A 57,671-nucleotide genomic window follows, 5' to 3' on the forward strand; every position below is an offset into this window, starting at 1 on the left:
AGCGTCTCCAATCAATTCGAGGAATTTGCTGTTCGCAGAGCCATGGCTGCTAATGATCGGAATAGTGAGGTTCAATTGCTTGGCTTCCTTCACAATCGTAGCGGGCCCTGGGTTCGTACCTGCCACAATCAACGCCTGCGCATCAGTCCCTTTGATCTTGGTCAATTGGGAGCTCATGGACGGATCTTTTGTACCGTATTTTTCTTCCGCTACAATCGTGATGCCATATTCAGGCGCATATTTTTGCAATTGCGTCGTCCAGCCACTTCCGTATGGATTGCTGTCATTGAGCGTAGCAATTTTCGTTATGCCTTTTTCCTTCAAATATTTGAAGATCCGCTTCGTTCCGTGTACGTCCGTGTGCGGTGTTTTGTAGATGCCTGCACGAACTGGATTGGTGATTTGGTCTGCCGCTGCCATCGAGATCAGCGGGAGCTTTTCTGCTGCGGCATATTCAGCCATCCCGAGAGATGGACCACTGCCTGAGGAACCGAGTACAGCTACGACCTTTTCTTTCGAAGCGAGCTTTTTGATTGCTTTTACCGCTTCCGTATTGTCGGACTTGTCGTCTTCAAAAATGACTTCCAACGGTCGGCCATCCACTCCGCCTGCTCCGTTTATTTCTTTTACCAACAGCTCTACCGCTTGCTTCTCCGGTACGCCGAGCGGACTGTTCGGACCAGTCAGCGAGAAAATAGCGCCGACCTTGATCGGGTCCTTGCTGGCACCACCAGTGCCTGACTCTGCTGCTGGCGTAGCGCCGCCTCCACAGGCGCTCAAGAATACGAGTGAAGCGACTGCTGCTGGAAATAGCCATTTTTTGAATGCTTGTTTTTTCATGGGTGTACCCCCTCATGTATGTGGTTGATCTTGATCAAACTACTATGTTGGCTACACTGCTTCGTGGGAGCTTCCCAAATAAGCAGACTGTACACGCGGGTCATTGCTAATCTCGTCTGCCTTCCCTTCCAGCATGACAGCTCCCGTACTGAGTACGTAAGCCCGGTCGGAAATAGCGAGAGCTGCGCGAGCATTTTGCTCGACCAACAGCACCGTAGTGCCCCACTCCGAGCGAATCTCCTGCACAATCGTCAGGATTTCTTTGGCAATCAGTGGAGCCAATCCTAGCGAAGGCTCGTCCAACAAGAGAAGCTGCGGTCGGGACAAGAGCGCCCTGCCAATGGCGAGCATCTGCTGTTGCCCTCCGGAAAGCGTTCCCCCGAGCTGCCATTTCCGCTCTGCCAAAATCGGAAAACGTTCGTACACCGTCTCCATTTCTTTGGCAATTTCCTTTTTGCTGGTCTTGGGTATCCGATGCGAAGCACCCAGCCACAAATTGTCCTCCACGGTCAGCGTCGAAAAAATTTGTCTGCGCTCCGGTACATGCGCCATCCCCCGGGGTACCACCAACTCCGCAGGGACACGCGTAATGTCCGCGTCACGAAACCAAATCTTCCCTTCCTTTTCGCCGTGCAGACCGCAGATACAGTTCAAAAGCGTCGTTTTTCCTGCCCCATTTGCGCCTAACAGGGAGACGATCTCGCCTTCGTTCACTTGCAAAGTAATGCCGTGCAGCACTTCTACCGGACCGTAGCGAGCCGTGATGTTGTCTACTGTAAGGACTGCCTTCCCCATCATGTTCCACCTCTTTCGCGCTTCATTCTGCACCCAGATACGCCGCAATCACTCGCGGGTTCTCCTGAATCTCACGCGGGGTTCCTTCTGCGATTTTTGATCCTTGATCCAATACTACGATGCGGTCTGCAATCGTCATGATCATGTCCATGTCATGCTCCACTAGCAAAATAGCCGTTCCATTGTCGCGAATCTCGCAAAACATGCGGCTCATCTCCGCCGTCTCGGTATGATTCAGACCCGCAGCAGGCTCATCCAACAAGAGCAGCCGCGGCTTGGCTACCATTGCGCGGGCAATCTCCATCAGCCGCAGCTTCCCGTACGGCAGGCTCCCAGCCAGCGAGGACACTTCCTTTGCGAGTCCTACATTCTCTATCCACGTCTGTGCCTGCTCCTGCATCAACTTCTCTTCCTTACGGGACTTTGCCAGATTCATGCCACAGGAAAAGATACTTGCGCTTGTCTTGGTATGCATGCCAACCATGACATTTTCCAAAACGGTCATATCGTCAAAGGTCTGGAGGTTTTGAAAGGTTCGCGTGATGCCCAATCCGGCATATTCATAGCCTTGCACACGTGTCAATGGCTGGCTGCTGAAGCGAATCTCTCCTTCCGAAGGCGGGATCACACCCGACACCATGTTGAGTACGGTGCTTTTCCCAGCGCCATTCGGGCCGATCAGCGCGAGAATCTCTCCTTCCCGCACCTGAAAATCTACTTGATTCACTGCCCGTACGCCGCCAAAATCACGAGAGAGCTTTTGCACATCCAAAAGTGTTGTCATGTTGCAGCCTTCCTTTCCACCTGCTGCTTTCGCTGTGCTTCGTCAGCCATGGACTTCGCCTTTTTCGCCTGCCCTTTTTCGAAAGCAGCCCGGATGCGCGGAACCAATCCTTCTGGCATGAACATAACGATCAGCACGAGAATCGCACCGAATACAATCGTGTCCACATCCCCCTGCAAGCCAGGCACCACTTCACTCAGGAGGACCAGCGCTTCACTGATAAAGCCAATCAGGATCGTCCCGATCAAAGCGCCCCAGATGCTTGTCATCCCGCCGATGACGACCATCGTAAGAAACTTGATTGACTCGTGCAGTCCGAACGGCTGCGGATCGAGAATTCCCATGTAGTGGGCGTATAATCCGCCGGAAATACCAGCGAACATGCCACTTACCACAAAAGCATTCAGCTTGAACTTGCGGACATCAATTCCCATCGAGGTCGCGGCAATCTCACTTTTGTGAATCGCCCGAAACGCTCTGCCGACGCGTGAGTTCAAGAGATTAAGGGAGAAGAGCAGCACACAGGTGACGACTCCCCAAATTAGAAAGTACATAGATAGCTCGCTTCCACCGAAGAAAGTCATCTGTGGAATGCTGATCATCCCGTTTGCTCCCCCGGTGACCGACTCCCATTCCGTAATTCCGATCTGCACGATGTAGCCAAATGCGAGTGTCGCCATCGCGAGGTAGTAGCCTTGCAGCCCCGCGATCGCCCGCCCGAGGATAAAGGCGAATAACCCTGGAACAATCGCAGCAGCTATGAGGCCGATAAATGGCGGAAGACCGTACTTCGTCGTCAATACTGCCGACGTATAGGCACCTATCCCCCAAAACGCTGCTTGTCCCAGCGAAATTTGTCCCGCCAGCCCCATTACGAGGCATAGCCCAATGGTTACGATTGCTTGAAGACCGATAATAATTCCGACAGAACGATAGTATTCATCTGGCATTACGAATGGGAAAAGAATCATCAAAAACAGGTAGATTCCTATGCTTTTGCCCCACTTATCGATGATCTGCTTCATCATAGCCCTCCTTTTCCAACGCTGCGTTCTCCAAAGATGCCGGATGGCTTAATTAACAGCATTCCGATCAACACCAGAAAGGCGATCGCGTCCTTCATACCGGAGCTGATGTAGCCAGCTCCCAGCGACTCGACGATCCCGAGTAAAAAGGCGGCTACGGCTGCACCCAATGGATTTCCCAGTCCGCCAAGAATCGCTGCGGAAAAGCCTTTGATTCCGAGCAGTACGCCAACATCGTAGGACGTTACGGAAAGCGGCGCGATCACGATTCCTGCAATCGCTCCTGTCGCTCCACTGATCGCGAAGGCGAGCATACTCATCTTTGTCGGGCTAATCCCCATCAGGCGAGCTGCCATCGGGTTGACCGAACAGGCGTTAATTTTTTTGCCGAGAATCGTCTTGTCCATCAAGTACCAAAGTAAAAAAAGAATGATAAGAACAGCAGCCAAAATCCAGATACTTTGTTGGGCGATCATCACGCCGCCGATCGAGATCGGCTCATTGCTCGTAATCGGTTCGAGTGCAAACGCATCTTTTCCCCAAATAAAGCTGGCAATGCCGCGAATGAGTGTGGAAATTCCTATCGTCAAAATAATCAAACTAATTGGATTAGCCTTTTTGACGTAAGCGATTACATATTTCTGCATCAAAACACCGATCAAGGTGACCATGAGGATCGCGAGCAATGCCGCCAACCCATATGGAAGATTCATGCCAATCAAAGCGACTGTGACCATTCCGCCCAGCATCAAAAATTCACCCTGCGCCAGATTAATCACCTTGCTTACGTTGTAAATCGTGATGAAACCAACCGCTACGATCGCGTAAATCCCGCCACTGACGAGGCCGTTTGCAACGTACTGCAGCAATTCCGTCATATTCGTGCTGTACCCCCTTTGTTTCGCGTCCACCAAACTACACCCAAGTAAAACGCTTACATTTTAAATAATGGAAAACTAATTGATTGAAAAAGACCCTAGACGTGCTAGGGCCTTTCCTTCGCAGCTTTCGCCTATGCAGATGGCGCAGCTTCATACACGGTCTCGAAGAATCGTACTGCCCCTGGATTCAATAACTGGTAGTAATTTTGGAACAACTGATCCGCCTCTTTGCCCAACCACAGCTCTGGCAACAATTCCTGCGGCAAATCAGGATCGATGAACAAGAACTTGCGGTATTGGTGGACGAGCTTTGTCTTTTCCACGAAGCAATGGCTGTCTGGAACCTCTTCCCCATTGCTAAGTTTGGCAGCAAGCTGCTCGTATTCTTCTCGGTAGGTATCGATGAAGGCCTTGTATTTTTCATTGATTTCATCGATATCCCAGCATTTCTGTACGAGCTGCTTCGGATTGCTCCAGCCCATATGCTCTGATGTAAAAATCTCCACATACTCTGTAATCTCGTGCGCTTCCGTCAGGTCCTTCACGCGATCACTGAGGTTATTCGGGCTGATCCATGTGCTGGTCGTCAGCATCCCGAAGCCCATCCAGCCCAGTTCCTTCCGCAGTTGATCACGCAGCGCTCGACGCTCCTCTGGGATGTTGTAGCTGGCAATGCACCACTTGCCGTCCCACACATCTGTCTCGACCTTATAAATACGTGCCGCTGCCTCTTCCAGCCGCTTTTTGCCGCGCTCGGATACCGAGTAGAAGCTGCGGTTCCCTACTTTTCGCGATTCCAGCCAGCCTTGGCGAAGCATCCGGGAGATGGCTGCACGAACAGCCGGCTCCGACAGTCCGAATTCCCCCATCAGCTTGGTCAGACTACCAATCCAGATTTCGCTTCCATAATGGCGGACGTATTCACCGTAAATTGTAAAAAGCATGGATTGTGGCTTCACGTTTCTTCTACCCCCAAATCGATTCATACCTATTAGCTGTGTGAAATTGTACCATATTCTGTAGGAAGTGCGTGAATCGATCGAGAGTATATGACGATAAAATCGTATAACGTAATTTAAACGTAATTATAGTAAAACATTTTAAAAGAGTCAATTTATTCTGTCATATTTATTTATTCCCATTTACTTCCTGCTCGATCTCCGCTTGCAAGACCTCAAAACGCCGCTTGATCTCGTCCTTTTTGAAGATAGCCTGGACGAACGTCCCGAGTCCTACACGATTACGCGTAGTGTCCGCCGTAACCTCGCACACTACGCGTTTTTCGGTAACCTGCACACAGGTAGCCCGGAACGTGACCTCCTGACCAATCACGGCTGGGCCGACATGCTTGATGTCTACAGCAAATCCCGAGCCCTCCTCATCGGCTTCCAGGAATGGTAAAATGACGCGTCTTCCTGCCCATTCCATGTAATAAATCATACTGACGGTCGACATCACGGGATGCACGACTTGGCCCTCAAAAACAGGCAGCATGTCCTTTGTCACCGTCACAGTAAATTCTTCCGTCGTACCCGGCTGGAGTCTATCTATCAAGAGTACCTGCCTCCCTATCTGCCCAAGCTACACACGCTCTATAATCGTCGCAATCCCCTGTCCAACTCCAATGCACATCGCTGCCAACCCGTATCGGGCATCACGACGCTCCATTTCATACATCAGAGTAGTCAGGATACGCGCACCGCTACATCCGAGCGGATGGCCCAAAGCAATCGCTCCGCCATTTACGTTGACCAGATCAGGGTTGATCCCTAGCTCACGTACACTCGCTACTGCCTGCGCCGCAAAAGCCTCGTTGAATTCGAACAGATCAATTTGCGTAAGTGACAAGCCTGCCTGCTTCAGCACTTTGCGTGTAGCAGGTACAGGTCCAATTCCCATCACGGAAGGATCGACACCGGCCACTGCGGATGCAACGATTCTTGCACGAGGCTTCAAGCCGGCTGCAAGAGCTGCTTCCTGTTCCATGATAAGCAGAGCGCATGCTCCATCGTTTAGACCGCTGGAATTGCCTGCTGTGACGCTGCCATCTGCTTGGAATACTGGTTTCAGCTTTTGCAGCTGTTCGATAGTCGTCTCCGGACGTGCATGCTCATCGTGTTCAAACAGCGTAACCTCGCCTTTGCGCCCTTTCAGCTCTACGGGAACGATCTCTGCCTCCCACTTTCCTTCTGCCAAGGCACGGGCGTAATTATGCTGACTGCGCAAAGCAAACTCATCCTGTGCTTCACGGCTAATGCCGTATTGCTCCGCTACCTTTTCCGCTGTTTCCCCCAAGCTGATCGGCGGATACATCTCTTTCATTTTTTCGTTAACCAAGCGCCAGCCCAACGTCGTATCGACCAACTGCTGATTGCCGCGCTGAAAAGCCGTGCCAGGCTTCATCATCACCAGCGGAGAGCGTGTCATACTTTCTGTCCCGCCCGCAATATAGACGTGACCTGCTCCGGCTTTGATTGCATTCGCGCTTTGGTTCACAGCCTCCAGACCTGAGCCGCACAGGCGGTTCACTGTCACTCCCGGCACCTCGACAGGCAATCCCGCCAACAGAAGTGACATACGCGCGACATTGCGGTTATCCTCCCCAGCCTGATTGGCACAGCCCATAATGACATCATCAATCGTCTTCGGATCGATGGAGTTGCGTTCCAGCAATTTTTGAATCACCAATGCGCCCAGGTCATCCGGGCGCACATCCTTCAACGCACCACCAATACGACCGATTGGCGTGCGTACAGCATCTATGATGACAGGTGTACTCATTCTTCCACTCCTCCCATGCACGAGGGCTTTTTTTCTATAGCGCTTCTACTAACGTGGCCAATCCTTGACCGCCGCCTATGCACAACGAAACAATTCCGTATTTCTTTTGGCGACGTCTCAGCTCGAAAAGAATCGTACCTGTCAGTCGGGCACCGCTCATGCCGAGTGGATGACCCAACGCGATTGCGCCACCGTTTACATTGGTTTTCAAAGGGTCCAGTCCCAGCTCGCGCATGCAGGCGAGTGACTGGGAAGCAAAAGCTTCATTTAACTCAAACAAGTCGATTTGCTCTACGGTCATGTTCGTCTCTGCGAGCAGCTTGCGGATCGCAGAGACCGGACCAATGCCCATAATGCGTGGATCAACACCAGCACTGACGAAATGAACAATGCGCCCCAGAGGAGCGACGCCTGTTTTTTGCAGCATTTCTTCATTCATCAAGAGCAAGGCTGCTGCGCCATCATTGATACCGGAGGAGTTGCCTGCTGTGACGCTACCATCTTTTCGGAAGGCAGGTCGCAACTTGGACAATGACTCCACACTGGTATCTCTTCTTGGGAATTCATCCGTATCAAACAGCGTTTCTTCCCCTTTTTTCCCTTTTAACGTGACTGGAATGATCTCATCGCGGAACAGACCTGCATCTATCGCGTTGATAGCCCGAGACTGACTTTCTGCCGCAAAACGATCCTGATCTTCACGACTGATGCCGAATTGCTCCGCCACGTTTTCCGCTGTATCTCCCATGGTCAGATCACCATACAGCGATACAGGGGCAGAACGAGGTCCTCCAAAAGACTCGACCAGCGTCTGTCCGCCGCGTTGATACGGCTGCTCGAATTTTTCCATGATGTACGGTGAACGAGTCAAATTCTCTACACCGCCCGCCAGCATGACCTGACTATGTCCTGCCTGGATGGACTGCGCAGCCAAATTGACTGCCTCTAGCCCGGATGCACACACCCGATTCACAGTCAGACCAGGTATGGTGTCAGGAAGCCCTGCTTTTAACAAACCAACGCGTGCAATGTTAATAAACGGTCCTGCCGATATGACGTTACCCATGATGACCCCATCAACAATCTCACCGGATTGTCCTGCCTTCGCAAGCGCTCCATTCAAGACAATGGCTGTCAGGTCGTCGATGGGGGTGTTCTTCAGACTTCCGCCCAGCTTTCCGATTGGTGTACGTACTGCTGCTGCTACGTACACCTCCTTGTTAGTCAAGCTCATGCCTCTACACCCACTTTGTCCTCGTACGTGTAAAAGCCTTGCCCACTGCGTACGCCGACACGCCCTGCCAGCACCAGCTTGCGTAATAGCGGCGCAGTACGATAACGCTCCTCGGCCAGATCGCGCTGCAAGCCTCTCGATATCGCAAAAATCTCATCCAAACCGATGCGATCTGCCCATTCGAGAGGGCCGTATGGGTAGTTGGTGCCTTTTTTCATCGCGATATCGATATCGGTAGCGGTTGCTGCTTTTTCCATCAGGGTAAAGGCAGCCTCGTTGATAATGAGCGTTAAAATGCGCGGGAATACGAGACCTACCTCGTCGTTTACGGTTTCCGTCTCTTTCCCGAGCGACTGAAAGAAGTCTTCCGTTGCTTGAATCGTATCCAGCTCCGTTTGCAGGGCGGGGGCAATCTCGATCAGCTCCCGTTCAACCAAGGGCACGAGCGTTCCAAATCCGCAAACGCGTTCAGGATGCTGTGTCCATGACGCTACCTCTGTCGCTGTAATTGCGAGCGAAGTCGTGATGATCGGTACGTTTGGTGGCAATAGATCATCCAGCTCGCGCATCTGCCTCTTTTTCGCCTGCAAATCGACGCTATTTACTTCCACAGCCAATTCAACCAACTCAGGTTCCGCCATCGCTTCTGCAAGCGTAAGCACCTGGTAGCCTCTTTCCATCATCAAATGATTCAACTCTGCGTACAACGGGCTTGTGCCCACGAGCAATACAGCCTTATTTGTTGTAGTCATAGAAGCCTTCCCCCGTCTTTCTGCCCAAGCTACCGGATTGAACCATTTGTTGCTGAATCCGGCTAGGCTTAAATCGTCCTTCATGGAAGAAGTCAGTATAGACCGATTTGGTGGTGGCAAAATTGATGTCGATGCCAATCATGTCTTGAAGCTCAAACGGTCCCATTTTGAATCCACCCGCCAGCTTCATAATGCGGTCAATCTGCTCCACACCTGCCACATGATCGCCCAGAATACGCAATGCTTCATTATAGTAAGGCCGCGCGATTCGATTGACGATAAAGCCAGGGGTATCCGTCACGAGAACAGGTACCTTGCCCAACTCTTGCGCAAATCGATACGCCACCTCCACATTTTCCTCACTCGATTTTTTCCCACGAATAACCTCAACCAACGGCATGACGGGTGCCGGATTGAAAAAATGAAATCCGAGAATGCGCTCGGGATGCGAAAGCCCCCCTGCAATCTCCGTAATCGAGATAGAGGAAGTATTCGTTAGTAAAAGGGCATCCTCTCTGCAAATCCCAGAAAGCTGGCTGAAAATGCTTTTTTTCAAATCAAGACGCTCTGGCACCGCTTCGATGACGATATTGCAGTCTGCCAACTGCTCTATTTCCGATACGAGATGGACCAGTTCTAGCGTCTCTGTCATTTCTTGTTCACTGATTTTGTTTTTCTCCACATCTTTTGTCAGGATCGATTCCAAATAGACAAGCGCTTTGTCCAGCACCGCCTGATTTGCATCCAGCAGCATGACCTGATGTCCTTTGCGAGCACAGACGAGAGCGATCCCCGCTCCCATTGTTCCCGCCCCGATGACGCCTACTATTTTTATACTCACTTGGGCTTGCCTCCCTTCGCCTCTAACGGCCTGTAAAACGAGGCGCACGTTTTTCCATGAAAGCGGTGACCCCTTCCTTATGATCCGCTGTGCTGCCAGCCGCCTCTTGTGCAAAAGCTTCATATGCCAAGGTCTCTTCCAACCCCATCTCAAGCCCTTTGTACATCGTGCGCTTGATCAAACCAATCCCCTTCGTCGGCAGTAACGCCAGCTTGCGCGCATACGCCAACGCATCCTCCATGAAGCTCTCCGCAGGGTACACCTGATTGACCAATCCAATTCGCAGTGCTTCCTCAGCGGATACCTTTTCCCCCGTCATCGCCAGCTCCAACGCCTTGCCGATCCCGACGATGCGCGGCAAGAAATAGCAGCCTCCTGAATCAGGAACGAGCCCGATGTTGACAAAAGCATTGACGAAGGATGCCTTTTCCGAAGCCAGGCGAATATCGCACGCCAGCGCAACACTCATGCCTGCACCTGCTGCAACACCGTTAACCGCTGCGATGATTGGTTTCTCGGTTTTTTGAAACTGGAGGATCATTGGATTATAGCGATCCCGTAAGAAACCACCGTAATCCACATCTCCTCCACCAGAAACGTCACTGAGATCCTGACCCGCATTGAACGCCCGCCCTGCTCCGGTAAGAACGACGCAACGCACATCCGCATCCTTCTGCGCTTGCTTCAACGCATCCGTGATTTCCATATTCATGACGGCTGTAAACGCATTGAATTTGTCCGGACGGTTCAAAGTCACCACTGCTACGCCTTCTGACACTTCATAAAGAATCGTTTCGTACATGGCCGCCTCCTAATTTCCCGTAAAACGGGGTTTGCGCTTCTCCAGAAAAGCTTGCATGCCTTCTTTTCGATCTTCACTTGCCAAAAGAAGGTAAAAGCTGTTTCGCTCGTAATCCATTCCCTCTTGAAGGGGAAGATCACCAGCTTTGTACACGGCTTTTTTGATGACCTGTACCGCGAGTGGCGGCTGCTGGGCGATTTGTTTCGCCAGCTTGAGCGCTTCCTGATAGTACGCCTCCACTGGCACTACCCGATTGACCAGTCCGTATTTTAACGCTTCTTTGGCCGAAATCGGTTCACCTGTGAGCAGCATCTCCAGTGCTTTTCGCTCACCTACCACACGCGTCAGACGCTGAGTACCACCAGCCCCAGGCATGACACCAAGCTTGATTTCCGGTTGACCAATGACGGCTGTCTCCGAAGCGATCACAATATCGCAGTTCATCATTAATTCACAGCCACCACCGAGCACAAAACCGCTGACGGCACCAATAATCGGCTTGGATATGAGTGAGATGCGATCCCAAACCGCGAACTGATTGCGCTTCATGATGTCGATGGCTGATGCTTCCGCCATTTCATTAATGTCAGCACCCGCTGCGAACGCCCTCGCGTTGCCAGTCAGGATGATCACCCGAATATCCGGGTCGCGGTCTATTTGCTCCAGTTGGTCAACCAATTCGTCGACGAGCTGCAAATTCAGTGCGTTTAGAATCTTCGGTCGATTCAACGTAATGATACCGACACCATCTTCACTGGCTACGCTAATATATTCATAGGCCATGAACTGTCACACCCTTTTTTTACAGGAGCTGGTTTAAATAGCTGCCTGTGATTTGTTCCGGTTATCCACGACACGAATCGCTTTTCCTTCGCTGCGCGTCAAGGAATTCGGTGGTTGCACCCGCAGTACCACAGACACGCCCAACGTATTTTTGATGTCATGACAGATTTCTTTCACCAATGGCGAGAGAGCAGAGCTGTCATTCCCACTGATCTCATTTGCATATGCTGGTGTCAGCTCGCAGTGCACCTCAAAACGGTCGAGGGCACCGTCTCGTTCAATGACGACCTGATAGTGTGGAGCCAATTGGTTGAACGTAAGCAGAACGGATTCGATCTCTGTCGGAAACACATTGACCCCGCGAATAATGAGCATGTCATCTACACGCCCTTTGATGCGCGACATCCGCATGGTTGTCCGTCCGCACTTACAGGGCTCAGGATTGAGGGAAGCGATATCACCCGTACGGTAGCGCACAACCGGGAATGCTTCTTTCGTCAGCGACGTGAATACCAGCTCACCTTCTTGCCCGTATGGGAGCACTTCTCCAGTATTCGGATCGATAATTTCTGCGTAGAAATGGTCTTCTGCGATATGTAGACCATTCTGCACTTCATGACATTCAATGGAAACACCTGGCCCCATCACTTCGCTCAGCCCGTAAATGTCCACGGCTTTAATGTCGAGCTCATGCTCCAGTTGTACGCGCATTTCTTCTGACCACGGCTCTGCACCAAAAATCCCGTACTTAACACTCGTCCCACGTGGATCGATTCCTTGCTTCTTCATCTCTTCCACGATGTTGAGGACATAGGATGGCGTTGCTGCAATGCCACGTGGTTTGAAGTCCTCGATCAACGTAATTTGACGGGAGGTATTGCCACCGGATACTGGCACGGCAACTGCCCCCATGTGCTCGATGCCGTTGTGCAGACCCAAACCTCCTGTAAAAAGGCCGTAGCCATACGCGTTATGGAAAATGTCTCCCGGCTCTCCGCCCGCACAGCAAATGGCGCGCGCCACGATCTCTGCCCAATTCTCCAGGTCTTTTTTGGTGTAACCGACAACAGTCGGTTTTCCTTTTGTCCCGGATGATCCGTGAATGCGTGCTACTTCCTTCATTTCGACTGCAAACAGATTGAACGGGTAATTTTCTCGCAAATCTGTCTTTTTCATAAATGGAAGCTTCTGTATGTCTTCGATTGATTGGATATCTTCTGGTTTCACACCAGCCTCATTGAATGCTTTTGTGTGGAAAGGGACGCGCTCGTATACGCGTTTGACCGTTTCTTTCAAGCGTTCCAGTTGCAGTTCCGTCATTTTCTCTCTTGGTAGCGTTTCCATTTCTGTATTAAAGATCATGTCGCTTCCCTCATTCCCTTGCGTTATGACTCAGTAGGAGTACGTATTTGAAAATGTTACTCGCCCTTAAAAACTGGTTTTCGCTTTTCGCGAAAGGCTTCCAATGCTTCCAAACGATCTGTCGTGGGAATAATCACTTCATAGCACATGGTTTCGATATCCAGACCTGTCTGCAAATCGACACTGCCTCCGCGATCAATAGCTGATTTTGCCTGATAAACCGCCAGCGGAGCATTTGCCAAAATCTCGTTTGCCAGCCCCATTGCCAGTTCACGAAGCTCCTCTGTATCTTTTGCAATCGCATTGACAAAACCGATTTGATACGCTTCCTCCGCTTGGATGCGCCTGGCTGTCAGGATCAGCTCCTTTGCCTTGGAAGGTCCGATCAAGCGAGACAGCCGCTGCGTACCACCCGCACCGGGAATGATGCCCAAGCTCACCTCTGTCAGACCCATTTTGGCATCTGCGACGGCATAGCGGAAATCACAGGCCAGTGCTAACTCAAAACCCCCGCCAAAAGCAAATCCGTTGATCATCGCAATCGTCGGCTGCGGTAGCCTCTCCAACGCAGTAAATACATCGCGGATTTTGCGGACATTGCGGCGTACCTGCTGTTCCGTCAGTGTACGGCGCTCCTTCAAATCTGCCCCTGCACTAAAAGCTCGCCCTTCTGCCTTCACAATGACCACACGAATCTCTTTTGCATCCAGGCGCACCTGCTCAATCAAGTTTCCCAGGCGCTCCAATGTATCGTAGTTCAGCGCATTCAGCTCGTCTGGGCGATTTAGTGTAATCAGTCCTATATGTCCTTCACGTTCAAAACGAACGCTCTCTTCCATCCTCAACGTCCTCCTTGTGCAGGCGGGTTAACCCGCGCATACGTGCCGGTAGCAAAAGCAACAAGCTTGCCATCACAAGTCACGCGTGCTTCCATCACGATCAAGCTTTTTCCTTGTTTCAATACATGGGATTGTGCCTCAAGTATCTCACCGCGAGCAGGATGCAGGTATTGAATCTTGCTCTCCACCGTCACACATTGCTGTACGCCATCCACATGAGGTGCTGCCCCATGCCCCATTGCCACATCGGCTAATGTCGCCGTAACGCCTCCGTGTACGACACCTTCGATGCTATTGAACAGCTCGGGGCGAATTTTCAGTGCTACCTTACAGCCCTGTTCATCTCGGTGCACAACTTCTATGCCCAGGTAGTGGTTGAATCGATTCCGGATCTCCACTGACATCTTTGCCCCCTTTCTCGTATCGTCTTGAAACAGTGAAAGGAGCCTAAGCACATAGCTTTTGGCATCCTTTCTCCGTTTTATTTTCGCTGTCAGTTATTCGTTTTCGTCGATCTCGACGAAGTAATCACTTTTCCGGTATGCCAGTGCATCCAGTGTCGCTACCAAGCCATGCTCCGTTTCTACGCGGATGCGATACCAGGCTGTGCGATTGTTTTTCTTCTCTTCTGTCGCTGTTGCCACTAAGCGATTCCCTTTCATGGCAGCAGCCAAAAATCCAATATTCATCGACAGTGCCACAGACGTTTTCCCATAGGAATTACAGGCTGCTGCAAAAACAAAGTCTGCTAGGGAGAAGATGATCGCGCCATGAGCGGTGCCGTGCGCATTTAGCATATGCTCGGCAACTGTGACTTCCGCAGTCGCCGTTCCTTCTCCCAGCTCAATCAGCTTGATACCTAAAAATTGTGCAAATGGATCTTGCTTTAGCTTTTCACAAATCTCTGCGTAATGCTTCTGATGGAGCGCTTGTTCGTCTATCAATCTTTTCGTGGTCATGATTAAACTACTTCTGCGAAATGCATGGACACAATTGGTCCAGCGAAGCCACGGAGGTCTTTTCCTGCTGCGCGACCTTCTGGAGATGACAACGCTTCCATCAAAGCTTCTTTTGATTCAAAGTACATTTCTGCCATCAGATGCAGGTCGGATTCTCCCATTGGTGTTCCGTAGATTTTGCTCACTTCCATTTTGATTAAGCCAGGCATTTTTTCCGCCAATGGGCCATGTACCTCGAAATAATGCTTGTCAAAAGCATCGATATCTTCGGGCTTGCGATAAATTGCTACCAATTTCACCATCATGATCCCTGCTTTCCTCAGATTATAGTCACAATGTGTGACGACTAATTCATATAACGTTATTTTAACGCATGTTAATATTTTTATTATATAAAGCCTTCGTGACAGGTGCAAGTATTTTTCAAAAAGCAAGAAAACTCTGTCCGATTGTATTCCCCCCTTTTCTTCATGTTTATGACTGGAAAAAGGCTGACAGAATATGCTTCGATGGGAGTCTTCCAGCTTTTGTGGTCGTGGGAAGAAGCGAATTTCCAGTCCAAGCGCCTCTGGAGCCCGACCCAGCGTAGGGATGAATGGCGGGAATGGTTTTAGCTTCAACCTCTGCTCCCCCTTCTTCAAAACTGCTACTTTTGAAGCGTTCCCGCCATTCATTCCGGAGCGGACAGTCGATCTCTCAGCGGGGCGTAGGCCGAAGCGTAGACTGGAAATTCGCTTCTTCCCTTCCACCACAGCTCCTATAAACACAAAAAAGAGGACAGACCCAATGTCTGTCCTCTTCTATTCGCTCCACTTCCTAGATCCAAACCCAGAAAATAAAGACGAAAATTGCCAATAGGATTACGAATAACCCTGCAAAAATACTGATACGTGCAAACTCATGACCTTTTTGATCCATGTGCATCCAGACATACAACTGGAAGAACGCTTGAACAAAGGCCAAAGCAACGATGAATGGTACGGTAAAACCTGATGGAATTGCTTCATACGCCACTGCAATGAATGCCAGTGCAGTCAATACGAGAGATCCGATGAAAGCAACTAGGTGTCTTTTCGGACCCTCGTGTTTGACTTTCGGCTTGCGTACCTCTTCATTATGAGCTTGTGCTCCCATAGATTATCCCACCTTTCCACCGATCATACCCATGAGATATACCACGGTAAAGATGAATACCCATACAACGTCGATAAAGTGCCAGTACAGACATGCCAGATAGAACTTCGGTGCAGTTACTACCGTCAGGCCCTTTTTCGTCGCAGATACTTGCAAAAGGATGATCCAGCTAATCCCGAACGCTACGTGAGCTCCGTGGAATCCAACCAATGTGTAGAAGGCAGATGAGAATGCACTTGTTGACATTTTCAGTCCTTCATTCACATAGTGTACAAACTCGTAAATCTCCAAAGCAAGGAAGCCGAGACCGAGCAATACAGTGATGGTCAGCCAAAGCTGAATCTTTTTCAGGTCTTTCTTGTGCAAAGCCAGTGTAGCCATAACACTTGTCATCGAGCTGGTAAGCAAGAGAAGTGTTGCTACGGCAACGAGATTCATGTCAAACAACGATTGGGACGTTGGTCCACCATTTGCCTGATCACGAAGAGCGATAAATGTTGCAAACAAGGAACCGAAGAGAACTGTCTCCCCACCGAGGAAGAGCCAGAAGCCAAGAACCTTATTCTTGCCTTCAAGGGTGGCTTTTTCCGGTTCGTCAGGCAATACTGCATGTGCGTGATGGTTAGCCATTAAGCCTTAACCCCTTTCTCTTCGAGTTCATCCTCATGAATGTGATAGCCTGGATCGTCTTTCACAGAACGGGTAAACATGCAGCCGAGTGTAAAGAGCAATCCAATGACTACAACCACATAGTTGTGGTAGATAAAGCCGTAGCCTGCTACGAACAATCCGAGAGACATCAGGAATGGCAAGAACGATGGCGATGGCATGTGAATGTCGCCAATAGGCTCCGCAGGCGTCAAGCCTTTGTTACCAGCCATTTTCTCCACCCACAACGCATCCAAACCGCGCACGAGAGGCGTTTGAACGAAGTTGTACTCAGGCGGCGGCGAAGGAATCGCCCATTCGAGTGAACGTCCATCCCATGGATCTGCAGGAGCGCGTTTGGAGCTCTTCGCTGCAACGACTACGTTGATCAAGAATAGGATGGTACCGATCGTCATACCAAATGCACCAATCGTACTGATAAAGTTCCCCATATCCAGGTTCTGATCTTTGAGGTATGTAAAGACGCGGCGCGGCATCCCCATCAGACCCAGGAAGTGTTGCGGGAAGAAGGTAAGGTGGAAACCAATGAAGAACGTCCAGAAGTTCCATTTACCGATTGTTTCGTTCAGCATTTTACCGAACATTTTCGGCCACCAATAGTAAAGACCAGCGAAGAGACCGAATACGAGCCCCCCTACGATAACGTAGTGGAAGTGAGCAACTACGAAATAACTGTCATGGTATTGGTAGTCAGCCGGCGGAACCGCAAGCATAACCCCTGTCATACCACCAATTGTAAACGTTGGAATAAATCCTACTGCAAACAGGTTTGCGGTAGGGAAGCGGATTTGACCGCCCCACATGGTCAACAGCCAGTTAAAGATTTTGATACCTGTAGGAACAGCAATCAACATGGTTGCAAGTCCAAACAGCGTGTTGGCAATTGCGCCCAAACCTGTTGTGAACATGTGGTGAGCCCACACCATGAAGCCCAAGAAACCGATCAGCGCTGTTGCAAACACCATGGAGCTGTAACCAAACAGACGCTTTCTTGAGAATGTAGAAACTACTTCCGAAATGATACCAAACGCTGGGAGAATCAAAATGTATACTTCGGGGTGACCGAAGATCCAGAACAAGTGCTCCCAGATAACAACGTTACCACCTGCATCAGGGTTGAAAAAGTTTCCGCCGAACAAACGGTCAAACATCAACAGAACCAAACCAACCGTAATCGCAGGGAATGCGAAGAGGATCAAACCGGATGTAATAAAGGATGACCAGGTGAACATTGGCATACGCATGAATGTCATACCTGGCGCACGCATGTTGATGATGGTAACAAGGAAGTTAATACCACCAATCAGCGTTCCGAGACCGGCAATTTGCAAACCGAGTACGTAGAAGTCTACGCCGATTCCACTGTATTGATTCAAAGCCAAAGTTGTATAAGATGTCCAACCAGCATCAGGTGCGCCACCCAAGAACCAGCTTGTGTTCAGTAGCACTCCCCCGAAGAAGAATAGCCAGAATCCGAGTGCGTTAACAAACGGGAATGCTACGTCGCGTGCACCGATTTGAAGGGGAACTATCGCGTTCATCAAAGCGAAAATGATCGGCATAACTGCCAAGAAAATCATCGTGGTGCCGTGCATCGTAATTAATTCGTTAAACGTTTTGGCACCAACTAATTCGATCTCTGGGTACATCAACTGCAAACGAATCAGCAGGGCTTCCAAACCACCGGCCAAGAAGAAAATTCCACCAGCAATCAGATACAGGATCGCAATCTTCTTATGGTCCACTGTCGTAAGATAATCCCACAGCCCCGAGCGATTTGGTGCATGAGAAGCATGTGCAGACACGGGTTTACCTCCTTTTTAAGCGTCACTGCCTATGACGATTGTCAATGCAATAAGTTTTATGAGGTTTTACTTTACTTTTTCTCGCTTACACTCAATGTCCCCATGTACTCTACAAGCGCTTTCACTTGGTTGTCATCGAGGTTGAGGTTAGGCATTTTGTTGCCTGGCTTCATTTTTTGCGGATCTTTCAGCCACTCTGCAATGTTCTGCGGCGTATGTGCTTTGATACCTGCTACACGTTCGCGATCTGCAAAGTTCGTCAGGTTTGGCCCCATCTTACCGCCTTTACCTGCCACAGCGTGACATCCCAAACAGCTCTTATCGAAGATTTGTTGACCTTCTGCAGCCAGTGGAGAAGTTGCCGTTGCAGGTTCTTTTGCCTGAACGCCCTTCATGTTAGCTACCCAAGTATCAAAATCTGCTTGTTCCATTACTTCTACCTTGAAGTCCATCAAGGCATGGGACGCTCCACAGAGCTCCGCACATTTACCGTAGTAAATGCCTGTTTTGTCTGCTTGCAGCCACATTTTGTTTTCTTGCCCTGGGTTCGTATCGATTTTACCGCCCAATGCAGGAATCCAGAATGCGTGCTTAACATCAGACGCTGATAATACGAATTGAACCTTTTTGCCAACTGGCAATACCAAGTCTTGTGCAGTTGCTACTCCAAGATCAGGATACTCGAATTCCCACCAGAATTGGTGCGCGGTAACCTTTACTTGAACAGCTTCCTCTTTCGGGTACTCCTTGTGCAGTGCGAAACCGGTAGTAACAGTTGGAATCGCCATGATGATAAGGAGCAAGAATGGAATTACCGTCCAAAGAATTTCAAGTGCATGATTTCCTTCGACCTGCTTAGGAATGCCTTGCTGTCCGGGACGCTTACGATAACGGATAAGGACGTACGTAAAGATCGTCATAACGACAATGAAGACGCCGATCATGATAGCGGAGGACAGCTTCATCAGGTCAAACTGCATCGCAGCTACCGGACCAGAGGGCTTGAGCGCTGAGAGCTCATCTTTGCCACACCCGGTTAACACTAGCGCCAGCAGAGCAAACAGGGAAAACTGACGCCAATACTGTTGCCAACCCTTCATACCAATGAACCCCTCTTTCTTCGTGTTGGTAACGTTCTAGCCACGCCTACAACTAGAAGTTTTCGAACTTTTCTATTTGCATTAAGAAATCGCATTCAATACTTTCCACAACTATAATACCCAAACAGGAAAAGTATTAGCAGCTATTCCAAAAACAAACAGCAAAGTAAGGGGCAGTATTGTACACTTCTACCCAAGCGTGGTAACCATTTAAGTATACATAAATTTTCCTTAATACAAAGGCTATTTGTTAGGATTTTGTTAACAAATTTATGAACAAATTTGTGAACTTTGCAGTTAAATACTACCATAACATCCAATTCAAAGGAGAAATCCATGCAAAAAAGACCAATTGCACTAGTCACTGGTACCTCAAGCGGCTTTGGCAAGCACGCATCAGTCGCTTTAGTCAAGGCCGGTTTTCAGGTAATTGCTGCTATGCGTGATCTAGCAAAAAGGGACCCTCTTGACAAATTAGCAAGCTTGCACATAGATTCTGAGCATCTGGAAGTCATTTCCCTTGATGTTACGCATCCGGAACAAATTCAGGATGCGATCTCCTCCATCATTGCAAAGCATGGCCGCATCGATCTGTTGGTGAACAATGCCGGCTACGCGTTGGGCGGCTTTGCTGAGGAAGTCACGTCTGAGGAATGGCGCAAGCAGTTCGATGTAAATGTGTTCGGACTGATCGACGTTACGCGGGCGGTCTTGCCTTATATGCGGCAGCAGCAATCTGGACGAATTATTAACGTGAGCAGCATCAGTGGGCGATTTGGTTTCCCCGGTCTCTCGCCGTATGCCGCATCCAAGCATGCAGTCGAAGGCTTTAGTGAATCGCTTCGCCTTGAAATGCTACCCTTTCAGGTTGAAGTCGTCCTTGTTGAGCCCGGCTCCTTTCGCACAGCAATCTGGGAGAAAGGAATGCAGGACCAACAGCTTGATGAAGCCTCTCCTTACGCCTCCCAGATGAAACAACTGATGCGTCACGTAGAAGCGATCATAGACAAGGCACCTGAACCCGACGCAGTCATCTCGACGATTGTCCATGCGGCCACCACTCCCAAGCCACGATTCCGCTATCCGGTTGGCCGAGGTGTGGCACTCACGATCACCGCAAAAAATTGGCTTCCGTGGTCATGGATTGAACGGATCGTGACAAAGCGATCGTGATGATTGATCCATAAAAGAAACACACCCCCTGAGGAGTGTGTTTGCGCGTTGAACACTATGCACTTTCCGTTCGTCCTGTGCGTATCAGCCAAACATGTTGAATATATTCAGCTACGCCAAAAAATATCGCAACAAAACCGGCCCCGATAGCAGTGATTTGAGCCGTCGGCAAAAACACAATGCTTCCATAAACGATCAAAAAGCCGATAATCAAGTCAAACATGGTCGTCAGCCAAAGACTCCCTGATGTAAGAATCGCCCTGTCCAAAAAATATCCAGCGACTGCCAAGACAAATCCGACTCCGATGGACTGATATAGATTTGCGAAATTCACTTCTGGAAAGAGAGCATCTGCCAAAACGACCAACACCGGACTAACGAGCAGCTTCATCAAAAGACCGTCCACGTCTATTTACTCTCCTTTACTGGGGGTGTACTCAGTATGCCCCTCGTTTACTTCAGCCATGTCATAACGCTGTCGTATACCGGCTTGTAAACCATTTCCATCCAATAAACAGGATTGGGAACAATCCCTTTTTCGGCTCCTGCGTACAAGCCAACACTAATGACAATCAACCCGAGAAAGACAGCGATCTCTTTGCGTTGCCGCTTCCGAATCAATCGGGGCAGCTCGTATGCACAAACGATGATGGATATAACGATGACAGCAAATGTCGACATACAAACTCCCCCTGACCCTGTTACACAATCACTTTTCTTCAAAGGCATTATTGATGGTTCCTAAACGTCTGATTTTCACATCAGCTATGACATGTACAGGCAGCTTGGAAAATTCTTTGTCCCAATTGCTCCCTATCTTCTTCCATACTTTCGGATATTTTCGATGGATCGCTTCTCCGAATCCATATATGTCTACTCCATTTTTCTTGGCATTGGCAATTGCTTTTGTCGCCAATGCTACCATTGATTTTTCCGACTCTTTTTCCAGCTCCTTGATCGTATCCTCCTCTGTCAGATCTAGCTTGCATTGCACTTCTCCAATATCATTTTCCAAACCGATGTGAACGATGATTTCAGGCGCGCCATTTTTCATGGTTGCCTCGATTTTGGCGTCGGCGTGCATGACTTCCATCGTCAAGAGTCCGCCCCCCTTGCATGGCAAGCTTCCGACCGTGCTTTTTACTTTGCCTGTAATGTAACTATACGCTTTGCTGTCGGCTTCACTCAGCCAGTTGAACATCTTGTCTCCCCGAAAAGTAGCCAATGTCGTATATTGAAGAAGCACCGGTGTATCTATTTGCTCGACATTTTTTCGTTGGTCCCCCTCCCTTGCAGGTCCGGTTAGTCGCACGCCTGTCAAGACAGCTTGCTTCCCTTTGCTGGTAAAGTCGGTAATCAATTGATCCATCGTAATTGCTGCGGTAGGCGCCCATACTTTTGAGGATGTCTCCAAAGAAGCAAACATTTCTGTCGAAGGAATTTGCTCAAGCGGCGTGATCACTCTCAGAATATTGCGTGCCGTCGTTCCTCTAGCGATAGCGATATAAAAGTCAGTTCGAAACTCGTGGTCACGCGAGACAAAATCGACGACAGGAGCGATCCCTTCTCTCGCGACCTCCTCGCCAAATATGAGCATCCGCGTGTGCGCCATATAAATTTTCCGTGGAGAGATCGTGGTCATTTTCCTCACAGCCTCAAAAATCGTCGGAGCGTTCATGGTGAAGAGAGTAACAGGCGAACGTCCTGGCTTCCCCTTATTGGCCGCTACCTCCGCAGGGTCTACTACTTGAACCGAAACTTGATAGCCTCCTTGCACTTTATCAATGCCGATCCCGACAGCAATCGCCAAATCGTTCAGTTCTTTTCGATCCCAACAACCAGGCAGGATAATCACGAGAGCGATACAGAGAAGAATTTTTATCCCTTTCACTGGTGCCCACTCCTTTACATGCTATGAAAAGCCTCTTACTTCTGGGGCGGTAATGGCTTTATCCCTTTAGATTGGCGGCGCAAATTGTTTTTGGTAATCGATTCAGGACGTTTGTCCAAGGCCCAGCGAGGCAAGCGAAAGATCGTGTCTCTTTGCTCTTTCAAGGAAAACGGAGCAAACGATTCCATATACGGTACGCCAAACGAGCGTAAACTGCATAAGTGCAGCACTAAGGCAAGCATCCCTACAATGATTCCGTATATGCCAAAAGAAGCAGCCAGAACCATCAGAGGAAAACGAAGAATCCTCACGGTAATCGACATGTTGCTCGCTGGGAAAATAAAGCTGGATATGGCAGTGATCGAGACCACAATGACCATCGCGGCAGAAACAATCCCCGCTTCCACCGCTGCTTGTCCGATGACCAGTGTTCCCACGATGGAAATCGCTTGACCTACTGCACGTGGCATGCGGATTCCAGCCTCTCGTAATATCTCAAAAGCCACTTCCATCATGATCGCCTCAATAAAGGCTGGAAAGGGCACTCCTTCTCGCTGTGCCGCCAAGCTGATCAGCAACTGTGTCGGGAGCATCTCTTGGTGAAAGGTCGTAACGGCGATATAGAGGGAAGGAGCAAGCAATGCTATTAAAAAACAGGCGAATCGCAGCATGCGAATCAACGTACTAAAATCAAAGCGCTGATAGTAGTCTTCCGCAGAATGGAAAAACTCCACAAAGAGAGAGGGCACGGTTAAAACAAAGGGAGTCCCATCTACAAGAATCGCTACGCGCCCCTCCAATAGATTCGCGGCCACGACATCCGGGCGCTCCGAGTTAGAGATGGTGGGGAAAGGTGTGTAGGCTTCGTCCTGGATCAGCTCCTCAATCATTCCGCTTTCCAGAATGCCATCGATGCTGATTCGATCCAATCTATTGCGTACTTCTTCTACAACACCCTCTTCAACAATCCCTTTCATATACACAACCGCGACTTCTGTCTTGGTTTCCTGACCGATTCTGTTGATTTCAATCCACAGCTTTTCACTGGAAATCCGTCTCCGCAGCAACGTAATATTCGTGCGAAGTGTCTCCGTGAAGCTCTCCCGCGGACCGCGAATGACTGTTTGCGATGACGGTTCGGTGACTCCTCTATCCTTCCACTCCTGCAAGCCTATATGAATTCCTTGTGAGCTGCCATCCACGAGAATGATGACACAGCCAGACAGCAAGGCTGTAAACAATGTGGGAAAATCGAATAAATCTCCCATATCTCCTACGGCCAGGATGGATTCTTTTAAAAAGGGAACAAACTCGTCCTTGCGTATCCCTTCCCATTCCTTCAAGCGCATTTTGTATAAAAGGCTATCGATTAATACGGCTTGTACCAGGTACGAATCGACCATGCCATCCGCATACAAGACAGCCGCCCGGACGGGTTCTAGGCTATTTAGAACTACCTCTCGAATCACAATGTCATTGCTGTATCCGAGCGATTCTTTTATATAGTGAACGTTGTCGTTTAAGCTGCAACCAATCTGAGCCATTCGGATTGCTCCTCACATCGGCAATTATGAACACAGTTTCTCCGATTGCTCCCATTACTAAACAAAACGTTCATGTCCGTTTCCACAGAAAAAGACCTCGCACTCATTAATGAGGACAAGGTCTTTTTGTATATGTTCTACACTATGGAGCAGGTGTTTGTGCATCACCTGGCACTGGTGCATCATCGAAGGAAGGGTCGTGCCATTCCACTTTATGTTTTTGCTGAAGCGTATTTAACCAGGTACCGTAGTTCTGACTACGATTTTGATCAGTCAGCATCATCTTGATCTGATCTTTCACTTTATCAAACTCAGGTGCCGGTGACCCCAGCTGTTCTTTATTTGTATCGTAGTAGGTTTTGATTTGCTCATCGGTAACCGGGAATGCTTTATCCAACAACTTATCCCGTGTCATGAGCACGCTCAACTTATCCCGCAACTGGGCCTCGGTCATTCCCATACTCTTCAAGTAATTTTGGAATGCCTCAGGTGAACCTACCTGCTGTTTCATCGAATCAATCTCTTTATCCATATCTTCTTGCGTCACCGCAACGTTTTGCGCCTTGGCTTCCTGCTTAATTAACGCTTCCGCAACAAGTTCATGTATCATTGGTTTTCCGTACATTTTCTTCATTTCACTGTAAAGCTGATTTTGTGTAATGGAGGTATCGCCGGCCGTTACCAATACAGGGTCATTGCCTTTTGCCCATGATTGATAAAACCCTAATACAGCTAACCCCGTTAATAATATGGCAACCGAAAGCATGGAAAGATCAAACTTCTTCACTTGGATATCCTCTCTTTCTATAATCTGCCCTCCAAGTATAGAAAGAAGTTACGGTAGAAAAATGGAAAGCGTATTACACAACTTTTCCACATTCTAAACATATTATGCGCTACATAAAAAATCGGGTAAAAAAAGAGGAGAGAACGGAGGCGATGACAGGACCTAAAACTGCCCAAACCTGTAAAAAGCGTTCTTGTTTTCTGTCTTTTTCTACTTCCATAAACTGAGCGAGTGCTTCCTTGTCCCGGTTTTCGTTAGCCAGTAATTGCAGGATTATATCTTTGTCTTTTTCCGTCTTCTCTGCTTTTGTTTCTAACTCAGTCTGCAGCTTGTTCAAAACTTGCAGTACATCATAACGCACATCCTCCATGCGTCCCAATTGATGTTCAATTCGTTCCAACCACTTCGTAACTACTATCATTTGTCCCTCAAGCTGATCGATTCGTTCTTCGAATTTGTCTAATTTCAAATAGATGCGTTGTATATGCTGATCTATATTTTTCTGATTTTCATTTGGTCCTGCTGTCATAGATTCCACCTCCCCCGTCCGTCCTTTATACTACTGTTTATGTAGCGGAGAGGAGCATTGCTTGTACGGTTATCCCTCTTTGTTCAGTCTCGTGTAAAAAAAGGCGGCAAACAAATGTATTTCCAAATCCTGAATTCAGCTAAAATAGATGGAAGACTATCTAGCATTTCTTTCAAATAAACGGGGACACGACCGTTTATTCATAAAGGAGGATACCATGACAACCTTGTTGGAGGTAAAAGGAGTAACGGGTGGGTACTCTTTCAACCACGCTGTAATCAAAGACGTCTCCTTTCACATACGCGAAAAAGAAATTGTGGCGCTAATCGGGCTGAATGGCGCAGGTAAAAGTACGACAATCAAGCATATTTTAGGACTCCTGGAACCAATTGCAGGTGAAATTAGCATTGCAGGGAAGACCTTTCAATCAGACCCCGAAAACTATCGTTTGTCTTATGGGTATATCCCTGAGTCTCCCATTTATTACGAAGAGCTTACGCTTTGGGAGCATATCGAGTTAATGGCGATGAGCCATGGGCTGGACCAGGAAGTTTTTTATGAACGAGCACGTCCTCTCTTAAAAGAATTCCGCATGGAAGAAATGAAAGACCGATTTCCACAGCAGTTTTCCAAAGGCATGAGACAAAAGCTCATGATCATGATGGCGTTGCTCGTACAACCGCCTCTGTACATCGTGGATGAACCGATCCTGGGTCTGGACCCTCTGGGGATTCGTTCTCTGCTCACGTGGTTGAACCGTTGCAAGGAGCAAGGGGCAGGCATTCTGATGTCCACACATATTTTGGCTACCGCCGAGAAGCATTGTGACCGATTCATCATTTTGCACAAAGGCGAGATTAGAGCCCAAGGAACGCTAGAGGAGCTTCGGCGTATGACAGGGCTCCCAGATCGCTCCTTGGACGACATATACTTGCATATCGTAGAGGATGACGGCCAGTGAAAATAGACGTAGATCAATTATTTCGCAAACGGTTCCATGCTTTTTCAGTAGAATTCATTCGCTATGCCCAGTACATGGCCAATGGCGGCCTGATGTTCATCGCGATTTTTTTGATGGGGTTGCTCGCCTTTTACTACCGCAGCATTATCGCGATGATCCCACCCTGGTTCCCTTTGCCGTATGCCATGGCTCTCGTGATTGCTATTGTCGTTGTAAGAAGCCCCCTGCGCACGTTTTTGCTGGAAGCGGATTTGCTTTTTTTGACTCCGCATGAAATAAGATTGGATCGCTATTTCCGGAAGGCGCTCGTGTACAATTTTGCCATTCAGAGCATGGTAGTGTTTATCGTCCTGCTCCTGCTCATGCCTATGTATACAGAGGTCGTAGGTGCACAAGGCGTGCAGCTTTGGGTTTATTGGTGCATTCCCCTGCTCTTGAAGGGCTGGAATATTTACAGCAGTTGGACGTTCTTACGTTTGCCCGATCAGAAGAAGATCGGATTGTATACGCTCGCTCGTTTTGTCTTTTCGTATATCCTCCTCGCTTGGGTATTGAGTGAAGGACAATTCTTGCGCGTGGGTATGCTCCCATTCGGTGCTCTGATCTGCGCTGCGCTCTTGATCTGGCTCCATTCGCGAATGTTGACCTATAAGAAAAAACATTCCATACAATGGTATCGCCTGCTTGCCATCGAAAGCGGCTTGCGTCACCGCTTTTATCAGTTCGCGAACAACTTCAGGGATGTTCCTGCCATGCAGCACCAGGTGAAGTCACGCTCGTGGCTCATTGCCCTGACGAAGCTGCTGCTGCCTTACCGTCAAACAAAAGCAGGGCGTCATTTGTTTACCAAAAAATTTATTCGTTCTGGTGACTTTGCGGGCATTTATTTCAGACTCATCCTGCTGTCAGGCTTCGTCGTTCTCATATTGCCCGGCCCCTATGCAAAAATCATTGCCGGCCTGCTCTTTCTCTTCATGACTGCCAGCCAGATCGGCAGCCTCTGGCGGCATCAGAAAAAGCGAAACGGGTATTCGATCTTTCCGATTCGGGATGGTCAGATGAGACAGGCTTTTAGCTGGCTGCGTATGGTTCTGTTGGGTTTTCACGGTGTAGTGCTTGTGCTCATTGGGCTATTGTAGTTCAAGAATACTTTTCAAAAGCCCCGTGGAAGAAGCGCATTTCCAGTCCAAGCGCCTCTGGAGCCCGACAAAGCGAAGGGCTGAATGGAGGGAGTGCTTTTAGCTTCAACTCTGCAAAATCCTCATCGAAACCGCTACTTTTGAAGCGGCTCCCGCCATTCAGCCCGGAGCGGACAGTCTTCACCCCTTGGGGGGCGGAGGCCGAAGCGTAGACTGGAAATGCGCTTCTTCCCCCCACTACAGCCACAAAAAAACAGCTCTTCCCGGCATCATCCTGCCAGTAGAAGAGCTGTTTTTTATTTATCGTTAAAGTAATTTGTCTACAGTCGGAACGTATCCACCTTGCTGCGCAGCTCCTGAATGCTGTCTGTCACCTGCTCCGTTTCAGACACGAACTGATCAACGTTTCCACTGACCTCATGCATCGTAGCAGATACTTCTTCGGTAGCCGCTGCTGTTTGTTCCGAGATGGCAGTAACCGTCAACACGGATTCATTCACTTTGTTCTGACCTTGCTTCATCGTCTCTACGCTTGCCATGACATTCGCAAGCGACGTCTTCAAAGTATGCGTCATGTCAGACAGAGCCGTAATGCCTTGTGTAACGGAATCCAAACGTTCTGTACCCGCGTTGTAGCGATCCAGCGTCGCATTTGTCTTTTCCGTAGCTTGTCTTACCTGATCTTGAATGTCTTTGATGCTCTCCTGAATGACGTGGGTTGCCGCACCTGTCTGTTCGGCCAGCTTGCGAACTTCTCCCGCTACCACAGCGAAGCCTCTGCCAGCTTCGCCAGCACGCGCACTCTCGATGGCTGCATTCAACGCCAACAGATTGGTCTGTCCGGCGATTTGCTGAATCGTTTCAATCACATCGTTAATTCGGCTCGATTTTTCTTCGAGAATTGCCATTGTATTTTGCACTTCATGAAATTGTTTGTTCGTCTCTGTTCCATCTGCCAAAAACTCTTGCAATACTTTGTAGCTGCTCTCTCCGATATCGGACACCTGATTGGATACTGCATCCATCTCGTCAATCGCTGTATTCAATTCAGCCAGCTCGCTCAAGAATTCTTGAACTGTTTGCACCGTCATCTCCATCGCAGTTGCTGTCTGCTCATTTCCTTGTGCAATCTCTTGGCTGGTGACCACGATATTTTTGTTTTGCTCGCGGACAGAGTTGGCACCTTCCCGAATAGAATTCGCCATGCTGTCGATATGCTCGGTTGTCTCTTTTACTCCGCCAATAATTTGACGCAGTTGTGTCGTCATCTCACCAAAAGCAACGACAATTCGGCCAATCTCGTCTTTTTTGTTGGAAACAGAAATCCCTGTAGACGTGAGATCACCCGAAGCAATGCGCATAGACGCCTCTTGTACAACTTGCAGTGGACGCAGCATCTTTTTGATCAAGAAGAATACAGCAACCAAAGCAATAATCGTTACGACAATCATAGCGATAATGATGCGTGGCATGGTTTCATCCAGAACCTGTTCATTAATCAGTTCCACTTTATCTGCCGCAGTATCCACACCAAGCACCGCAATCACTTGACCAGATGGATCTTCAATCGGTGCGAATGCACTTAGGTAGTCCCCGTACACAGGGTCTTTGACGATTGGCGTACTGTTCGATCCGCCTGCCAGAACAGGATCAATATCAGCCATGCCGGTTGAGGACGTCTCTTGACCGATTGTAGCTGCTCCCTCTGCTCCTTTCGCCATTCCATCCACCATAATTTTTACCTTTTCACCGTCTGTATGAAGAATATAAACATAAAGGGCACCGGTTTTTTCGGTGTATTCAAACAACGCATTTCGGATAGTCCAATAGTCGTCTGTTTCTTGTGGCTGAGATATAAATTTCGCTATCTTCTCTGAGTCAAGCCCTTGGGAGATATGCAATGCTGTGTTAATGCTTGAGCGCGAGAGTGTCTTTTCAACAGTAGTTACGCTATTTTGGTAAATCATGGTAATGTTGATTGCCATCATGACGGCAATGATCACCGCTACAAGAGCAACGACCCGTGTTGCCAAGCTCTTACTCATCCTGTTTCACTTCTCCTTCGCCGGTTACGATATGTGTACTTCGGACCACTCACCTGGGAGCGGACGCATTGTTGCGGGAGGTTTTGCCTTTTCGTAAAAGGATCAGCAGTGCTGTTCTCACACGGTGTTACTCGATAAAAAAAGCACCCAAAAAGGGTGCTTTTCCTAAACACTCCCTACCAGTCTTATCGACAATCGGTAGTGGTTTAATTAGGACTTTTGTTGGGCAATCATGAGAAATCGATGGGTAGGTATATCGAGATAACCAACCGCTTCGATTTTCTGGTGTAGATCAAACAAGGCATCGGCGTACTTTTCTACGGTAAAGTCGCGAATCTGCCATTCGATAGCCTTCAAGTAGTAAACAATGGCACCTATGTCGTAGAAACGGGAAAAGCTCATTTCCTCTCTTTGCTCCACAATCGTAAGGCCAGCTTCCTCCAGTTCATTCACTGCATAGGCCAGTTCCCAGTGCAAGTAATCTGGCGGAATCGGAGCGCCCAGCAATCGATTCAGGTCGAGATTGTCTTGCCCGCCCACTTGCTGGGTAACAAATGTGCCACCTGGCTTCAACAGTCGCTTCATTTCAGATGGCAAATAAGCTTCATGTCGATTGATAATCAAGTCGAGTGACTGATCCTCAAAAGGCAATATTTCTTCCCCGTCTACCGGAAACACACGAACACCCAAGGGCTCCAAATTGGCTTTTGCCACCGCTACATTCGGCTCGTAGCCTTCTGTCGCATACGTCTCCAAAGGGAACGGAGCAAGCCTAGAAAACAGTTCTCCACCACCTGTTCCCATTTCCAGCATAGAGCGAATACCAAGCATGTTCTTTTTCACGATATTTACGTAGTTCCAGCGAAGTGGTGCATCCTGCATCCTGCCTGTCGCAGTCAATCTGGCAAAATTCCATCCAGCGAATGGTGCCTCTATTTCCTCTTGAAAGCTTTTGATCCAATCCTTATTTTCCATATTTGCTTCTCCTCTCGTTTATACCAGTCTGTTCACGTCCAAACCAGACGAAGCAGGAGGAGCTCGAGAGCGTTGTTACGTTTGTACAAAATCAAAGGACATGAGAAAAAGTCCCCTTCCCAATATTCTGATAAGCCAAAAAGGAATACCAAAATTGTAATGTATATCCTGTTTATAGATCAAGTGCACTTCTCCGACTTAAGGCGGAGTGAAAATACTGCCTCGGTACGTTTGGTACTCAGCCGATTCTCTATATCATTAGTATCGAACTAGTAAACAGGAGGAACTGATCATGGCTGATTTTGAAGTGCTTGCCGGGATTCATCAAGGATTGTTTCTGGTCCTTCTCGTCGTCATGCTGATCCCGACAATCATGGCAAACCAGCTCGTTTTTCGTCCGACGAAACGGGCTTTCATAAACAGCGCTCGCATCACTTTATGTTTTTCATGGTCGGCCCTTTTTGTATTAGCAGGGCATTTGGTGATGACGTGGGTTTTATTTGAATCCTTTGGTTGGCTTTACATAAAGGATGCGTTGCTTGGCTTTTTACCTTTTATTTTTGTTCCATTGCTCTTTTGCCTTCTCTCTACTTTTCCACGATTGTGGGAGCTGACCGGGAAAGGCGGCAGAGAGTCAAGGCAGTCACAAGTAGATACGGATTATACCCGCATTTTGTTACAAGAGAAAAATGTTCGGTCTGCAAAAGCAAACTCGCCGGATCTAGGCGACGCATTAGATGCGGAGTGGCGAGGAGACGCATCTTGCCCCGAATTGCTCGTTCCGCTGCAAGCTAGCGTCTTGGGCTGTCTGATTGCACTCTTCCTTCAAGTCTTTTTTCCGGCTGTTACGCTGGAACCGTCCATTTTGTTTCTCGCTTGGGGCGTATTATTAGCCGGGGTCTCCCTGCTCTGGATTCGGCAATCGTGGAAGCATCAATACCACTCCACTGTGGAAAATTGGGTAAAACCACGCCGCCTGCACCGCTTTATCCGTTTTGCCGCGTTTCTCCTGACGACTGCTTTACTCGCGACGATCTGGGGAAATCAAGCGATGGTAGCGAGTCGCCTTCCCGAGCATTCACCTATGGGAGGGCAGAATCAGGACGATCACGCTCTCCCCGATTTCGTTTTCCCTGTAAAGGCAAGTGCCCATTCGATGCCTGCCACAGGGAAACTTAAAAATGTTGATGGACCAACAGAACCAAAACAAGAAACCCCTGATCGGGTGTTTTCGCTGAACGCACAGAAAACAACCATCCCTCAAGCATCAGGCAAAACCGTAGAAGCATGGACCCTGAATGGACAATATCCCGGACCTGAGCTGCGCATGAAACAAGGTGAGCTCGTCGAAATCATCCTTCTGAACAAGGATATTTCCGAAGGGATAGACATCCACTGGCATGGCATGCAGACTCCCGCTAGCTATGATCGCATTGCAATAGGAGAAACATCTGTTTATCGTTTTCGCGCGGAACAATCCGGAACGTATTGGTATCATTCTCATCAGCAAATTCCTGAGCAAATAGTGAATGGGCTGTTCGGCGCCTTTGTGATCGAGCCAGCCGAGGCTACGGCTACAGGCTCACCTATTCGCGACATCGCCATGATTCATCACAAGGACGAAAAGGCAGGCGCGACGTTAAACGGCTCTCACACACGAAAAATCGAAACAGTTCCTCCTGGCACAATGGTTCGCCTTCGCTTTATAAACGCCGAAAATGCTCCTGTCACCTATTTGCTGCAAGGAACTCCATTTCAGGTAGTAGAGATTGACGGAACCGAGGTAAACGAACCGAATTTGATTGCCAATCAAGCCTTGCAGCCGGGGGCAGGCGGTCGATACGACATTCAGTTTACGATGCCGAATCGTCCCGTACTATTTGCTCCCGCTGCAAACCAGCATGACAAAGGGCTGCTCTTAAGTCCAGACGGGTCCGAAGATGCTGTGCCCTTCTTAGATGCAGAGCTTTCTGTCTTTGACCCTGCACGTTACGGCAGTCCGATTGCGCTTCCTTTTGATCTCTCTTCCCAATTTGATCGGGAATATCAACTGCTCATTGATGGTCAGTACGGATTTTATGACGGTCAATTCGAGCGTTTATCGACCGTAAATGGCGACTTGCTTCCTGAGACACGGATGATGATGGAAGAGGGTGATCTCATAAAGCTGACCTTCGTCAACCGCAGCTTCCAGGATCAATCGATGTATCTGCACGGTCATCACATGCTCATCCTGAGTCGGGACGGCAAAAAGGTTACAGGAAGTCCATGGTGGACGGACACTCTCCAGGTAGCGCCAGGTGAAACCTATGAAGTTGCTTTCCGTGCGAATAATCCTGGTGCATCAATGGAAGAGAGCCTAACGAAAGGTGAAACTGCTTTTGGTATAGCAATCCCACTCATGTATGAAGAGCATCTTCAAAAAGAAAACAGCAGTCCGTAGCGATTTTCGCCAGGCTGCTGTTTTCTTTTATCTGTTACTGAGACTTTTTCCGGTTCTTGGCCGCCAATAGTCTGTTTAACGTTTCGTCAGGCTGCGTCTGTGTTTGCTTCTCCTGTTTCTTTTTTGCCTGCTCGTTCTTGTCTGCTGCTGGCTTCACCCGATTTCCAGCCGCCCCTGCCGAATGAATAAGGGGAGCAGCCACTACTTTCTGGTCATCTATCCGCTCTTCGCGTGTCCGTCTTGTTGCAGAGCGCTTCTCGCCGAGGCGAGACAATACTGCTTGTTGTTCAGAATCGGCAGACGTGGATTTGCGCCATCTCCACAGACTAGATAGCCTTGCCCACCATTGATCCGGCAACTGCAAGCGGCGAACGGCGATATCGATTGGCAGCAGCAAAGCGGCCAACATCAGCAACCACTCACTGATTGACTGTGTGTCCCATTTATCAGGAAGCGTGCCGCCAAAAGCCTCGTCCGGTTTAGTGATCTGATTCCCTCCACCGGCACTTAGCCACTCTTGAAGTTCTTTCTCTCCATCGGCATGTATTCCGTATTCCGGCGAATAAGAAACGGTCAATCCTGTCGTTTGGCTCGCCATGACTCGGCCTTGATTTTTTTGTGAGATCTGAATCATGTAAGTGCCCGGATCAGCCGTCTCGAATGCACCCTCCATGACGCCTGGCGCAACCGGCTTAAGCTTGATGACCTCTCGCTTCATCTCTTGATTGAGAACGACTGCCTCCATCTCTTGAGGCATGCTTCCACTAGCCGGCATCGTCACCCTCACATTGCCTTTTGCGCCGTTCACGCTCGTGGTCGTCTTCCAAGTGCCTTCTGTAATTTGCGGGAAAGTCCATGCCACGATTTCGTTCCACAGACGGCTGTTTCCTCCCCAAGCCACCCAGTCCGGTGACCACTTCCCTTCCAGATCACTCGTCCAGGCGACAGAACGCCCCAGACCGTACTGCCAACGGGTGAGAATCGGATCATCGTCAGCACTCATCAAGGATGATTCGGCTGTTTGCTTCGGTGTTGTTGCGATATACGCACGCACCGGAGGCAATGTCTGCTTCAGCGTAGGCCATGCTCCCACCCCTGTATAGCCTGGTACTTGGGGCTTCTCCACAATAAACGTGCGACTGGCTAACGCTGTTTCTTTACTGAAGATTTTCGGGATAGATTCGGCATCGTTGGCAAAGTAATATCTGCCTTTTCCTAACTCGGCAATCATCTCCAGCAGCGATCTATCCGAATCATCACCCAGCGCCACTGTTGAAACGGTAATATTTTCAGCCGTCATTTGTTGTAGCAGACCCTCGTAATCGTCGTCGAGTGCAGACTGCCCATCTGTGAGCAAAATAACATGCTTGCGCTGCGTGTTCATCGCCTTTACACGTTCGTAGCCCAGTTGTAAGGCAGGGAAAATATCGGTCCCGCCATCCGCTTGGATTCTGCTGATCTGCTGTTGGATTTCATCCAGCTTCGTGACAGATTGTGGAGCTACGACATCCCATGGTGTATCGTCAAATGCGATCACCCCGATGTAGTCTTGTGCATTCATCATGGTTGTCGCTCGAATCGCAGCTTCCCTAGCCAGTGCCATCTTATCCGCCCCTCTGGCATCGGAGCTCATACTACCCGACTTGTCGATGACCAGTTGAAGTCCGAGCGTAGGGAGCTGTTCCTTCCCTTTTAAATCCATGTGAACAGGTAATGCCTCTTCGATTGGTGTCTGGAACCAGCCACCCATACCGAAGCTATCTTTACCGCCTGTCATGATCAAGCCAATGCCCATATCACGTACAGCGGTCCGCATACGTTCCATATCCACATCAGTCATGCTGGTGGCGGGCACATCTGCCAGTACAATGGAGGCAAATTGCTTGTAGCCCTCTAGCTCCTTTGGCAGCAGTGCGAGATCGCGCAGCTCCACCTTGATATTGCCCGCTTCCAGCGCCTGAATGAGGTTGCTCGCGGCACCTGGATGCCCTTCGGCTACGAGTACGACTGGTGCCCCGGCTACCTGTGTATAGGCAGTCGCCTGATTGTTTGCCGCTACGGTATCTTGTCGCGGCTCGATTTCCACACGATAGCGATGGAAGCCCTGCTGCATCGCTTTTTGCGAAAAAACGAAGCGGTTGTTGCCCTTGCCAATCTGTACGGTTTGCTGGCCCGCCTCGCGATTGCCTTCATACAGGCGTAGGGTTGCCTCGGTTGCTATCGTACTCTCCACATCTACGGTGATGCCGTATTCCTCTCCCGCATACAGTCTTTGCGGTACCTGTACAGATGTAAGAACGACCTCGTCTCCGCGTGGCTGCTGCAAGGAAACAGCCTCTACAGCGATTCCTCGCTCCCTCACCAGTCTCGTCTGCCGTGCCGCATCTCCGTTTGTTTCCAGACCATCTGTCAGCAAGACGACTTTTCCTCTGGCATTGGTAGGGATCATGGCAGACGCCAATCGGATTCCTTCTGCCAAATTGGTTGCATTCCGGTTGACATCCACGCCCAAGGGCTGTACCTCTTGGCGGATCGTCAACGGTTGATCGACCGCTGCCTCTGCACCTACTGCAATGACAGCATACTTATCCGCTGCTTGCTTTTGCCCGATCGCCTCGCGCAAAAAGGAGAGAACCCGCGGATCGTCCTTCATGGAAGCGGATCGATCTACAACAAACACAATCGTTTTCGCCTGAACAGGGGTCAGCAGTTGTGTCCCTGCCAATGCCAAAACCAGAAGGAGGAACAAGAGCGAGCGAATGGTTGCAATTGTCGCCTTTCTGCCGATTGGCATTTGCTGTTGATGTCGCCACCAACTGATGATGACGTACGCAACGGGAAGCAATAGCAACAGGAATAGCGGCTGTATAAAGTTAATACCCACGCTGATACACCCTCCATTCCACCAATAACACCAAGAGAGCAAACGCCGCCAACCAATAGGTCAACTCCTTCGTTCCCAGTGCTCCTGTTGTGTCAGTCGCTGTTGCTTCCTCACTCTCCTTTTGTTCTTTGGCATTCTTCCGAGCAACGCTCACAGACTTTGGTGCAATATTCGATTCTTCCTCATTCATTTGGACTGTAAAATACGTACTTTTGGTCCCTGTATCTATCCCTTCGTCAAGACGATACAATCCGGTCAGCTCTGGTAGCTGCATCGTTTTCGACGTGGCATCCTCCGTAAGAGACTGCTGATGGCCATTCGGATACGTCAAGGTACGTGTTGTCGCTCCCGGTGAGAGTGGGATCGTCAAGACCTCTCCCGGATGTGCCGTGGGGATTGGAGCTGTTTGACCAGGTGACAGCCAGTTGACGACATTTTGCATGAAAATCGGAAAGGCAGGACGCAGCGGAAAGTCCGATGCATGCAAATCAAATCCGATGATGACCATTCGTCGACCGTCTATGATCCCCGCTCTGACCAGATCGACATCGCCTGCGCGTACCAATGGCTTCATGCCAGGCATCTCGTCCAATACGTATCCTTTGGCGACGTGCACATCCCGCCAATCTACGTGCTTGAGCAGCGGGTCATCCGGGGAAACTGGTCTTGGCTGTTGATCCAGTTCTTTTTCTCCAGCAAGCGGCAACCACTCTGTTTTCTTGTTCGGAGCAATCAACAAAATGTTTCCTTTTGGCAGCTTGTCTGGCACGACTCCGTCAAAAACCCACAAGTCACGCGCAGCCGCCGCAGCATCCGGTGCCTGCTGAATCGTTTCCACCTCAAGACTTCCGACTGTCTGCAATACTTGATGGAGGAAGCGGTTCCCTTCCGGTGAGTACAACGCTGCTTTTCCTTTCCCCGCAGCGAATGGCACGCTCCACATGACATTATCCTGGGAAAGTCCGTCCTGCTCCGGTTCGATGACTGCACGATAGACGCTAGACACCCCCAGCTTCTGAAACGAAAATGTCTGGGAGCTGCCTGCGCCAATCGCAAAAGAATCCGTATCCAGCAGCTTGTCTTGCTCATCAAAAACAGTGACTTTTCCTTTCGCGGGCATAGTGCCGTGATTGTCCACTCGCAGCAGACCCTCTACCCCTTTTTCTGTAGGCTGGGTCACAAAAACACCGATTGCGGTATTCTCGCGAGTGCTTCCCATCTGCATGAACTGAAAGCTCCCGGAAAAGGTAGGAACTGGGCCTCCGTCCAACTTGCGTTCCCCGCTTCCGTCCCCCATCCAAACCACTCCACTGCCTGGTTCATTCTCTGCAATGGCTCCTGCCAATGACAAAGCTGCGATTTGATCGGATGTCCCGGAAAAAGGCGTGAGCTTTTCAATGGCTTGCATGAGCGGCTCTTTGTCTGCACTCTTGGAAACCAAAACATTCGGTTCACGCCCTGCCTCGATGAGGGTCATCGTCTGGCTGCTTCCCAGCTTCTCTACGAGTGCTTTTGCCTGTGAAATGGCTCGTTCCAGCCGTGTCTCGTTCCCTTCCTTCGCCATCATGCTCCCTGATGTATCCACGACCAGAATCGTATGGTCGGATATGATTCCCTCAGTGGGCACGGCCGGTCGTATCAAAGCCAGCACGAGCAAGCAGGCAACAAGCAGTTGCAGCAGCAACAACAGGTTGCGCCGCAGCCTTTCCCACGGTTTCACCGCTTCCCAGTTTTGCATCGTACGCTGCCACAGAAGTGTACTTGGTATGATGCGATCCTCTACTTTTCGCTTGAGCAGGTAGAGGACGATGATGGCCGGGATAATCAGCGCAAACCACAAGTTGCCCAAACCCATCCACTGCATGTTGTCTCTCTCCTCTCTAGCGAATCATGCCGGCCTGACGAAAAACATGGAAGACAATCGATTCCAGCGATTGTTCCGCCTCTACAGACACGAAGGCGATCCCTCTTCCATAAGCAAACGCGGACAGTTCTTGTTGATAATCTCGCAAGCTCTTGTGGTACTCTTCCATCAAAGGGCTGGTCAGGGATACTTCTTTTGCTTGCCCGGTCTCTGAATCGATCAACCGCAGTTCTCCCGCATACTCGGGTGCAAGCTCTTCTTTGGAAAGCACCTGAACCAGCGTGACCTCTTGTCTGGCCGCCTGCAAATACGCGATGCCTTCCGTATAGCCTGACTCGAACAAAAAGTCCGACAGCACGATAGATGTGCCTGCTTTGCCGCTGACCGCTCCTGGCTGGCGCATTGCCGTCTGAATATCACCTGTTCCCCCTTCTTGCAGGGAAGATAAGAAGCTGAGCAAGCGATGCGCCTGGCTCTTTCCTTGCAGCCCGGTAAGTGCTGCCGTCATGCGGCTGTCAAATGCATAGACCGACACATGATCGAGGTGGCACAGGGACAAATAGCCAAGAGCCGCGGCAATCTCGACAGCACGGGCCATTTTGTTCGGTTGCCCGTAGCTCATCGAACGACTGCAATCGATATACAAGTTCACATGCAGCTCTGTTTCATCCAAGTACTTTTTCAAAAACAGCTTGCCTGAGCGGGCATACGCATTCCAATCGAGCTGCCGCAAATCATCGCCGGGAACATACGCCCGAAAGTCTGCGAACTCCATGGAGCTACCCAACTGTCTCGCCCTTCGCTTTCCTGCCTGGCTGCCGCTGACCGCTTTGCGACTAGCCATCTGCATTCGCTCCAGTCTGGCGAGCCATGACGGATCAAGCAGGTGTTGATTCATACCTTCTGCGTCCCCAGTTCGTCCAAAATATCCATGATGACGCGGTCTGATCGGATGCCGTTCGCCTCTCCTTCAAAATTGAGGAACATGCGGTGGCGCAACGCTGGCAGAGCAACTGCTGTCACGTCCTCGTACGCCAGATTGTATCGGCCAGCCAATAACGCACGTACCTTTGCCAAGGAGACAATCGCCTGCACGCCACGCGGACCTGCGCCGTTGCGCACATATTTGTTCACCGAAGCAATTGATTGTTCCCCGGGATGCGTCGCTAAAAGCAGCTTCACCGCGTAATCCAGTACAGCATCAGCTACCAGCACTTCACGCGCTGCCTGCTGAATCTCAGCAATTTGCTCGGCAGAAGCCACTTTTTCCACGGTGATCACCTGACTTGTGGTCGTTTGCCGCACGATCATTTTCAGTTCTTCTTCCGTCGGATACGGCACGTCGATCTTCAATAAAAAGCGGTCCATTTGCGCTTCTGGTAACGGGTATGTCCCTTCCTGCTCCAGCGGGTTCTGTGTCGCGAGAACGAAGAACGGCTCTGGCAGCGGACGAGTCACTCCCCCGGCTGAAACGGTTCGCTCCTGCATGGCCTCCAACAGGGCGCTTTGCGTCTTTGGTGTAGCCCGGTTGATTTCGTCAGCCAGCACGACATGAGCGAAGATTGGCCCATGTTGGAATTGGAAGGACTGCTGCCCCTTCTCGTCAACCAACAGGATGTTCGTTCCGGTAATGTCTGTTGGCATCAGGTCCGGTGTGAACTGAATCCGCTGAAACGACAGCTCGAAGGCTTGGGACAGTGTCCGAACAAGCAGCGTTTTTCCCAATCCGGGTACACCTTCCAAAAGCGCATGTCCACCTGCAAATACGGCCCACAGAAGTTGCTCGACCACCTCTTTTTGTCCTACCAATACCTTTCCGATTTCCTGCCTGACAAGCTCTACTCGCTGCAAGCAATCCTCTAGCGTTTGCTGCGCCATCGCCGTGTCTCCTTCCTGTTGTTGAATGATCTAAGGCTCTATTTTGCTGAAATAATCCTTCACGATCTCTTGATAATCGCCGGGAATACTGCCTTTTTCCATACTCTCACGGGCAAATTGCTCATACTGGCCGTACACTTCCTCGTACGGTAGCGTGCCACCTGAGGAGACTTGTGTGTTTCCACTTTGCTGCGACTGGGAAGGTCCTGATCCGAGTGGGCCTCCGACTGTATCAACAGGTCCGTTTTCTCCACCTATCCGATTTGCCGGGACGGTAACGAGCTCGTGTTTGCCTTTTCCCAACCCGGCCCCGCCACCTTGACCACTTCCTTGGCCGCCAGAACCATTTCCATTTCCATTTCCATTACCGTTACCGTTGCCATTGCCATTGCCGTTTCCATTGCCTTGCCCCGAGCCATTATTTCCATTTCCAGGCTGGTTTGCCCCTTGATTTGGGGTGGTACCTGTTCCCGGTGTTGCCGCAGTTGGCTGATTTCCCGGTGACCCCGATGCTGGAGTCGCCTGTCCTGTTGCTGCTGTTCCTGTCACAGCTCCACTCGCTCCAGCATTTCCTGCTTGTGCGCCTGCACTGGCAAGCGTCATTTGCGACTGATTGAGCGAAGCAGCGGCATGTATAGCTGCGAGCATGGCTTGCTGAGATTGTTGGATGCCCGTCATCGCTTGCATCAAGCTGTTCTCGAGCGCAGTCATCGCTTGAGGCACTTGTCCTTGGGCTGTTTGCTGGGCTGCCTCCGCCAGTTGTTTGGCGATATCCTCCAGCTCCTTCGAGTCGGCAGACTCTGCCTCTTTTTTCAATTGCTCTGCTGCACTTGCGAGTTCGCGGGCGATCTCTTCCCGCTCTTTTTGCGGCATGCTTTCCATGGCTTTTGCCATTTGTGCCAGGGCCTCGGTCATCGCTTGTCGATCTTTCGCTTCCATCGCGCCAGCCACGGCCTTTGTCCCTTCTTGATTACCCAAGCTGCGCTGGAGTGCTTGCAGCGCTTTTTCTTTGTGCTGCTCTGCATCTCTGACCTTCTCCAATTGTTTTTCCGCAGCGCGCAATGCATTTTGACGTTCTGCCGGGTCGTCTGCTTTCGCCAGAGCCTTTTTTGCCTGCTCCAGCATTTCCTCCAACTGCTTTTTCTGCGCGTCGGTTAATCCTGTATTCTTTTTCACGTCTTGCTTGATTGCCTCTACTTCTTCCTCGACCTGCTCGATTGCTTTCTTTTCCTCTGCCATCTGAGCCAGTCGCACGTCTTGAGGATTCGGCCAAAGAAACAGCACCAGGCACACCAATAGCAAGCTGCTTGTGACATATACCTTTCTTTGGACCAACGACCAGATGCGGACGCTCTCAACGATTTGCGGCAAATTTTTTCGCAGATGATGCAGGGCGTCTTCCCTCTGCATACCCGCTACCATCGACTGATTCTCTTGATTCTCCCATGCCGTGACGACTCGCTGAGCCAAACCATTGCCATCTGCCACTTGTGCACATTGGAGCCAGGTAGGGCGCATCCAAAGCGCACGCACCAGACCTGTGATGACAACAAGCACTGGCAGCACAACCGCGATCCATTGGTAAAACGGAATCGGCCAGATGCGGGCAAGGAGGAGGAGCGCCAGACTCGCCCCCATTCCCCACAAACCATAGACCGTTAGCTGCTGTATCCATACGCGCAAGCCCAGTTGCTTTCGAATGGGGGCAAGCAGTGACTTCAGCTCGTCGTTCGATTTAGCGGTAAACATGGCTTATTGCTCCTCTTTTACTTTGCGAAATCTCGGTTTCACTGGCTGAATGAGATAGATGGAAAGTAAAAGGCAGAACAGTGTAATGATCCCGAAAAACAGGCTGTAAACCGCGTACGGGTCCACATTCGCAATCCTGATCTGCGGCCCTTCTTCAAAAATATTTAACATCGCAAACAATGGATTGAAATTATGCAGGAGATCTGGCCAGTCTGGCATAGTCGCGGATGATATGCCACCCGACCTGCGCTGGTACCGAATGAACTCTTTGATAATTTCCGCCAGTATGCTCGATCCAATCGCATATCCGAACACCACGGCATAAGTGACAACCGTAGCGATACCTGTCCGCTTGATCAGCGTGGACATGAGCACACCGATGCTGCCAATTCCAAACATCGTAATGACGTAAAAGCCAAACACCTTGATCACTTGTGCAGGTGAAATTCCTCCATACAAAAAGACGATGGCATAGAGCGGGATGGTCGCTATAACCAGGAAGGTCATGAAGCTGAGCGACGCCAGCCATTTGCCTAAAATCAATCGTGTTGCGCTGACATTCGTGGTCAACAGCACACTTAACGTCTGGCGTTCGCGCTCACCGGAAATCACACCTGCCGTCAGTCCCGGCACGACGAAGCAGATCATCCCGAGCTGAAACACAGACAGCATCATGAACAACTCGCGCGTATCATTCGGGTTGTAATAGCTGCCGCCGTTTGTCATAAAGAAAATCAGCGTAAGCGTCATTGCGCCCAAAACAAGCAAATATAACAGGATGATCCACGGTGACCGATTGGTCCGCATCCTCATTTTCCATTCGTTGAACAAGACAGGGTTGCGAAATCGTCTCAAGTCGCTCATGAGCCCACCCCTTTCGTAATTTCCAGGAAGATTTCTTCCAAATCACCAACTGCCTCATTAAACGCGGCCACAGGATAGCCTGACACCGCAAGCTCCCGCAGCAGCTCAACCTGTTCTTCGTCATTGCCTGAAAAGCCCGCAACGACCCAGTTCCCTTCGCGTGTCACCCTGGTAATAACGGGCATCTCACGCAAGCGCGTCATTGCTTCATCAACCCGATCTAACAGGCGAATGCGCAATACCCGCTGTTCTTGCATTTTCGAGTAAATCTCATCGACTCGTCCAAAGGCAACCAGATTGCCTTCCTCCACAATCCCGATGACATCGCACATCTCCGCTAGCTCAGGCAATATGTGCGAGCTAATGATAATCGTCTTGCCCATGTCCCGCAGTTCCTTCAAAATCTCCCGCAGCTCGATACGTGCCCGCGGGTCCAAACCAGAAGCCGGTTCGTCCAAAATGAGCACTTCCGGATTGTGAACCAGCGAGCGAGCCAATCCGAGGCGCTGCTTCATCCCCCGCGACAACGAGTCGACGTAGGCATCCCGCTTGTGCGTGAGATTGACCAGCTCTAATAACTGCGGAATGATTTGTTTTCGCTCTGCTGCCGGAATATCGTAGTTCGCGCCGTAAAAATCGAGGTACTCTTCTGCTGTCAAATTGTCGTACACACCAAAAAAGTCTGGCATGTAGCCGATCAGCTTGCGTACTTCCTTTGGATGCTTGGTCACTTCATAGCCGCCTACGTATGCTTTCCCACTGGTCGGCTCCAATAAAGTCGCCAAAATGGACATCGTCGTCGATTTTCCTGCCCCGTTCGGACCGACGAAACCAAAAACGGTACCCTTGTCAATTTCGAGCGAAAGTCCTTTTAACGCTTCCATTTTGCCGTAGCGCTTGCGCAAATTTTGGATCTGGATCATTTCTTGCTCACCTTCCCTTCCACACTGACACTTGGAACCCCAATGTGGCGTTCATCCTCAAACTGGTGGGCAAATTTGATGCGGACAATGCCGTCGCCCGAAACATAAGTAGTGGTCTTGTCGCTTGTCATCACGTTGTTCATGAATGCTTTTTCAAATGGTTCGAAAGCTTTTGTCTTCCAGTTGTAAACCTCTTTTTCAAATGTCGTATTGTCCTCTGACCAGGTGTACAGATACAAATTGCTGATGGCAAGCTCCTGTCCTTCCTGATTCAGATTGATGTCAAAGGTAATATCCCCCGCAGGAAGTCTAAAGCCATCGCCGAAGTCATCTACCGGAACAGAGCTGCCTGACATCGTCACATCAAACGATCCCGTCGGATAATAGATGTGTCCGTCCTTGGATGGATTTACATGCAGCGTCGAAGTGACCATCGCAATGCTGCTGTTCTCCGTATTTTCGTTTGGTACGACAGCCTCAACAACTTGCTCATCGGTCCAGCCCACGAGTTTTACCACTTCAGACGGACCACTACGTCTGTCCATCATGTCCAGCATTTCCACGATGAGTTGTTCACGCGTTTCTGTTTCATAGCCATTCGATTGCAGGTGCTGCGGCAGCGCATTCCCCATATTCATCCGATGTTTGTTCCGCCTTGCTTGATGTTGAGAGGCAAACGGCAAGTTCACTTCGATACTGCTGCCAGCCGCCAACTGCGGAAACTCTTGTACCGTTATACCTGTCGAGATCGTCACATCTCGCAGCGAGTACTTCGTATGGTTCGTCACAGTTCCTTTTAGTGCGCCGTTCTCATACGACAGATTCGATTCTATTTTTCCTACGTCTGATAAGGTTTGCTCTGTCGCAACCTTGCGCATCGACCAGAATTCTACATCTCGGAAATCAATATGGGTCTGATCTGGCTGTATGGAAATCCACGTTTTCGGAACTTGATCGGTATAATTTCTTTCAATGACAGGCTGGGTCATGCCCTCTCCCTTTAAAGTCAAACGATAGTCGTCATTACTCGGTACGAATAATGCGGTAACACTCACCGAATTCGCCTGTCCGTTGTTTTGCAGCTCCACATAACCTACCTGGTGCAGCTTTACACCCACACCCCGCTGGATGGCACCAATCGAGAAGATTCCGATTCCCGCCACCACCGAAAGGGCAGGGACGATCACCCACATGTAGCTTTGCTTGCGGCCTCTCCGCAAAATATAGAAAAGAACTGGCCCGACAACCAGGGCATAAATTCCGAAAAATACTGCGAACCAGCCAACCTCCGGAATTTTCAAGGATGGGACGCGATCAGCAGCATCCCGAAGCGGCCATACGTCTTCGATCATGCTCCTATTTGAAGCGTTGATGGAAGAGCCAAAAGCCTTTACTAATGTATCTGCCCAAAAGCGGCTGTTTCCTGCCCAGCTCGCTACTGGTTCCGCCGCCAAATCATAGGCGACGTACAATACTTTTCCCGCTCCCACGTTATGTACAGCCATCAGCGGAATATTTCCTTCGCTATACAGAACTTTCCCTGCCTTCAATGTCCCATTGCTTACAGTAAAGGGGGATGTCAGTGCGATCGAATTGGTCTTATCCACTTTTAAACTGGAGAGTGTCTGTACGCTCGTCACTCCTGTCACTTCTACTGGTGACAAGTCACCCAAAACGCCTCCGGATTTCTTGTACTGTGCTCCCCCGGCTAAAATCAGCATCCCGCCAGATTTCGTCCAATCCCGAATCGCTTTGATCTGCTGTTCATTCAATGAATCCAGAGCAAAATTGTTGATGACGAGCATATTAATCATCTGGAGTTGTGTACCTGTCACTGGCATATTGTCTGCCTTCATCGTCAAGAGCTGGACAGGGTTATGAATAGAGCCTTTCGGCAGTACACCAAGGAAGTTAGCTGTGTCTGGGTTTTCTGCCAACACACCGATCATCAGCGTATCTTCGCTGTATGAATTGCCTGTTACCGGCGTTTGCGCGATCATCTTGTTATTTTGCATCAAGGCCACAAAAGAACTGCCACGCAGCTCTGATCCAGGAACGAGAACCGTTACCTGCTTGGTCACTCCACTTGCAATCGAAACCGGCTGATAATTGGCAACTGCGAAGCGTCTATCTCCCCGTTCGTCAGTGGCGACAAACAGTTCCCCTTCGATATCCGTCCCTCCATTTTTCACCGTGACGACAACGGGAACCATTCCCGTTTGCCTGTACTTTCCTTCAATTCCGACTGTTACTCCCAACTGAATGTTTCCCTCTGCCAAGGCTGTCCCCGTTAATCCTAAAGGAACACCTGCTACCATTAGGAGGAACGCACAGAAGGCCAGGAGCCATCGCTTGCACTGCGCTGTTTTCATTCGTTCAAAACCTCCACGGACCATTCTTTTTTCTTCCTATCTTTTCATCTCATACAGTTATTGACGTTATTTCCAGACAAATAGCTACAATTTTTTTCAAAATGAAGTCGATTGGTCACCAAGTGCGAGAGGATTTTATAAGACTGTACGAAGACAGATTGGCAACAGCTCGCAGCGGAGGGTTATCTTACGGAATGGCTCTTTCCGCAAAGCCTGGGGATGACTGTCCAAGCCAAAAGCACGATTACGGTTCCCTATGAGACGGTGACTCAACTCTATTTTGGCTTCAGCGATCAACTGCGACTTTGGGTAATGAAGAGGAAGTACTAAGCTCTCTCTTTCTTTCCGAGAGCTTGGCTTTTTTCGCTTCTTTAATGAATCTTAACAATCAGGATCTACAGTATGGGAGAAAGGAGGCGGAACATCATGCAAGACGCTATCGTCTGGGGCCCGTTGATCATCAAGTACGAATGGATCGCAATTGCCCTTTCTGCACTGACAGCTTATCTAGCCATGAAGTATTGGATGAAGAACCAGAGCGATGTGAGCAAGCCGATTATGGAGGATATATCCAATGTGTATTTCTGGGCTTTCCTGATTTGGAAGTTTAGTGTCATTCTCTTCACTCCCGTCAGTGTGCTGAACAATCCGTACTACCTTCTTTATTTTACTGGTGGCCAGCGGGGAGTTTGGCTGGCTGCAATCGTCGTCCTTTGTTTCCTGTACATTCAATCCAAAAGGCGCACCATCTCCTTTTGGTCGTATGCCGCAGTCATGGCGGTGGGCTTGTTCACCTATCAATTCGTCTATTCTTTGTTCCCGCTCTTGTTCAATCTTCCGCTGCTATCACGCCTGCATGAGCTCAGCCAACTTGTTCTGGCAATCGTACTGTTGATCTGGATGTATCGCAAAAAAGAGAGCGTTGGGAACCCCCGTGACATCAATCAGCTCATCCTTTGGTATAGCATGGGTCAAATTTTTAACGGCTTTCTGAAAGGTCATTCTGTCGCGGTGTTTCTGGGTTTATCCGGTGAGCAGTTGTTCTTTTTAGCCATTACCCTGTGCAGTTTGTTTTTTCAAAATCTCAGCAAAGAAAGAAGCTTGCAAGAATCATAAGTATGGAGGATTTTTCTATGGATCAACTTTCAATCTTATTTGCTATAGCGGCGGGCATGCTATCGTTTTTCTCCCCTTGTATTTTTCCGCTCTTGCCCGCTTATGTGGCCAATCTTACGGGTTCCTATGTGAGCGGCGACAAAATGAGTGTTTCCAAGAAAGTGCTGATGGTTCGTTCCCTTCTTTTCATCCTCGGCTTTACTGTAGTTTTCATGATGATGGGTGCTTCTGCCAGTATGATCGGACAATTTTTCGCTGCCAATCGTGGGGTTTTAGAAAAGGTCGCAGGCTTGCTGATTATCCTATTCGGTCTACAGACTGCTGGGCTATTACACCTACGTTTTCTCATGTTTCAAAAGCAGTGGGAAGCCAAGGGGCCAAAAAACGGGTGGCATTCATTTGTAGTCGGTCTCGCTTTTGGGACAGGCTGGACACCTTGTGTGGGCCTCGCTTTATCTTCGATTCTGCTCTTGGCTGGATCTGCTGAAACGATGTACAGTGGGATCTTTTTGCTACTGTTTTATTCGCTCGGCTTAGGAGTGCCTTTTCTCTTGATTTCTTTACTGATTACAAGATCGTTAGGTGTGATGAAAAAAGTAAACAAATGGCTGCCACGGCTGTCTCTAATTAATGGCTGGATTTTGATTGCAATGGGCTTGCTGCTGTTTACGGGGCAATTACAAAAATTAAGTGCCTGGCTGGCGCAATTCGCTCCAGTGCTATAATGAAAGGATGATTTTCCATGAAGAAAAATATGATCGTGATTGCACTCCTGCTTGGACTGGTTGGATGGGGAGCTTACGATACCATACAGAAAAATGCTGTCCGCGAAGCAAGACTAACGAACAGTGAGCAAACAACGACTGACTCTTCCCTGACTGTTGGGATTAATCAGGGCAACCTAGCACCTGACTTCGAGCTGAAAACACTGAATGGAGAGAGTATCAAGCTTTCCGATTTGCGAGGAAAAAAGGTCATCGTGAACATGTGGGCAACCTGGTGTCCACCGTGTCGAGCAGAAATGCCGGACATGCAAAAGTTTTACGAGAAGTACAAAGATGAAAATGTCACGATTCTTGCTGTAAATATGACCACATCTGAGAAAAATGTAGACAGCATCCCCGCATTTTTAGATGAATTCGGGATTACCTTCCCGGTCGTACTGGATGAACAAAACGAGGTAGCGGACATCTATCAAGTCGTAGCACTTCCCTCCAGCTATATCATTGATTCGAATGGCGTCATTCAGCAGAAAGTAATGGGTCCGATGAATTATGAAATGATGGAAAATATGGTTGCACAGATACGTTAGTGAGTCGGGAGGTAAGTAAAATGGCAGTCAAGGGGACCGGAATATTAGTAGTAGAGGATGACGTGAAGATTCGTAAACTCATTGTCCTGTACCTCGAAAAAGAAGGATACGAGGTATATGAAGCCAGCGACGGAGAGGAAGCCCTCCTTGCCTTTCGAAAATACGACCCTTGCCTTGTTATTCTGGACTTAATGCTCCCAAAAGTAAGTGGAGAAGAAGTTTGCAAAAGCATCCGGGCAGATTGGAAGGAAGAAATCCCTATCATCATGTTAACAGCAAAGGTCGAGGAACAAAGCCGGATTGAAGGCTTAAAATCAGGCGCAGATGATTATGTGACGAAGCCATTTAGCCCAGGTGAGCTCGTTGCACGAGTAGAATCCATTTTGCGCAGAACGAACCAACGATGCAGCAAAATTACGTATCGGGGCCTAACAATAAAAGCATTACGCGGGGAAGTTCACTACCTAGGAGAGAGCATCTCGCTAACACAGCACGAATTTCGCCTGTTGTATTTTTTGATGATGCACCCCAATCAAATACTGACCAGGGAACAGATCATTGATGAACTGTATCCCCACAATGAAAAGGTCGTGACGGAAAGAACAATTGATGTGCACATCGGCAAGCTGAGAGAAAAATTGAAATGGGATGGTGACAGCGAACTCATTGAAACCATCCGGGGAATGGGGTATCGCTTTGTTGCTTATCAAAAATAATCCTGTTCGAATCAATATTTTATGGAAGCTTATTTTGATCAACGCAGCTGTAATTGGTATTGCGATCTGGCTCGCTGGCGTTACTGTGAAAGACTATGCCTGCCTGCTATTTGCAACCTCCCCCTCTGTAAGTCCAACAGAGAGTGCTGCATTTACGCAGACGATGCAGACTTTTTTGATCAAAGCCAGCTTGGCAACCGCAGTGATTGCCGGGATTTTTCACTACTTTTTCGTCAAGAAGCTGCTTCAACCACTCAAAAAATTAGGGAGTGCTACACGACAAATGGCTCAAGGAGACATGCCTGATCCTCTCACCATTCGTGTTCGTGATGAAATCGGTCAGTTGACGGATGATTTTAATCAGTTAAGCCTGAAATTGAAGCAAGTCGAAGAGCTACGGAAAAAAATGCTGGCTGATATTGCCCATGAACTGCGTACCCCATTAACCAATATTAATGGGTATTTGGAAGCGCTAAGCTCTGGAATTATCCAAGGCTCGGTCGAGCTGTTCCGGTCCCTTCACGAAGAATCCATACGCATTACCCGGTTGGTAGAGCAGTTGCACCAATTAAATGTCTGGCAAGGAAAGAAAATATCGAACGACAATAAGAAAAGTGTACTCGCTATCGATAAGATTATGGAATCTTGTCTCGAGCATTTTTCTTTGGAGTTCAGAAACAAAGAAATAGCGCTATCCTCTGATATAGAGACAGCGCAAGTAATCGGAGATGAAGATGGGCTAAAACAAGTGTTGCATAATCTCCTGACGAATGCGCTGCAATATGACGAGGGTGGCTGGGTGACTATTACAGGAAAGCACACGGAGTCTGCCTACCAGGTTACCGTCACGAATGTCGGCCAGCCGATTCCGAAAGAAAAAGAATCTCTCATTTTCGAGAGATTCTATCGGTTAGATTCGTCCCGAAGCAGGGATACAGGTGGATCGGGATTAGGCTTATCTCTCGTAAAGGAAATCATCGAGCAACAGAACGGAAATGTTGGATTGCAGTCACAAGGGAAGCAGCATTCCTTTTGGTTTACCATACCTTTGCAGGGGTCATGAGGATCAAGGCTGTTTTATGAGCGTTGTCCAAAAGAAGAGCCAAATCTCTCGAATCTATCTCAAGATTTGGCTCTCGTTCTCCTATTTATCTGTTAGCGAAAGCGTCCGCAGCAGCCAGGAGGGCACCAACGACAGTGATCCGGGCATCTCCGTCTGTGGTCAAACTCCCAACTCCGGAAAGGTCGCTGCCACTCTCTTCCACGATCCCATCCTGGTGGCCGTTCCCGATCTCTTTGCCAAGGGTAATAAGACGAATGTCCTTCCCGCGAAGAATACGATGATTGCCATTGAGAGCTTTGATAATTCACGCAACCGCCTTCTTTCCTCTTATTTTTAGCTGACTATATGTGTATATGCACGGTGGCGTTCATCCGCATAGACTACTGACCTTTATACAAATAAAAGGGTATCTACCTACCTCCTCTATCACCGTCATCTACCTATTTTCTTCCCGGACAAACACCAAAAAAACCGGCATTCCTATGAACAGGAATGACCGGCTTTTGACTACCCTGCTATGCCCTTATGATTTCGTCCACAGCTCTTTGCGAGAAGTGGTTACAGATGTAGCACCGGCACGGATAGCGCGATCCACATCTTCCTTTGTACGAATAAATCCTCCAGCGATAACCGGAATTTTGGTTCGTACAGTGATTTCTTCGATCAGGTGGGGAATGATTCCAGGCAAAACCTCGACGTAATCCGGCTTGGTTCTCTCCAGCTGGGTAAGGCTGCTATCTAATGCCATCGTATCAATGAGAAACAGTCGTTGGATAGAAATGAGTCCTTTTTTCTTGGCGGCAAGAATGGCACTGTTCCGTGTGGTGATGATTCCTTCGGGCTGTACTTCTTGCGCAAGAAACTCCATCGCATATTCATCAGACTTCAAGCCGTCAATGAGATCAGCATGGATCAGGAGTTTTTTCCCGAACGCTCTGGCCCGTTTTCCCAGTGGCTTCACTTGCGCTACATGAGCATTTAGCAAAATAATGCGCTCGTAGCAGCTTTCCATGAGTTCATCAAATTCTTTTAATGTCCGGGCTGCTGGAAGTATGACTTGATTGATCTGGTTTGCCAATCACGAATCACCCCTATTGAAATGTTTTCGCAAGATGATATTCCTCTTCAAACGCTTTTATTTCATGTTCTTTCCTCTCATCCGACCATTGCAGCTCATGAGCGAGCTCTTCTCCCACCAATCGATACACAGGCTCCAGTGTATCCCTCTCGAAGAATAGTCTGCCACTGCGACGAATCAGAAAATCGCTCATGGTCATGACCATTTCTTCCTTTACAGCGTAGCGCAGTTCTGCTTTCAGCAGTGCTTCGATCGGAGACACATTTTGAGCATTTTGTGTCAAAAGCTCCTGGCACATCGTTACGATTTGCTCACTGTTGCTGCCATATTTCCCGACCAGAACGCGGATTTGTTCCTCGGTGATTCCCCATTGGCGAAGTCGCTCTGCCTGTGCTTTCACAAATACAGGAATCTTGGCTGCGGAGTCAAATTTTCCGCCAGCGAGGACGATTTTGTCTGTCCGACAAGCTTCAAATGCTCGGCCTTCTTCTTCGGTCAACTGCTTGACCACCACATCCACAATGCGCTCGGCCATCTTGCGGAAGCCCGTCAATTTTCCACCTGCGATCGTAATCAACCCGCTTTTGGAGTAAAAAATCTCGTCCTTGCGTGACAATTCGGATGGGGACTTGCCATCTTCATGAATTAGCGGTCTGAGTCCTGCCCAGCTAGAGCTGACATCTTGTTCCGTCAGCTTCACAGAAGGGAACATCTCGTTCGCGGCATTCAGTACATACTGCATGTCTTCTCTCGTCACCGTTGGCCTCTCCAGCACACCTTTGTAATTCGTGTCAGTGGTACCGATATACGTACTGTTATTGCGCGGAATGGCAAACAGCATGCGCCCATCGGATACATCGAAATAAACGGCCTGCTTCAACGGTAGTCTGTTATATGGCACGACCAGATGGACACCTTTTGTCAGGTGGAGGCGCTTGCCGTACAAGGAGTGGTCTTTTTCTCGAAGCTGATCTACCCAAGGACCTGCTGCGTTGACGATTTTTTTGGCATGGAGGGAATACTCCGTACCCGTAAGCAAATCCTTCGCGCGAATCCCGATGACTTTGCCGTTTTCATAAATAAAGCCAATGGCTTCCGTATAGTTCACGCAGAGCGCTCCGTGCGAGCTTGCTGTTTTCATGACCTCAACCGTAAGCCTAGCATCATCTGTCCGATATTCGAAATAGAGTCCGCCGCCCTTGAGAATATCGCGGCGCAACAGTGGTTCTGCCTCCACGGTTTTCTGTTTGTTCAGCATGATGCGGCGTTCTTTTCTTTCGACTCCAGCCAGCACATCGTACACATACAACCCAATAGAGGTTGCCAGCTTGCCATAGGTTCCATTTTTCACGATAGGCAAAATCATTTTTTCCGGGATGACGATATGTGGCGCATTGCGATACAAAATAGCTCGCTCTCGGCCTACTTCCCGCACCAGTTGCACATCGCCCTGCTTCAAATAGCGCAATCCTCCATGAACGAGCTTGGTAGAGCGACTGCTGGTTCCCGCAGCGAAGTCCTGTTTTTCCACTAGTCCAACGCTAAGACCTCTTGCGGCTGCGTCGAGAGCAATCCCCGCTCCCGTCACCCCACCGCCAATCACCAAAAGATCGAGTTGTTTGTTTGCCATTTTATCCAGACAAGCCTGGCGTTGACTTGATGATAGTGCATGTTGATCGTTCATCGTTCTTCTCATCCTCTCTAAAAGAAAAAGACAGCCAATATCCAAAAGAAGCAATGCAATGTCATTGCTCTTCTGATACTGGCTGTCTCCGTAGTCTCCACAGCATGATTAACTTATCTTTAACTTTAGACCTCTTTTACACAAAAATCAATGCCTAATCTTGTAACCCATCGTTGCCGTAACAGCTTGCTTCCAACCTGCGTACAGTCCCTGGCGCACTTCCTCCGCCATATCTGGTGAGAAGGAGCGCTCCACCACTTTATTATTCACAATATCTTCCTTGCTACCCCAATACCCGACGGCAAGCCCTGCCAGGTAAGCTGCTCCCAGCGCAGTCGTTTCATTGACACGCGGACGCTCAACCTCTGTATTCAGGATATCGGACTGGAACTGCATCAAAAAGTTATTCGCCACGGCTCCACCGTCTACCGCCAGCTTTTGCAGCCGGATGCCGGAATCAGCCTCCATCGCTTCAAGCACATCCCGTGTCTGATAAGCCAGAGACTCCAACGCTGCCCGAATCAAATGATCCTCCGTCGTTCCGCGGGTCAAGCCAAAGATCGCACCTCTTGCTTCCATATCCCAATACGGTGCTCCCAGTCCGACAAAGGCTGGAACCATATAAACACCATCTGTCGTGTCAACAGCGAGTGCGTGCTTCTCCGAATCCGATGATTTTTCGATCAGCTTGAGTCCATCACGTAGCCATTGAATCGCCGCACCAGCCACAAAAATACTGCCTTCCAGGGCGTACTCTACCTTGCCATCCACACCCCAGGCTATGGTCGTCAACAACCCGTTTTTGGATGCAACTGCCTTTTCTCCGGTATTCATCAGCATGAAGCAACCTGTTCCGTAAGTGTTTTTGGCCTGCCCTTCCGCAAAGCACGCCTGCCCAAACAAAGCGGCCTGCTGGTCTCCGGCAATCCCGGCAATCGGAATCTGGAATTCGAAGAGCTTCTCATCTGTGTAGCCGTACAATTCGCTGGAAGGACGGACAACTGGTAGCATGGCTTTTGGAATTTGCAGCATGTTCAACAGCTCGTCGTCCCACTCCAGGGAATGAATATTGAACATCAATGTGCGCGAAGCGTTGGAATAGTCGGTTACGTGCACAAGGCCATTGGTCAGCTTCCAAATCAGCCACGTATCAATGGTTCCAAACAAGAGGTCGCCTTTCTCGGCTCTCTCCCGTGCTCCCTCCACATGATCGAGCAGCCATTTTACCTTTGTCCCGGAAAAGTAGGCGTCAATCAACAATCCTGTCTTTTCACGAACGGTTTGCTCATAGCCTTGCTCTTTCAACTGGTTGCAAATATCGATGGACTGTCTGCTTTGCCATACAATCGCATTGTGAATCGGCTTGCCCGTGTGCTTATCCCATACTACCGTTGTTTCCCGCTGGTTGGTAATCCCGATCCCTGCGATTTCTTCCGGTTTCACATGATTCTCCAGTAAAACCGCTTTCAATACCTCTAGCTGTGATTCCCAGATTTCCTCGGCATTGTGCTCCACCCAACCCGGCTTCGGATAGATTTGCGTGAATTCCTTCTGGGCAACACCGATAATGGCACCTGATTTATCGAATAAGATAGCGCGAGAGCTCGTCGTTCCCTGATCGAGGGAAAGCATATATTTATTGTCCATGACAACTGTTCCTCCTTCACCCATATGGAATCGCATTCATTCTTACCTTTATGTCTAGGAACGCGCACTTTCGGATGCGAGTCGCTCCTTGCTGCCGATTGATTTTTTGGTTGTCATTCCGACCACGATGGCAATCACCATGAAAGCCGCTAATGCTATTACACCTGTCAGCGAATGATCTGTAAACGTCCATTTGTAAAAAAACGCTCCACTTACTGCTCCAATGATAGGTCCAACAACAGGAATCCATGCATAGCGCCAGTTTGACGTTCCTTTGCCGTGGATGGGCAAGAGGGCATGAGCGAGACGAGGTCCCAGGTCACGGGCCGGATTGATCGCATAACCAGTAGTACCACCAAGAGACAAACCGATTGCGACAATCAGGAAGCCGACGATAAACGGATTCAGTCCTTCTGCAAATTTATTCGCTCCAATCGCCAGTAGACCGAGCACCAAGAAAAACGTACCTAAAATTTCGCTAAACAGATTCGCGACTGTATGAGGAATCGCGGGACCTGTTGCAAATACGCCTAATTTGGCTCCTGCATCACTCGTCTCACGCCAATGTGGGTAATAAAAGATCCAGACGAACGTCGCTCCCATAAACGCCCCAATCAGTTGAGCCGCTACGTAACCCGGCACATGCTCCCACGGAAATTGACCGATGCTTGCCAGTGCAATCGTAAGTGCCGGATTCAAATGCGCTCCGCTAATGCTTCCTACTGCATACGCTCCGCACGCAACTGCCAGCCCCCAGCCCAGCGTAATCACAATCCAACCGCCGTTTTGGGAATACGCCTTTTTCAAGTTCTGTCCAGCGCAAACACCTGCCCCCAAAATGATCAAGATCATCGTCCCGATCAATTCCCCTACATAAATAGACATGGCCCCATCCTCCCCCTTTTTGGAAAAAACGTAAACCTATTCCGGTAAAGCGCTTACAATACGCTAACTCCTTTGTGGTTTGTTTGGAGAGAAAATAAAAAAGCTAATACTCGCAAAACAAGAGCCGATGCCCTCGATTTGCAAATATTAGCTGATCTCCCAATCTCCACAGCACTATTAACTTAAGACCTACTATATAGCCACTGCTCAAAATTTGTCAAGAATTCCTTTCCTTCGCTTTTGCCAGTTCTCGCATCAAGCCCGGCAAAAAGAATAACGGGTAAATCAGCAGGTACAGGTTCGGAATCCACCATGACCAGTCGTAATCTGCCTTGAACGCCCAAAAAGCGATCGCCTGTAAACCCGAGCAGGACGTCAAAACGAGCGACAGCATGGCGAGCGGCTTCCAGATGTTCCGTCCTCTGCGATAGGCGTACAAACTGGCAAAGCCCGTGATGGAAATAAAAATATCCAATGGAAAAAAGGACAGGTTCCATGCGAGCAAGTTGGGGTCGTAGTAATCCTGATACAGGTATTCCACAGGGAGCAGCTCCAAAAAGGTAATGAGCCAGTATACGACAAAAGCCACATCGGTGACCCAGAAGAACAATAGCATTGCCCTTACATTTCTCTCACTCATTTCGCCTCAGCTACCCCTGTATCTTTCGAAGATTGTGCGTGAGAGGAGTCTCCCAGATTCAACAGCACACAACCCACGATGATCAGTCCGACAGCAATTACTTTTTTGACAGTGAAGGCATCCTTGAAGATCACCACACCAATGACCGCGATGATCGCTGTGCCAAGACCCGACCAGATGGCATAGGCAGTCCCTACCTCCATTTCCTTGAGCGCCAGGCTCAGCGACGAGAAGCACAAAATATAAAAGATAAACATCATCACACTGGGGACAGGCTTGCTCAGCCCGTCAGACAGCTTCATCGATGTTGTTCCAGCTACCTCTAGTAAAATGGCCATTAATAGATAAACCCAACTCATTTTGTTCCTCCTACTTACTCGTTTGAAGACGATGAATCTACGATGCCTCCTAGTAAAATATCGATGACCGCATCCAGTGCATCGCCAATCGTCACATGATGCTGGTTGGCCAACTGTTGATCAATCAGTTGGTTGAGCGTCCCGGTATACATCTGAATCAGGATCGGAAGCTGGATTCGACGAAACACGCCCTCCTCTACCCCTTGCTCCAGAATGATCCGAACATGCTCCCACTCCTGTTGATTGAACTCGTCGATCAGCTTCCATTGCTCGGGATAGTAGCGCTTCAGCTCGTACCATACGCGCAGATCTGTTCGTGAGAAATTGTTCGGGACCAGTGCCAGGAGCTGCCGCATCTTCTCTACCAAATCGAAGTCAGGATCATGTAAAATCTGATCTTCCGCTTTACGCAAATCCTCGATGTTTTCTTCAATGACTTTGGTGATCAAGGCTTCTTTCGATGGAAAGCTCGCATACAACGTCTTGGTGCTAACGCCTGCGCGCCGAGCTAAATCGGACATGGTAAAACGAACGCCCTTGGTCTCAATTTCATGGTAGGCGCATTGTAGGATACGCTCCTGCATGTTCTTTCCCCCTCTCGAAAACAAGGAAAATATTTTGTTTTTCATATTTTCCAAAAGGTACTCTTAGCATAACGGCGTACCCATGCATTGTCAACAGTCGCCAAACCACGCTTGGCTCAGTGCCTCGATACCGGGATCGATATTTTCCAATGGAATGCCCGCGAACCCGAGGAAAAACTCTTTTGGCAAGGGATTAGGTGGCACCAGCCATGTAAACGATGCGGACGAGGCTCTCACGCCTGCTTGAATCGCCAGCTTTTTCAACTCCTCTTCACTTCGCGCGCTGTTTACCCGCAACAGAACGTGAAAACCGGCATCGGTTCCGATGACTGTCGCTCTTTTTTCGCCAAAATGCTTGTGCACAGCCAGCAGCAGCGCATCATGCTTTTTACGGTACAGCTTGCGCATTTTGCGGACATGCTTTTCGAAATATCCTTTTTCCATAAAGGCTTCCATCGTCCGCTGATGCAGTCGGGATGAGGATGGCTCCAGCAATGTCTCGCGCAGTAAGTTGTAGTAGGTATCCATTAGAGACTCTGGCAGGACCATGTACCAAATGCCTAGGGCAGGCGCCAATACCTGCGCAAAGCTCCCCATATAGATAACATTCGTATGCGGGAGCAAGCCCTGCATGGACGGAATCGGTCTGCCATGGTAACGAAACTCTCCGTCGTAATCGTCTTCGATGATGTATCCTCCCACACTTTTGGCCCATTCAAGCAATTGCAATCGCTTGGATATGGGCATGATCATCCCACGCGGGTATTGATGAGCAGAAGAAACGGCAGCCAGCCCAACCCCTGACTCATATAGCTCACTGACGCTAATTCCGTCCTCTGTCAGTGAGATCGGCACCACGTCGTATCCGTGCTGGCGAAACGTATTGGCAAACAGTAAATATCCCGGATTCTCTACGCCGATGCGTTGGAACTGCGGCTTTACCATCAAACAGATCAGGGACAGCAAGCCAAACTGGTCCGCCCCAATCACCACTTGATTTGGCGAACAAGCGACACCCCGGTACCTGTGCAAGTACTCAGCGATTTGCTTCCTGAGTCCAGCCTCCCCTTGTGGATCTCCATAAAAAAGATTCTCCTGCTGCTCTATGTGAAGCATCTCATTGTACAAACGACGCCAAATCATGGTTGGAAATAACGAAAAATCATTGCGGGAGAGATGA

At 49.3% G+C, this 57,671-nt stretch carries 56 protein-coding genes (2 of these 56 running past the window's edge); 10 read left to right on the top strand and 46 right to left on the bottom strand.

The features are described from left to right. The 22 genes from ASG16_RS08855 to coxB form a co-directional block, all read right to left on the bottom strand. A protein-coding gene (locus ASG16_RS08855; protein ID WP_056492244.1) for an ABC transporter substrate-binding protein crosses the window boundary here: on the bottom strand, positions 1-840 show its 5' portion. 348 nt of this gene lie to the left of the window's left edge; only the first 840 of its 1,188 coding nucleotides appear in the window; the start codon lies at positions 838-840; its stop codon lies beyond the left edge, outside the window. Positions 841-891: 51 nt separating this feature from the next. Continuing rightward, entirely contained in the window at positions 892-1,635 is a 744-nt protein-coding gene (locus ASG16_RS08860; RefSeq protein WP_056492247.1) for an ABC transporter ATP-binding protein, read from the bottom strand. Between the two features lie 22 nt (positions 1,636-1,657). Then, positions 1,658-2,419, bottom strand: a complete 762-nt coding sequence (locus ASG16_RS08865) for an ABC transporter ATP-binding protein (RefSeq protein ID WP_056492250.1) — start codon at positions 2,417-2,419, stop codon at positions 1,658-1,660. After that, the gene (locus ASG16_RS08870) at positions 2,416-3,444 is read right to left on the bottom strand and encodes a branched-chain amino acid ABC transporter permease (protein ID WP_056492253.1); all 1,029 of its coding nucleotides are present in this window, start codon (positions 3,442-3,444) and stop codon (positions 2,416-2,418) included. Before ASG16_RS08870 ends, ASG16_RS08865 begins: the two co-directional genes overlap by 4 nt. Next, the gene (locus ASG16_RS08875) at positions 3,444-4,322 is read right to left on the bottom strand and encodes a branched-chain amino acid ABC transporter permease (RefSeq protein ID WP_048034711.1); all 879 of its coding nucleotides are present in this window, start codon (positions 4,320-4,322) and stop codon (positions 3,444-3,446) included. Before ASG16_RS08875 ends, ASG16_RS08870 begins: the two co-directional genes overlap by 1 nt. Before the next feature lie 134 nt (positions 4,323-4,456). Continuing rightward, positions 4,457-5,284 (bottom strand): phenylacetic acid degradation operon negative regulatory protein PaaX, encoded by an 828-nt coding sequence (gene paaX / locus ASG16_RS08880; RefSeq protein ID WP_056492255.1) that lies wholly within the window; start codon positions 5,282-5,284, stop codon positions 4,457-4,459. 169 nt (positions 5,285-5,453) lie between these two features. After that, positions 5,454-5,879: a thioesterase family protein gene (locus ASG16_RS08885; RefSeq protein WP_056492258.1), complete on the bottom strand. Its 426-nt coding sequence runs from the start codon at positions 5,877-5,879 to the stop codon at positions 5,454-5,456. Between the two features lie 27 nt (positions 5,880-5,906). Further along, the gene (locus ASG16_RS08890; protein ID WP_056492259.1) at positions 5,907-7,106 is read right to left on the bottom strand and encodes a thiolase family protein; all 1,200 of its coding nucleotides are present in this window, start codon (positions 7,104-7,106) and stop codon (positions 5,907-5,909) included. Positions 7,107-7,140: 34 nt separating this feature from the next. After that, complete coding sequence (locus ASG16_RS08895) at positions 7,141-8,340, bottom strand: thiolase family protein (RefSeq protein WP_056492264.1); 1,200 nt, start codon at positions 8,338-8,340, stop codon at positions 7,141-7,143. Continuing rightward, positions 8,337-9,092 carry a 3-hydroxyacyl-CoA dehydrogenase family protein gene (locus ASG16_RS08900; protein WP_056492268.1) on the bottom strand — a complete coding sequence of 252 codons (756 nt, stop codon included), beginning with the start codon at positions 9,090-9,092 and terminating at the stop codon, positions 8,337-8,339. Before ASG16_RS08900 ends, ASG16_RS08895 begins: the two co-directional genes overlap by 4 nt. Further along, a complete protein-coding gene (locus ASG16_RS08905) occupies positions 9,076-9,933 on the bottom strand; it encodes a 3-hydroxyacyl-CoA dehydrogenase family protein (protein WP_056492271.1) in 858 nt (285 codons plus the stop codon). Before ASG16_RS08905 ends, ASG16_RS08900 begins: the two co-directional genes overlap by 17 nt. A 22-nt stretch (positions 9,934-9,955) precedes the next feature. Then, a complete protein-coding gene (locus ASG16_RS08910) occupies positions 9,956-10,735 on the bottom strand; it encodes an enoyl-CoA hydratase-related protein (protein ID WP_056492274.1) in 780 nt (259 codons plus the stop codon). A gap of 9 nt (positions 10,736-10,744) precedes the next feature. Next, positions 10,745-11,518, bottom strand: coding sequence for an enoyl-CoA hydratase-related protein (locus ASG16_RS08915; RefSeq protein WP_056492276.1), 774 nt, complete (start codon positions 11,516-11,518; stop codon positions 10,745-10,747). Positions 11,519-11,551: 33 nt separating this feature from the next. Continuing rightward, on the bottom strand, positions 11,552-12,880 hold the full coding sequence (gene paaK, locus ASG16_RS08920; RefSeq protein WP_056492279.1) for a phenylacetate--CoA ligase PaaK: 1,329 nt from the start codon (positions 12,878-12,880) through the stop codon (positions 11,552-11,554). Positions 12,881-12,936: 56 nt separating this feature from the next. Beyond that, entirely contained in the window at positions 12,937-13,719 is a 783-nt protein-coding gene (locus ASG16_RS08925; protein ID WP_056492281.1) for an enoyl-CoA hydratase-related protein, read from the bottom strand. Positions 13,720-13,721: 2 nt separating this feature from the next. Further along, complete coding sequence (locus tag ASG16_RS08930; protein WP_048034721.1) at positions 13,722-14,123, bottom strand: PaaI family thioesterase; 402 nt, start codon at positions 14,121-14,123, stop codon at positions 13,722-13,724. Positions 14,124-14,216: 93 nt separating this feature from the next. Continuing rightward, positions 14,217-14,678 (bottom strand): PaaI family thioesterase, encoded by a 462-nt coding sequence (locus ASG16_RS08935; protein ID WP_048034722.1) that lies wholly within the window; start codon positions 14,676-14,678, stop codon positions 14,217-14,219. A gap of 2 nt (positions 14,679-14,680) precedes the next feature. Next, on the bottom strand, positions 14,681-14,980 hold the full coding sequence (locus tag ASG16_RS08940) for an EthD family reductase (RefSeq protein ID WP_007723387.1): 300 nt from the start codon (positions 14,978-14,980) through the stop codon (positions 14,681-14,683). Between the two features lie 514 nt (positions 14,981-15,494). Continuing rightward, positions 15,495-15,812, bottom strand: a complete 318-nt coding sequence (locus ASG16_RS08945; RefSeq protein WP_007723383.1) for a cytochrome C oxidase subunit IV family protein — start codon at positions 15,810-15,812, stop codon at positions 15,495-15,497. 3 nt (positions 15,813-15,815) lie between these two features. Continuing rightward, positions 15,816-16,442 carry a cytochrome c oxidase subunit 3 gene (locus ASG16_RS08950; protein ID WP_017251582.1) on the bottom strand — a complete coding sequence of 209 codons (627 nt, stop codon included), beginning with the start codon at positions 16,440-16,442 and terminating at the stop codon, positions 15,816-15,818. Continuing rightward, positions 16,442-18,286 (bottom strand): cytochrome c oxidase subunit I, encoded by a 1,845-nt coding sequence (gene ctaD / locus ASG16_RS08955; protein ID WP_056492284.1) that lies wholly within the window; start codon positions 18,284-18,286, stop codon positions 16,442-16,444. The genes ASG16_RS08950 and ctaD overlap by 1 nt, the downstream gene beginning before the upstream one ends. Positions 18,287-18,357: 71 nt before the next feature. Continuing rightward, positions 18,358-19,386, bottom strand: coding sequence for a cytochrome c oxidase subunit II (gene coxB, locus ASG16_RS08960; protein ID WP_048034726.1), 1,029 nt, complete (start codon positions 19,384-19,386; stop codon positions 18,358-18,360). A gap of 336 nt (positions 19,387-19,722) precedes the next feature. Between coxB and ASG16_RS08965 the strand changes: the two genes are divergently transcribed. After that, positions 19,723-20,559, top strand: coding sequence for an oxidoreductase (locus tag ASG16_RS08965; protein ID WP_056492287.1), 837 nt, complete (start codon positions 19,723-19,725; stop codon positions 20,557-20,559). A gap of 55 nt (positions 20,560-20,614) precedes the next feature. Here the strand turns inward: ASG16_RS08965 and ASG16_RS08970 are convergent, their stop codons facing one another. The 6 genes from ASG16_RS08970 to ASG16_RS08995 all read right to left on the bottom strand — a co-directional run bounded on the left by ASG16_RS08970 (position 20,615) and on the right by ASG16_RS08995 (position 25,310). After that, positions 20,615-20,965 (bottom strand): DUF2512 family protein, encoded by a 351-nt coding sequence (locus ASG16_RS08970; protein WP_056492288.1) that lies wholly within the window; start codon positions 20,963-20,965, stop codon positions 20,615-20,617. A gap of 47 nt (positions 20,966-21,012) precedes the next feature. After that, positions 21,013-21,240, bottom strand: coding sequence for a hypothetical protein (locus tag ASG16_RS08975; RefSeq protein WP_056492289.1), 228 nt, complete (start codon positions 21,238-21,240; stop codon positions 21,013-21,015). Positions 21,241-21,268: 28 nt separating this feature from the next. After that, the gene (locus tag ASG16_RS08980) at positions 21,269-22,450 is read right to left on the bottom strand and encodes a Ger(x)C family spore germination protein (RefSeq protein ID WP_056492291.1); all 1,182 of its coding nucleotides are present in this window, start codon (positions 22,448-22,450) and stop codon (positions 21,269-21,271) included. A gap of 35 nt (positions 22,451-22,485) precedes the next feature. Then, entirely contained in the window at positions 22,486-23,994 is a 1,509-nt protein-coding gene (locus ASG16_RS08985) for a spore germination protein (RefSeq protein WP_056492294.1), read from the bottom strand. A gap of 142 nt (positions 23,995-24,136) precedes the next feature. Then, on the bottom strand, positions 24,137-24,781 hold the full coding sequence (locus ASG16_RS08990) for a SurA N-terminal domain-containing protein (protein ID WP_056492297.1): 645 nt from the start codon (positions 24,779-24,781) through the stop codon (positions 24,137-24,139). Positions 24,782-24,890: 109 nt separating this feature from the next. Further along, complete coding sequence (locus ASG16_RS08995) at positions 24,891-25,310, bottom strand: hypothetical protein (RefSeq protein ID WP_056492302.1); 420 nt, start codon at positions 25,308-25,310, stop codon at positions 24,891-24,893. A gap of 217 nt (positions 25,311-25,527) precedes the next feature. On the opposite strand from ASG16_RS08995, the gene ASG16_RS09000 reads away from it, so the two are divergent. Beyond that, on the top strand, positions 25,528-26,271 hold the full coding sequence (locus tag ASG16_RS09000) for an ABC transporter ATP-binding protein (RefSeq protein ID WP_056492304.1): 744 nt from the start codon (positions 25,528-25,530) through the stop codon (positions 26,269-26,271). Next, the gene (locus ASG16_RS09005) at positions 26,268-27,410 is read left to right on the top strand and encodes an ABC transporter permease (RefSeq protein WP_056492307.1); all 1,143 of its coding nucleotides are present in this window, start codon (positions 26,268-26,270) and stop codon (positions 27,408-27,410) included. The genes ASG16_RS09000 and ASG16_RS09005 overlap by 4 nt, the downstream gene beginning before the upstream one ends. A gap of 320 nt (positions 27,411-27,730) precedes the next feature. Here the strand turns inward: ASG16_RS09005 and ASG16_RS09015 are convergent, their stop codons facing one another. Both ASG16_RS09015 and ASG16_RS09020 read right to left on the bottom strand, forming a co-directional pair. Beyond that, complete coding sequence (locus tag ASG16_RS09015; RefSeq protein ID WP_056492315.1) at positions 27,731-29,455, bottom strand: methyl-accepting chemotaxis protein; 1,725 nt, start codon at positions 29,453-29,455, stop codon at positions 27,731-27,733. Positions 29,456-29,665: 210 nt separating this feature from the next. After that, on the bottom strand, positions 29,666-30,430 hold the full coding sequence (locus ASG16_RS09020) for a class I SAM-dependent methyltransferase (RefSeq protein ID WP_056492316.1): 765 nt from the start codon (positions 30,428-30,430) through the stop codon (positions 29,666-29,668). Between the two features lie 292 nt (positions 30,431-30,722). On the opposite strand from ASG16_RS09020, the gene ASG16_RS09025 reads away from it, so the two are divergent. Next, positions 30,723-32,873, top strand: a complete 2,151-nt coding sequence (locus tag ASG16_RS09025) for a multicopper oxidase family protein (protein ID WP_056492319.1) — start codon at positions 30,723-30,725, stop codon at positions 32,871-32,873. A 34-nt stretch (positions 32,874-32,907) separates the two neighbouring features. Here the strand turns inward: ASG16_RS09025 and ASG16_RS09030 are convergent, their stop codons facing one another. From ASG16_RS09030 to ASG16_RS09065, 8 genes are read right to left on the bottom strand one after another with little or no spacing between them, the layout of a single operon-like run. Beyond that, complete coding sequence (locus ASG16_RS09030) at positions 32,908-35,757, bottom strand: VWA domain-containing protein (RefSeq protein WP_056492322.1); 2,850 nt, start codon at positions 35,755-35,757, stop codon at positions 32,908-32,910. Beyond that, the gene (locus ASG16_RS09035) at positions 35,747-37,621 is read right to left on the bottom strand and encodes a vWA domain-containing protein (RefSeq protein WP_056492325.1); all 1,875 of its coding nucleotides are present in this window, start codon (positions 37,619-37,621) and stop codon (positions 35,747-35,749) included. Before ASG16_RS09035 ends, ASG16_RS09030 begins: the two co-directional genes overlap by 11 nt. Positions 37,622-37,637: 16 nt before the next feature. Then, positions 37,638-38,519, bottom strand: coding sequence for a DUF58 domain-containing protein (locus ASG16_RS09040; RefSeq protein WP_056492328.1), 882 nt, complete (start codon positions 38,517-38,519; stop codon positions 37,638-37,640). Then, on the bottom strand, positions 38,516-39,499 hold the full coding sequence (locus ASG16_RS09045) for an AAA family ATPase (protein ID WP_056492331.1): 984 nt from the start codon (positions 39,497-39,499) through the stop codon (positions 38,516-38,518). The genes ASG16_RS09040 and ASG16_RS09045 overlap by 4 nt, the downstream gene beginning before the upstream one ends. 30 nt (positions 39,500-39,529) lie before the next feature. Beyond that, entirely contained in the window at positions 39,530-41,248 is a 1,719-nt protein-coding gene (locus ASG16_RS09050; protein WP_056492340.1) for a DUF8809 domain-containing protein, read from the bottom strand. A 3-nt stretch (positions 41,249-41,251) separates the two neighbouring features. Beyond that, positions 41,252-42,112 carry an ABC transporter permease gene (locus ASG16_RS09055; protein WP_056492343.1) on the bottom strand — a complete coding sequence of 287 codons (861 nt, stop codon included), beginning with the start codon at positions 42,110-42,112 and terminating at the stop codon, positions 41,252-41,254. Continuing rightward, entirely contained in the window at positions 42,109-43,035 is a 927-nt protein-coding gene (locus ASG16_RS09060; RefSeq protein WP_056492347.1) for an ABC transporter ATP-binding protein, read from the bottom strand. The genes ASG16_RS09055 and ASG16_RS09060 overlap by 4 nt, the downstream gene beginning before the upstream one ends. Then, entirely contained in the window at positions 43,032-45,407 is a 2,376-nt protein-coding gene (locus tag ASG16_RS09065) for a DUF8815 domain-containing protein (protein ID WP_241970721.1), read from the bottom strand. The genes ASG16_RS09060 and ASG16_RS09065 overlap by 4 nt, the downstream gene beginning before the upstream one ends. Before the next feature lie 426 nt (positions 45,408-45,833). Between ASG16_RS09065 and ASG16_RS09070 the strand changes: the two genes are divergently transcribed. Genes ASG16_RS09070 through ASG16_RS09095 form a run of 6 tightly spaced genes read left to right on the top strand, consistent with a single transcriptional unit; the run spans position 45,834 to position 49,951 of the window. Then, positions 45,834-46,523, top strand: coding sequence for a hypothetical protein (locus ASG16_RS09070; protein WP_056492353.1), 690 nt, complete (start codon positions 45,834-45,836; stop codon positions 46,521-46,523). 17 nt (positions 46,524-46,540) lie between these two features. Beyond that, positions 46,541-47,248 carry a cytochrome c biogenesis CcdA family protein gene (locus ASG16_RS09075; protein ID WP_056492363.1) on the top strand — a complete coding sequence of 236 codons (708 nt, stop codon included), beginning with the start codon at positions 46,541-46,543 and terminating at the stop codon, positions 47,246-47,248. Between the two features lie 17 nt (positions 47,249-47,265). Continuing rightward, positions 47,266-47,835 carry a peroxiredoxin family protein gene (locus tag ASG16_RS09080; protein WP_056492365.1) on the top strand — a complete coding sequence of 190 codons (570 nt, stop codon included), beginning with the start codon at positions 47,266-47,268 and terminating at the stop codon, positions 47,833-47,835. A 20-nt stretch (positions 47,836-47,855) separates the two neighbouring features. Then, a complete protein-coding gene (locus tag ASG16_RS09085) occupies positions 47,856-48,551 on the top strand; it encodes a response regulator (protein WP_056492366.1) in 696 nt (231 codons plus the stop codon). Then, on the top strand, positions 48,502-49,614 hold the full coding sequence (locus ASG16_RS09090) for a sensor histidine kinase (RefSeq protein WP_056492367.1): 1,113 nt from the start codon (positions 48,502-48,504) through the stop codon (positions 49,612-49,614). The genes ASG16_RS09085 and ASG16_RS09090 overlap by 50 nt, the downstream gene beginning before the upstream one ends. A 16-nt stretch (positions 49,615-49,630) precedes the next feature. Then, positions 49,631-49,951, top strand: a complete 321-nt coding sequence (locus ASG16_RS09095) for a hypothetical protein (protein ID WP_056492368.1) — start codon at positions 49,631-49,633, stop codon at positions 49,949-49,951. 186 nt (positions 49,952-50,137) lie between these two features. Here ASG16_RS09095 and ASG16_RS09100 read toward each other — a convergent pair whose 3' ends face one another. From ASG16_RS09100 to pdxR, 8 genes are all read right to left on the bottom strand, one after another. Continuing rightward, complete coding sequence (locus ASG16_RS09100; protein WP_056492369.1) at positions 50,138-50,692, bottom strand: glycerol-3-phosphate responsive antiterminator; 555 nt, start codon at positions 50,690-50,692, stop codon at positions 50,138-50,140. A gap of 13 nt (positions 50,693-50,705) precedes the next feature. Next, complete coding sequence (locus ASG16_RS09105; protein ID WP_056492370.1) at positions 50,706-52,376, bottom strand: glycerol-3-phosphate dehydrogenase/oxidase; 1,671 nt, start codon at positions 52,374-52,376, stop codon at positions 50,706-50,708. A gap of 147 nt (positions 52,377-52,523) precedes the next feature. After that, a complete protein-coding gene (gene glpK, locus ASG16_RS09110) occupies positions 52,524-54,023 on the bottom strand; it encodes a glycerol kinase GlpK (RefSeq protein WP_056492375.1) in 1,500 nt (499 codons plus the stop codon). Between the two features lie 54 nt (positions 54,024-54,077). After that, positions 54,078-54,908 (bottom strand): MIP/aquaporin family protein, encoded by an 831-nt coding sequence (locus ASG16_RS09115; protein WP_056492378.1) that lies wholly within the window; start codon positions 54,906-54,908, stop codon positions 54,078-54,080. Between the two features lie 217 nt (positions 54,909-55,125). Continuing rightward, the gene (locus tag ASG16_RS09120) at positions 55,126-55,548 is read right to left on the bottom strand and encodes a YvaD family protein (RefSeq protein ID WP_056492383.1); all 423 of its coding nucleotides are present in this window, start codon (positions 55,546-55,548) and stop codon (positions 55,126-55,128) included. After that, on the bottom strand, positions 55,545-55,907 hold the full coding sequence (locus ASG16_RS09125; RefSeq protein ID WP_048034755.1) for a DMT family transporter: 363 nt from the start codon (positions 55,905-55,907) through the stop codon (positions 55,545-55,547). Before ASG16_RS09125 ends, ASG16_RS09120 begins: the two co-directional genes overlap by 4 nt. A 14-nt stretch (positions 55,908-55,921) precedes the next feature. Next, positions 55,922-56,491, bottom strand: a complete 570-nt coding sequence (locus ASG16_RS09130) for a TetR/AcrR family transcriptional regulator (RefSeq protein WP_056492386.1) — start codon at positions 56,489-56,491, stop codon at positions 55,922-55,924. 90 nt (positions 56,492-56,581) lie between these two features. Next, a protein-coding gene (gene pdxR / locus ASG16_RS09135) for a MocR-like pyridoxine biosynthesis transcription factor PdxR (RefSeq protein ID WP_056492389.1) crosses the window boundary here: on the bottom strand, positions 56,582-57,671 show its 3' portion. 335 nt of this gene lie beyond the right edge of the window; 1,090 of the gene's 1,425 nt are visible here — the last part of the coding sequence; the start codon falls outside the window, past its right edge — the gene reads right to left on this strand; the stop codon is at positions 56,582-56,584.

This window comes from Brevibacillus sp. Leaf182 (assembly GCF_001423865.2).
In the GTDB taxonomy this organism is placed as follows: Bacteria; Bacillota; Bacilli; order Brevibacillales; family Brevibacillaceae; genus Brevibacillus; species Brevibacillus brevis_C.

Coding starts and splice junctions, on each gene's coding strand:
- glpK (WP_056492375.1), bottom strand. CDS start 54,023: ATGGACAATAAATATATGCTTTCCCTCGATCAGGGAACGACGAGCTCT.
- ASG16_RS08985 (WP_056492294.1), bottom strand. CDS start 23,994: ATGGCTCAGATTGGTTGCAGCTTAAACGACAACGTTCACTATATAAAA.
- ASG16_RS09080 (WP_056492365.1), top strand. CDS start 47,266: ATGAAGAAAAATATGATCGTGATTGCACTCCTGCTTGGACTGGTTGGA.
- ASG16_RS09120 (WP_056492383.1), bottom strand. CDS start 55,548: ATGAGTGAGAGAAATGTAAGGGCAATGCTATTGTTCTTCTGGGTCACC.
- ASG16_RS09050 (WP_056492340.1), bottom strand. CDS start 41,248: ATGTTTACCGCTAAATCGAACGACGAGCTGAAGTCACTGCTTGCCCCC.
- ASG16_RS08860 (WP_056492247.1), bottom strand. CDS start 1,635: ATGGGGAAGGCAGTCCTTACAGTAGACAACATCACGGCTCGCTACGGT.
- ASG16_RS09095 (WP_056492368.1), top strand. CDS start 49,631: ATGAGCGTTGTCCAAAAGAAGAGCCAAATCTCTCGAATCTATCTCAAG.
- ASG16_RS08995 (WP_056492302.1), bottom strand. CDS start 25,310: ATGACAGCAGGACCAAATGAAAATCAGAAAAATATAGATCAGCATATA.
- coxB (WP_048034726.1), bottom strand. CDS start 19,386: ATGAAGGGTTGGCAACAGTATTGGCGTCAGTTTTCCCTGTTTGCTCTG.
- ASG16_RS09060 (WP_056492347.1), bottom strand. CDS start 43,035: ATGATCCAGATCCAAAATTTGCGCAAGCGCTACGGCAAAATGGAAGCG.
- ASG16_RS09125 (WP_048034755.1), bottom strand. CDS start 55,907: ATGAGTTGGGTTTATCTATTAATGGCCATTTTACTAGAGGTAGCTGGA.
- ASG16_RS09115 (WP_056492378.1), bottom strand. CDS start 54,908: ATGTCTATTTATGTAGGGGAATTGATCGGGACGATGATCTTGATCATT.
- ASG16_RS08975 (WP_056492289.1), bottom strand. CDS start 21,240: ATGTCGACATTTGCTGTCATCGTTATATCCATCATCGTTTGTGCATAC.
- ASG16_RS09070 (WP_056492353.1), top strand. CDS start 45,834: ATGCAAGACGCTATCGTCTGGGGCCCGTTGATCATCAAGTACGAATGG.
- ASG16_RS08910 (WP_056492274.1), bottom strand. CDS start 10,735: ATGTACGAAACGATTCTTTATGAAGTGTCAGAAGGCGTAGCAGTGGTG.
- ASG16_RS08895 (WP_056492264.1), bottom strand. CDS start 8,340: ATGAGCTTGACTAACAAGGAGGTGTACGTAGCAGCAGCAGTACGTACA.
- ASG16_RS08925 (WP_056492281.1), bottom strand. CDS start 13,719: ATGGAAGAGAGCGTTCGTTTTGAACGTGAAGGACATATAGGACTGATT.
- paaK (WP_056492279.1), bottom strand. CDS start 12,880: ATGATCTTTAATACAGAAATGGAAACGCTACCAAGAGAGAAAATGACG.
- ASG16_RS09015 (WP_056492315.1), bottom strand. CDS start 29,455: ATGAGTAAGAGCTTGGCAACACGGGTCGTTGCTCTTGTAGCGGTGATC.
- ASG16_RS09105 (WP_056492370.1), bottom strand. CDS start 52,376: ATGAACGATCAACATGCACTATCATCAAGTCAACGCCAGGCTTGTCTG.
- ASG16_RS09065 (WP_241970721.1), bottom strand. CDS start 45,407: ATGAAAACAGCGCAGTGCAAGCGATGGCTCCTGGCCTTCTGTGCGTTC.
- ASG16_RS09000 (WP_056492304.1), top strand. CDS start 25,528: ATGACAACCTTGTTGGAGGTAAAAGGAGTAACGGGTGGGTACTCTTTC.
- ASG16_RS08950 (WP_017251582.1), bottom strand. CDS start 16,442: ATGGCTAACCATCACGCACATGCAGTATTGCCTGACGAACCGGAAAAA.
- ASG16_RS09085 (WP_056492366.1), top strand. CDS start 47,856: ATGGCAGTCAAGGGGACCGGAATATTAGTAGTAGAGGATGACGTGAAG.
- ASG16_RS09040 (WP_056492328.1), bottom strand. CDS start 38,519: ATGAATCAACACCTGCTTGATCCGTCATGGCTCGCCAGACTGGAGCGA.
- ASG16_RS09045 (WP_056492331.1), bottom strand. CDS start 39,499: ATGGCGCAGCAAACGCTAGAGGATTGCTTGCAGCGAGTAGAGCTTGTC.
- ASG16_RS08875 (WP_048034711.1), bottom strand. CDS start 4,322: ATGACGGAATTGCTGCAGTACGTTGCAAACGGCCTCGTCAGTGGCGGG.
- ASG16_RS08940 (WP_007723387.1), bottom strand. CDS start 14,980: ATGGTGAAATTGGTAGCAATTTATCGCAAGCCCGAAGATATCGATGCT.
- ASG16_RS09075 (WP_056492363.1), top strand. CDS start 46,541: ATGGATCAACTTTCAATCTTATTTGCTATAGCGGCGGGCATGCTATCG.
- ASG16_RS09020 (WP_056492316.1), bottom strand. CDS start 30,430: ATGGAAAATAAGGATTGGATCAAAAGCTTTCAAGAGGAAATAGAGGCA.
- ASG16_RS08935 (WP_048034722.1), bottom strand. CDS start 14,678: ATGACCACGAAAAGATTGATAGACGAACAAGCGCTCCATCAGAAGCAT.
- ASG16_RS08890 (WP_056492259.1), bottom strand. CDS start 7,106: ATGAGTACACCTGTCATCATAGATGCTGTACGCACGCCAATCGGTCGT.
- ASG16_RS08930 (WP_048034721.1), bottom strand. CDS start 14,123: ATGTCAGTGGAGATCCGGAATCGATTCAACCACTACCTGGGCATAGAA.
- ASG16_RS08965 (WP_056492287.1), top strand. CDS start 19,723: ATGCAAAAAAGACCAATTGCACTAGTCACTGGTACCTCAAGCGGCTTT.
- ASG16_RS08915 (WP_056492276.1), bottom strand. CDS start 11,518: ATGGCCTATGAATATATTAGCGTAGCCAGTGAAGATGGTGTCGGTATC.
- ASG16_RS09035 (WP_056492325.1), bottom strand. CDS start 37,621: ATGCAGTGGATGGGTTTGGGCAACTTGTGGTTTGCGCTGATTATCCCG.
- ASG16_RS09055 (WP_056492343.1), bottom strand. CDS start 42,112: ATGAGCGACTTGAGACGATTTCGCAACCCTGTCTTGTTCAACGAATGG.
- ASG16_RS09025 (WP_056492319.1), top strand. CDS start 30,723: ATGGCTGATTTTGAAGTGCTTGCCGGGATTCATCAAGGATTGTTTCTG.
- ASG16_RS09130 (WP_056492386.1), bottom strand. CDS start 56,491: ATGCAGGAGCGTATCCTACAATGCGCCTACCATGAAATTGAGACCAAG.
- ASG16_RS08900 (WP_056492268.1), bottom strand. CDS start 9,092: ATGACTACAACAAATAAGGCTGTATTGCTCGTGGGCACAAGCCCGTTG.
- ASG16_RS08865 (WP_056492250.1), bottom strand. CDS start 2,419: ATGACAACACTTTTGGATGTGCAAAAGCTCTCTCGTGATTTTGGCGGC.
- ASG16_RS08870 (WP_056492253.1), bottom strand. CDS start 3,444: ATGAAGCAGATCATCGATAAGTGGGGCAAAAGCATAGGAATCTACCTG.
- ASG16_RS08945 (WP_007723383.1), bottom strand. CDS start 15,812: ATGGGAGCACAAGCTCATAATGAAGAGGTACGCAAGCCGAAAGTCAAA.